At 53.5% G+C, this 57671-nt stretch carries 50 protein-coding genes and 2 tRNA genes (1 of these 52 running past the window's edge); 19 read left to right on the top strand and 33 right to left on the bottom strand.

Annotation, left to right across the window (positions count from 1 at the left end; all coding sequences use genetic code 11):
* From ACTIDN_RS08035 to ubiA, 3 genes are all read right to left on the bottom strand, one after another.
* Window positions 1-700 carry the 5' portion of a replication-associated recombination protein A gene (locus ACTIDN_RS08035; RefSeq protein WP_441376633.1) on the bottom strand. Its footprint begins 674 nt before the window's first position, so 700 of the gene's 1374 nt are visible here — the first part of the coding sequence; it begins with the start codon at window positions 698-700; the stop codon falls past the left edge of the window.
* 90 nt (window positions 701-790) lie between these two features.
* Window positions 791-1480, bottom strand: coding sequence for a LolA family protein (locus tag ACTIDN_RS08030; protein WP_415507927.1), 690 nt, complete (start codon window positions 1478-1480; stop codon window positions 791-793).
* 97 nt (window positions 1481-1577) lie between these two features.
* On the bottom strand, window positions 1578-2501 hold the full coding sequence (ubiA, locus tag ACTIDN_RS08025; RefSeq protein ID WP_441376632.1) for a 4-hydroxybenzoate octaprenyltransferase: 924 nt from the start codon (window positions 2499-2501) through the stop codon (window positions 1578-1580).
* Window positions 2502-2676: 175 nt separating this feature from the next.
* On the opposite strand from ubiA, the gene ACTIDN_RS08020 reads away from it, so the two are divergent.
* Window positions 2677-3435: a 16S rRNA (uracil(1498)-N(3))-methyltransferase gene (locus ACTIDN_RS08020; protein ID WP_441376631.1), complete on the top strand. Its 759-nt coding sequence runs from the start codon at window positions 2677-2679 to the stop codon at window positions 3433-3435.
* 78 nt (window positions 3436-3513) lie between these two features.
* Complete coding sequence (locus ACTIDN_RS08015; protein WP_441376630.1) at window positions 3514-4944, top strand: glutamate--cysteine ligase; 1431 nt, start codon at window positions 3514-3516, stop codon at window positions 4942-4944.
* On the opposite strand, the gene ACTIDN_RS08010 is transcribed toward ACTIDN_RS08015, so the two are convergent.
* The 5 genes from ACTIDN_RS08010 to ACTIDN_RS07990 all read right to left on the bottom strand — a co-directional run bounded on the left by ACTIDN_RS08010 (window position 4945) and on the right by ACTIDN_RS07990 (window position 11006).
* Complete coding sequence (locus tag ACTIDN_RS08010) at window positions 4945-6333, bottom strand: MFS transporter (RefSeq protein WP_415507923.1); 1389 nt, start codon at window positions 6331-6333, stop codon at window positions 4945-4947. It abuts the gene before it with no gap.
* A gap of 549 nt (window positions 6334-6882) precedes the next feature.
* A complete protein-coding gene (gene der / locus ACTIDN_RS08005) occupies window positions 6883-8364 on the bottom strand; it encodes a ribosome biogenesis GTPase Der (protein ID WP_415507922.1) in 1482 nt (493 codons plus the stop codon).
* Window positions 8357-9751 (bottom strand): outer membrane protein assembly factor BamB family protein, encoded by a 1395-nt coding sequence (locus ACTIDN_RS08000; protein WP_441376629.1) that lies wholly within the window; start codon window positions 9749-9751, stop codon window positions 8357-8359. Before ACTIDN_RS08000 ends, der begins: the two co-directional genes overlap by 8 nt.
* An 8-nt stretch (window positions 9752-9759) precedes the next feature.
* The gene (locus tag ACTIDN_RS07995) at window positions 9760-10455 is read right to left on the bottom strand and encodes a tetratricopeptide repeat protein (RefSeq protein WP_441376628.1); all 696 of its coding nucleotides are present in this window, start codon (window positions 10453-10455) and stop codon (window positions 9760-9762) included.
* Window positions 10456-10619: 164 nt separating this feature from the next.
* A complete protein-coding gene (locus ACTIDN_RS07990) occupies window positions 10620-11006 on the bottom strand; it encodes a hypothetical protein (RefSeq protein ID WP_441376627.1) in 387 nt (128 codons plus the stop codon).
* A 197-nt stretch (window positions 11007-11203) separates the two neighbouring features.
* On the opposite strand from ACTIDN_RS07990, the gene ACTIDN_RS07985 reads away from it, so the two are divergent.
* From ACTIDN_RS07985 to ACTIDN_RS07960, 6 genes are read left to right on the top strand one after another with little or no spacing between them, the layout of a single operon-like run.
* Window positions 11204-12115 carry a glycosyltransferase family 9 protein gene (locus ACTIDN_RS07985; RefSeq protein WP_441376643.1) on the top strand — a complete coding sequence of 304 codons (912 nt, stop codon included), beginning with the start codon at window positions 11204-11206 and terminating at the stop codon, window positions 12113-12115.
* Complete coding sequence (locus tag ACTIDN_RS07980) at window positions 12112-13173, top strand: glycosyltransferase (protein WP_441376626.1); 1062 nt, start codon at window positions 12112-12114, stop codon at window positions 13171-13173. The genes ACTIDN_RS07985 and ACTIDN_RS07980 overlap by 4 nt, the downstream gene beginning before the upstream one ends.
* On the top strand, window positions 13173-14942 hold the full coding sequence (asnB, locus tag ACTIDN_RS07975; RefSeq protein WP_441376625.1) for an asparagine synthase (glutamine-hydrolyzing): 1770 nt from the start codon (window positions 13173-13175) through the stop codon (window positions 14940-14942). The genes ACTIDN_RS07980 and asnB overlap by 1 nt, the downstream gene beginning before the upstream one ends.
* Before the next feature lie 42 nt (window positions 14943-14984).
* Window positions 14985-15869 (top strand): CAF17-like 4Fe-4S cluster assembly/insertion protein YgfZ, encoded by an 885-nt coding sequence (ygfZ, locus tag ACTIDN_RS07970; protein ID WP_441376624.1) that lies wholly within the window; start codon window positions 14985-14987, stop codon window positions 15867-15869.
* The gene (hisI, locus tag ACTIDN_RS07965) at window positions 15866-16288 is read left to right on the top strand and encodes a phosphoribosyl-AMP cyclohydrolase (protein ID WP_086651378.1); all 423 of its coding nucleotides are present in this window, start codon (window positions 15866-15868) and stop codon (window positions 16286-16288) included. Before ygfZ ends, hisI begins: the two co-directional genes overlap by 4 nt.
* 32 nt (window positions 16289-16320) lie before the next feature.
* Entirely contained in the window at window positions 16321-17295 is a 975-nt protein-coding gene (locus ACTIDN_RS07960; RefSeq protein WP_441376623.1) for an SPFH domain-containing protein, read from the top strand.
* Window positions 17296-17991: 696 nt separating this feature from the next.
* On the opposite strand, the gene lpxB is transcribed toward ACTIDN_RS07960, so the two are convergent.
* The 3 genes from lpxB to ACTIDN_RS07945 are packed head-to-tail and all read right to left on the bottom strand — an operon-like array spanning window position 17992 to window position 20984.
* Complete coding sequence (lpxB, locus tag ACTIDN_RS07955) at window positions 17992-19161, bottom strand: lipid-A-disaccharide synthase (RefSeq protein WP_441376622.1); 1170 nt, start codon at window positions 19159-19161, stop codon at window positions 17992-17994.
* Window positions 19162-19218: 57 nt separating this feature from the next.
* On the bottom strand, window positions 19219-19968 hold the full coding sequence (locus ACTIDN_RS07950) for an ATP-binding cassette domain-containing protein (RefSeq protein ID WP_441376621.1): 750 nt from the start codon (window positions 19966-19968) through the stop codon (window positions 19219-19221).
* A gap of 2 nt (window positions 19969-19970) precedes the next feature.
* Window positions 19971-20984 (bottom strand): hypothetical protein, encoded by a 1014-nt coding sequence (locus tag ACTIDN_RS07945; protein WP_441376620.1) that lies wholly within the window; start codon window positions 20982-20984, stop codon window positions 19971-19973.
* Window positions 20985-21166: 182 nt separating this feature from the next.
* On the opposite strand from ACTIDN_RS07945, the gene ACTIDN_RS07940 reads away from it, so the two are divergent.
* A complete protein-coding gene (locus tag ACTIDN_RS07940) occupies window positions 21167-22606 on the top strand; it encodes a SulP family inorganic anion transporter (protein WP_441376619.1) in 1440 nt (479 codons plus the stop codon).
* A 48-nt stretch (window positions 22607-22654) separates the two neighbouring features.
* On the opposite strand, the gene ACTIDN_RS07935 is transcribed toward ACTIDN_RS07940, so the two are convergent.
* On the bottom strand, window positions 22655-23281 hold the full coding sequence (locus ACTIDN_RS07935; protein ID WP_441376618.1) for a sulfite oxidase heme-binding subunit YedZ: 627 nt from the start codon (window positions 23279-23281) through the stop codon (window positions 22655-22657).
* 3 nt (window positions 23282-23284) lie between these two features.
* Window positions 23285-24235, bottom strand: coding sequence for a protein-methionine-sulfoxide reductase catalytic subunit MsrP (gene msrP / locus ACTIDN_RS07930; RefSeq protein WP_441376617.1), 951 nt, complete (start codon window positions 24233-24235; stop codon window positions 23285-23287).
* 143 nt (window positions 24236-24378) lie between these two features.
* Here msrP and ACTIDN_RS07925 point away from each other — a divergent pair, with 143 nt between their 5' ends.
* Window positions 24379-25254 (top strand): NAD(P)-dependent oxidoreductase, encoded by an 876-nt coding sequence (locus ACTIDN_RS07925; protein ID WP_415507909.1) that lies wholly within the window; start codon window positions 24379-24381, stop codon window positions 25252-25254.
* A complete protein-coding gene (locus tag ACTIDN_RS07920) occupies window positions 25247-25534 on the top strand; it encodes a helix-hairpin-helix domain-containing protein (RefSeq protein ID WP_441376616.1) in 288 nt (95 codons plus the stop codon). The genes ACTIDN_RS07925 and ACTIDN_RS07920 overlap by 8 nt, the downstream gene beginning before the upstream one ends.
* Before the next feature lie 32 nt (window positions 25535-25566).
* On the opposite strand, the gene ACTIDN_RS07915 is transcribed toward ACTIDN_RS07920, so the two are convergent.
* The gene (locus ACTIDN_RS07915) at window positions 25567-26304 is read right to left on the bottom strand and encodes a squalene/phytoene synthase family protein (RefSeq protein ID WP_441376615.1); all 738 of its coding nucleotides are present in this window, start codon (window positions 26302-26304) and stop codon (window positions 25567-25569) included.
* A 281-nt stretch (window positions 26305-26585) separates the two neighbouring features.
* On the opposite strand from ACTIDN_RS07915, the gene ACTIDN_RS07910 reads away from it, so the two are divergent.
* Window positions 26586-27194, top strand: a complete 609-nt coding sequence (locus ACTIDN_RS07910; RefSeq protein WP_415507906.1) for a superoxide dismutase — start codon at window positions 26586-26588, stop codon at window positions 27192-27194.
* Window positions 27195-27296: 102 nt separating this feature from the next.
* Here ACTIDN_RS07910 and ACTIDN_RS07905 read toward each other — a convergent pair whose 3' ends face one another.
* A complete protein-coding gene (locus ACTIDN_RS07905; RefSeq protein WP_441376614.1) occupies window positions 27297-27881 on the bottom strand; it encodes a TetR/AcrR family transcriptional regulator in 585 nt (194 codons plus the stop codon).
* Between the two features lie 127 nt (window positions 27882-28008).
* On the opposite strand from ACTIDN_RS07905, the gene ACTIDN_RS07900 reads away from it, so the two are divergent.
* The 3 genes from ACTIDN_RS07900 (at window position 28009) to ACTIDN_RS07890 (ending at window position 32171) form a co-directional block, all read left to right on the top strand.
* Complete coding sequence (locus ACTIDN_RS07900; protein WP_441376613.1) at window positions 28009-28542, top strand: hypothetical protein; 534 nt, start codon at window positions 28009-28011, stop codon at window positions 28540-28542.
* 271 nt (window positions 28543-28813) lie between these two features.
* A complete protein-coding gene (clpB, locus tag ACTIDN_RS07895; RefSeq protein ID WP_441376612.1) occupies window positions 28814-31417 on the top strand; it encodes an ATP-dependent chaperone ClpB in 2604 nt (867 codons plus the stop codon).
* Between the two features lie 121 nt (window positions 31418-31538).
* On the top strand, window positions 31539-32171 hold the full coding sequence (locus tag ACTIDN_RS07890; protein WP_441376611.1) for an NUDIX hydrolase: 633 nt from the start codon (window positions 31539-31541) through the stop codon (window positions 32169-32171).
* Here the strand turns inward: ACTIDN_RS07890 and ACTIDN_RS07885 are convergent, their stop codons facing one another.
* The 15 genes from ACTIDN_RS07885 to gpt form a co-directional block, all read right to left on the bottom strand.
* Complete coding sequence (locus ACTIDN_RS07885) at window positions 32172-33074, bottom strand: ketopantoate reductase family protein (protein ID WP_441376610.1); 903 nt, start codon at window positions 33072-33074, stop codon at window positions 32172-32174.
* A gap of 98 nt (window positions 33075-33172) precedes the next feature.
* On the bottom strand, window positions 33173-34489 hold the full coding sequence (gene hflX, locus ACTIDN_RS07880) for a GTPase HflX (protein ID WP_441376609.1): 1317 nt from the start codon (window positions 34487-34489) through the stop codon (window positions 33173-33175).
* Window positions 34470-34751 (bottom strand): RNA chaperone Hfq, encoded by a 282-nt coding sequence (hfq, locus tag ACTIDN_RS07875; RefSeq protein ID WP_086652122.1) that lies wholly within the window; start codon window positions 34749-34751, stop codon window positions 34470-34472. The genes hflX and hfq overlap by 20 nt, the downstream gene beginning before the upstream one ends.
* 62 nt (window positions 34752-34813) lie before the next feature.
* Window positions 34814-36205: a nitrogen assimilation response regulator NtrX gene (gene ntrX, locus ACTIDN_RS07870; RefSeq protein ID WP_048838726.1), complete on the bottom strand. Its 1392-nt coding sequence runs from the start codon at window positions 36203-36205 to the stop codon at window positions 34814-34816.
* Window positions 36195-38462: an ATP-binding protein gene (locus ACTIDN_RS07865; RefSeq protein WP_441376608.1), complete on the bottom strand. Its 2268-nt coding sequence runs from the start codon at window positions 38460-38462 to the stop codon at window positions 36195-36197. Before ACTIDN_RS07865 ends, ntrX begins: the two co-directional genes overlap by 11 nt.
* A 10-nt stretch (window positions 38463-38472) precedes the next feature.
* Window positions 38473-39912: a nitrogen regulation protein NR(I) gene (gene ntrC / locus ACTIDN_RS07860; RefSeq protein ID WP_441376607.1), complete on the bottom strand. Its 1440-nt coding sequence runs from the start codon at window positions 39910-39912 to the stop codon at window positions 38473-38475.
* Between the two features lie 63 nt (window positions 39913-39975).
* Window positions 39976-41085, bottom strand: coding sequence for a two-component system sensor histidine kinase NtrB (locus ACTIDN_RS07855; protein ID WP_415507899.1), 1110 nt, complete (start codon window positions 41083-41085; stop codon window positions 39976-39978).
* A 9-nt stretch (window positions 41086-41094) separates the two neighbouring features.
* The gene (dusB, locus tag ACTIDN_RS07850; RefSeq protein ID WP_415507898.1) at window positions 41095-42159 is read right to left on the bottom strand and encodes a tRNA dihydrouridine synthase DusB; all 1065 of its coding nucleotides are present in this window, start codon (window positions 42157-42159) and stop codon (window positions 41095-41097) included.
* Between the two features lie 204 nt (window positions 42160-42363).
* Window positions 42364-43518, bottom strand: coding sequence for a 2-C-methyl-D-erythritol 2,4-cyclodiphosphate synthase (gene ispF / locus ACTIDN_RS07845; RefSeq protein ID WP_415507942.1), 1155 nt, complete (start codon window positions 43516-43518; stop codon window positions 42364-42366).
* A gap of 66 nt (window positions 43519-43584) precedes the next feature.
* Window positions 43585-44589 (bottom strand): hypothetical protein, encoded by a 1005-nt coding sequence (locus tag ACTIDN_RS07840; RefSeq protein WP_441376606.1) that lies wholly within the window; start codon window positions 44587-44589, stop codon window positions 43585-43587.
* Between the two features lie 318 nt (window positions 44590-44907).
* Window positions 44908-48087: a Hint domain-containing protein gene (locus ACTIDN_RS07835; RefSeq protein WP_441376605.1), complete on the bottom strand. Its 3180-nt coding sequence runs from the start codon at window positions 48085-48087 to the stop codon at window positions 44908-44910.
* A 613-nt stretch (window positions 48088-48700) separates the two neighbouring features.
* A tRNA-Arg gene (locus ACTIDN_RS07830) sits at window positions 48701-48777 on the bottom strand.
* A gap of 39 nt (window positions 48778-48816) precedes the next feature.
* A complete protein-coding gene (locus ACTIDN_RS07825; RefSeq protein ID WP_441376604.1) occupies window positions 48817-49122 on the bottom strand; it encodes an ETC complex I subunit in 306 nt (101 codons plus the stop codon).
* A 22-nt stretch (window positions 49123-49144) separates the two neighbouring features.
* Window positions 49145-49221, bottom strand: a tRNA-Pro gene (locus ACTIDN_RS07820).
* Between the two features lie 61 nt (window positions 49222-49282).
* Complete coding sequence (gene gpt, locus ACTIDN_RS07815; RefSeq protein WP_048839593.1) at window positions 49283-49765, bottom strand: xanthine phosphoribosyltransferase; 483 nt, start codon at window positions 49763-49765, stop codon at window positions 49283-49285.
* 436 nt (window positions 49766-50201) lie between these two features.
* Here gpt and ACTIDN_RS07810 point away from each other — a divergent pair, with 436 nt between their 5' ends.
* Window positions 50202-50426 (top strand): hypothetical protein, encoded by a 225-nt coding sequence (locus ACTIDN_RS07810; protein WP_108912422.1) that lies wholly within the window; start codon window positions 50202-50204, stop codon window positions 50424-50426.
* A 164-nt stretch (window positions 50427-50590) separates the two neighbouring features.
* Window positions 50591-51244, top strand: a complete 654-nt coding sequence (gene upp / locus ACTIDN_RS07805) for a uracil phosphoribosyltransferase (RefSeq protein ID WP_415509194.1) — start codon at window positions 50591-50593, stop codon at window positions 51242-51244.
* A gap of 38 nt (window positions 51245-51282) precedes the next feature.
* Here upp and ACTIDN_RS07800 read toward each other — a convergent pair whose 3' ends face one another.
* Window positions 51283-51795 carry a hypothetical protein gene (locus ACTIDN_RS07800; protein ID WP_441376603.1) on the bottom strand — a complete coding sequence of 171 codons (513 nt, stop codon included), beginning with the start codon at window positions 51793-51795 and terminating at the stop codon, window positions 51283-51285.
* 186 nt (window positions 51796-51981) lie between these two features.
* Complete coding sequence (locus ACTIDN_RS07795) at window positions 51982-54891, bottom strand: TonB-dependent receptor plug domain-containing protein (protein ID WP_441376602.1); 2910 nt, start codon at window positions 54889-54891, stop codon at window positions 51982-51984.
* A 686-nt stretch (window positions 54892-55577) separates the two neighbouring features.
* Here ACTIDN_RS07795 and ACTIDN_RS07790 point away from each other — a divergent pair.
* Together ACTIDN_RS07790 and ACTIDN_RS07785 are read left to right on the top strand one after the other, a co-directional pair.
* Window positions 55578-55958, top strand: coding sequence for a LexA family protein (locus tag ACTIDN_RS07790; RefSeq protein ID WP_441376601.1), 381 nt, complete (start codon window positions 55578-55580; stop codon window positions 55956-55958).
* Window positions 55955-57214 carry a Y-family DNA polymerase gene (locus ACTIDN_RS07785; RefSeq protein WP_441376600.1) on the top strand — a complete coding sequence of 420 codons (1260 nt, stop codon included), beginning with the start codon at window positions 55955-55957 and terminating at the stop codon, window positions 57212-57214. Before ACTIDN_RS07790 ends, ACTIDN_RS07785 begins: the two co-directional genes overlap by 4 nt.
* 174 nt (window positions 57215-57388) lie before the next feature.
* Here ACTIDN_RS07785 and ACTIDN_RS07780 read toward each other — a convergent pair.
* A partial coding sequence (locus ACTIDN_RS07780) for a hypothetical protein (RefSeq protein ID WP_441376599.1) occupies window positions 57389-57671 on the bottom strand: 283 nt, incomplete at its 5' end.

The following is a 57671-nucleotide window of genomic DNA, read 5'->3' as shown; positions in this document are numbered from 1 at the left end:
TATTCAGAAGGTAACGTCCATCTCCATCACCCATGGCACGAAGGGTAGCGCGCGCCTCTTCTGTCAGGGGGAGTGGATGCCCGGTTTCTTCCTCTGCTCTGACCAGCAAAGCCTCTGATGCAGCATCATCAAGACGGTTCAGCACCATGACCTGACAGCGGGACAAGAGGGCGGAGTTCAACGCAAAAGACGGATTTTCCGTGGTAGCGCCAACCAGCACCACCGTCCCGTCTTCCACAACTGGCAAAAAGCCATCCTGCTGGGCGCGGTTGAAGCGATGAATCTCGTCCACAAACAGCAATGTGCCGCCGCCTGTTTCCGCCAGCTTACGCGCTGTTTCAAATGCTTTTTTGAGATCCGCCACACCGGAAAAAACAGCAGAAAGCTGCATAAACCTCAAGCCAGAGGCCTCAGCCAACAGGCGTGCAATAGTAGTTTTTCCTACACCCGGCCCACCCCATAAAATGAGGCTAGCCAGAGACCCACGCTCCAGCATACGGGTGAGAGAACCGTCCGGCCCAAGGAGATGCCCTTGGCCAACAACATCCTCCAGTTTTTGAGGGCGCAGCCGGTCTGCAAGCGGTTGGTTGGGTGCTGGCCTTCCAGAATGAACCGCGCCCCCTCCGCCACCACCATGGGATGTGGGAGCACTCTGCCCAAACAGGTCAACCTCATCTGGCGGGTTACGCCGTGCCACCATTGCTCTTTGCCTCACCTTTCCAAACTGTACGTCCTATATCGGGGCACAGTCCGGCTTTTACCAGCAAGTGTGCTGTTAAAGAGGCAGATTTTATTCTGGTTGCGCTGGTAGCGTAAAGGTATCTGCGGGAATAGCCACACCGGTATGAGTATCAAACAAGGTCACGCGGGTCTCACGCCCTTGAGCATCCAGCACACTCCATGAGCGCAGAGCGAGCGGCTTATCGTAAAAAACAAGAGTCAGGCTACCATCACCGGGAGCGGACGTGCGGACAACGGACACCTCAACCAGACCATTTTCATGCGAGAAGCCGGTCACGGTCACGTCTCCTGACAGGCTGACCTTATCCCGCAAAAGCAGACCCAATGGGGTACGGTCCATTGGAATAACGGTTGTCTGGTCAAGCTGGTTATCCCGAAAGACAACCTTACCATCATTTGCAACCAGCAGCAGCGGTGTTGGGGCATCATAAGCCAGACGCATCTTGCCGGGACGCTGCATCCAAACCGTGCCAGTTGTCCGCTTGTCTTCCGCGTCCAACTGCTGCATCCGGGCTTTGAGGGTCGTAATACCGTTCAGCGTCTGTTCAATCCGGGTCAGCCATGCCTTATCAGATGCTGTGAGAGAGGCCGCAGCAGGGGCATTCTCCTGCCCAGCAACCGACATCTGCCCTTGCTGGGCGTGTACCGTCACCGGCACCGTAACCGCCGCAAGAGAAACTGCCAGCATGAAGCGGCGGAGAGACAGAACAGGCAAAGCCGTTTTCATATGTTTGGTCATTTCCAAATCTAACGCCTTATTCAACAAGGCTATCCAGCAGACTGAGCTTATGCGCCTTTACTATGGCACGCCCGACAAGGCGCAAACAGGGGCAGTGTTAAACGTGAAACAACCCTGCCACTAGTGCCAGCGCAATCGCCACCCCAATTTCACGGTTAAACCGAAACTGCGCGAGGCACAGTCTGGGGCTTTCAGGCGTAACACTGGCGGCCTGCCGTGCCAGCATGATGGCAGGCAAGACCAGAGCAGGCCACACAAGCCAGCTTGCGCCTGCCAGCACCACGGCCACTGCCAGCAACACAAACATGGCCCCATAACAGAAACCAATAAACCCGCGTGCCTGCTGCGCCCACAGCCGGGACGTCGATTTCACACCAATCCGGGCATCGTCTTCCATGTCCTGAAAGCCGTAAATGGTATCAAAGCCCAATTGCCAGAAAATGGTTGCGCCATAAAGCGCCGCCTGCGCCCACGACAATACGCCAGCCGCCGCCGCATACCCCATTGGCGCACCAAAGCCGAAGGTAAAGCCCATGACAAGCTGCGGCCACCACGTAAACCGTTTAGCCAACGGGTAGAGTGCAACCAGCACCAGAGAGGACACACCCAGCACCCATGACAGGCTGTTGAGTTGAACCAGAACACCCAACCCTATCAGCAAAAGCAGCAGGAGGAACAAAGCCGCCTGCCGCATGGTCAGAGCGCCAGATGCCAAAGGCCGCCCTGCGGTACGAGCAACCTGCCGGTCAATATCCCGGTCCCACATATCATTCACAACGCAGCCCGCCCCACGCATGACCAGACTACCAATGCCAAATAGAACAACCAGACGCAGCCGCTCCGTAACAGGAACCTGCTGTGGCAGAAGAATACCCCAGACCCCCGGCAAAAAGAGCAGCCATGTGCCAATGGGTCGATCAAGGCGCGCCAGCAACGCGTAAGGACGCAGGGCGGGCGGCAGGCGGGCAATCCAGCCTGTTACCTTGATATCAGTGTGCAGAGTAGCGGGGGAGACAGGCACGGGGCTTTGTGGTCCTAAAAGTTTGTGGTCCGGATGTTGTGCGGGTATGCCACATATTATCTTCCACCATGAAGCGCTTTGCACATTGTCAGCTTTCTGGCTAAGCACCATATTAGTACAGAGCGTTACTATAATTGCTTTTTCAGCCCTCTTTTTTTGAGCCAGACAGCCCGCCATGAGCCTCCACGCCCACCTGCCCCGCCTGTATGTGCCTGCTCAGGAAATCCCTGTGGCTGAACACGGTGCGTCCTGCCCGCTCTCTCCGGAGCAGGCCCGCTATCTGGGCACGGTGCTACGTAAAACTGCCGGTGACCTTGTGCGTGTGTTTAATGCCGAGGCAGGTGAGTGGCTGGCCACGCTGGATGGTGTCCGCAAGGATAAGGGCAGCCTGACCTTAACTGAGCTTTTGCGCCCCCCTCTGCAAGCCATGCCTAGCCTGATACTGGCCTTTGCACCGCTTAAACGGGATGCGACCGACCTTGTTGTGCGCATGGGAACCGAGCTGGGTGTAACCCACTTCATGCCAGTTATTACGGAACGCACAAACACGCATCGCGTCAATCTTGACCGCCTGCAAGCTATTGCCACAGAAGCGACAGAGCAATGTGAACGTCTGGACATTCCGCACGTTGCAGAGCCGGTACCTCTTATGCAATGCCTTGGAGCATGGCCGGAGGGCAGCCGTCTCTTTGCCGCTATTGAACGTGGGCAGGAGCGCGCTGTCTCCAGCCCTCTTACTTTCCGGTCCGCCCGCGCAGGTGATGGCCTGTTAATTGGCCCGGAAGGAGGGTTAAGTGATGCTGAATGTAAAACACTGTTAAGCCGCCCGTGTATCGCCCCTGTTTCCCTCGGCCCGCTCATTTTACGGGCCGATACTGCCGTGGCTGCTGGCCTTGCCCTTATGGGTGATGGCTTGCGCTCTGTGCAGGATTAGTCAGAATATCACTTCGTCACTCTCTCGTTCTGGTCCGTGCCGTGCACCGGCCTGCCTTTCAAGGAACAGTAAGCTCTCATGTCTAACGCCGTTGCCCAAGACGATACGCCTGCGCACTCAGTTTCCCAGCTGGCCGAGATTTTGGCGCAAGGGTGCAAACCTCGTGACCGCTGGCGCATTGGCACCGAGCACGAAAAATTTGGCTTTATCCGCCCGGAATCTGCTGCAAGCAGCGTCAGCCCGCAAAGTGGCAGACCTGCTTATGCGGCCCCTCCCTATGCACCCGCCGGTATTGAAGATGTTCTGACAGGCCTGCGCCAAGGTGCGCCGGATAACTGGGAACCCATTATGGATGCAGGCAGCATGATTGGCCTTAAAGGCAAGAATGCAGCCAAAGGCGCTGGTATTTCGCTTGAGCCAGCAGGTCAGTTTGAGCTTTCTGGCGCACCGCTGGAAAATCTGCACGAAACGGCGCAGGAACTGGCTGAACATTTCGACACGGTTCGCCCCATTGCACGCAAACTGGGGTTGGGCTTTTCTGCGCTTGGCTTCCATCCCACGGCACCGCGCAGTGAACTCCCTTGGATGCCAAAAACACGCTACGGCATTATGCGTAACTACATGCCTAAAGTTGGCAAGCTTGGGCTGGACATGATGCAGCGCACCTGCACGGTTCAGGTCAATCTTGATTTTGGATCAGAGCAGGACATGGTGCGCAAAATGCAGGTGTCTATGGCACTTCAGCCTGTTGCTACTGCCCTATTTGCCAACTCTCCTTTTGTAGAAGGCAAAGCGACCGACTATCTCTCAAACCGCGCCCGTATCTGGACGGATACTGATAATGAGCGCGCTGGCATGCCTGCCTGCGTGTTTGAAGACGATTTTAGCTTTGAGCGCTATGTTGAGTGGGCGCTGGATGTGCCCATGTATTTTGTGGTGCGTGACGGCAAGATGCGCAACGTTGCCGGCCGCTCCTTCCGCGCGTGGATGAACGGCGACCGACAGGAAGGACTGGAGGATATCCGCCCAACACTCAGCGACTTTGAAGACCACCTGACCACAGTTTTCCCGGATGTACGCCTCAAGCAGTTCCTTGAAATGCGCGGTGCTGATGCTGGTTCTGCTGAAATGATGGTCGCCCAGTCTGCTTTGTGGGTCGGTCTCTTGTATGATGATGCAGCCCTTGAAGCAGCTTATGAGCTTGTGCGCGAACGCCCGTGGGAAGACTACGTCAAGTTGCGTGCGCTTGTGCCTGCACAGGCTCTGGACACCCCGTGGGGTGAAGGCACGGTACGGGATCTGGCGGCTCAGGTTATTGGCATTGCCATGGATGGGCTACAGGGCCGTGGCCGTGTAGACGAAGAAAGTGGGCAGGAAGAATGGGCCTACCTCGCCCCGCTCACCGCCTTAGCCGCGGGCGCACCCACACAGGCGGAACGGTGGCTGGAGCGCTATTATGGCGCATGGATGGGCGATGCCAGCCGTATCTTCCTAGAAAGCGAAATCTAACTACACACGTTGTATCAGGCGGCTGGCACTCAATGCCGCCGCCGTTATCGCAACACAAGCTCCCGCAATAAGGCAGTTACGCGGGCCCTCGTGGGCGAACTGTACGAAAAAGGCGGCAACACCCATGGCGCCAATGGCTTGCCCCGCCTGACGCGCTACCTGCACCATGCCACTGGCTCCCCCTGCACGGGCATGAGACGCAGAAACCATCATGGCGCGGTTATTCGGGGGCTGGAAAAAACCAAAACCCCAACCTGCTATCCATGTCCGCCAGACTATATCAAATACGGAAGGATGAGTTGGTAACAACCACAGCAACAAAAACCCTGTTGCCGTGACAGCCAACCCTATCGAGGACAGCACCCCAGCCGATACGCTATCTGCCACACGGCGCACAATGGGGGCTGCACACATAATGCCTATTGGCCAAGGCGTAATGAGCAAACCTGTCAGCGCTGACCCAAGCCCCAGTTCATCGTGCAACGTGAAGGGCATAGATACGATATAAAAATTGGACGCCACAAACCCCAAGCAGCCTGTCAAAAACGCCACAGTGAAATCTGGCTTCCCCAGCAAATCAACCGGAAGAATGGGCTGGTCTACCCCACGCTCCCGCCGCACAAGCAGCCACCCACACGCCACTCCAAAAACCAGAAGCGCCACCGACATCATCCAGCCCGACCTGTGCGCCAGACCATCGCCCCCCATGACAAGAGCGCCCAGAGCCAGAACACACAAAGCACTGCCTGTGACATCGGTTTTCTGAGTGCTGCGTGGCACCTGAGGCAATGCCTTAAACGCCATGAACAATGCCAGCGCACCCAGTGGAAGGTTGATCCAGAAAAGCCACGGCCAAGAAGCAATGCTTAAAATACCTGCCGCTGCCGTGGGGCCCAACGCCACCCCAACCGCTACAACAACACCATTAAGCGCAATACCGCGCCCAATTTCTGCATGGGGATAAATAAAGCGGACGAGTGCGATATTTACACTCATGATACACGCGCCCCCTATCCCCTGCACGGCACGAGCACCTGCCAATATGGGGAGAGAAGTTGCCATGGCACACAACAGGGAGGACGCCATAAAAATAACTATCCCCACCCGGCACAGGCGCGCAAAACCAACCTTGCTGCCGAGTGCCGCCAAAGGCAGCAAGGAGACAAGACTAGCCAACTGATAGGCATTCACCACCCAGATTGAGGAAGAGGCGGAGGCTTTCAGGTCTACCGCAATGTCGGGCAACGCCACATTTGCAATGGCGTAGTCCAGCAGTGCCAGCAAGACGGAAAGCGAGACGGCAAATGTTGCCCATGCGCGGGCCGACCCATGCAAACCATCAGCCGGAGCAGAAGCAAAGGAGGGCTGAGTGTGCGCAGGATCACTCATAAGGGTTGGCTCCTTACGTTTTGGTTTTGTTTATGACGGGCTTGCGCAACGCACCCTGTGTGCCATCACCCAAAATAAAGCGGAAGGGCGCAGCATAGGCTTTGTGCCATAATTTTTCTGACAACAGGTTATTTTTCGCGAGGTTACACTCAATCGTGCATCAGCTTTTAGCTAAAACACGTGATATTACCCATCAAAAGCCCAGTAGAACGCAATTATGAGATTTCTCAACCCCCTGCGGCACAGATGGAGTGTTTTATAGGGTTTCTTTGGCGAAACAGCACGATAACACCGGCCTACTCACGACATACTCAAATGTAGCAACCGGTTTTTCCGAAAAGAACCGCACTATGAAAAATTCTCTATTATATCAGCCATAAGCGAAAATTTATGGCGACCACACTTATAGAGTAAAAACTAGCCCGACTTTATGAGAACATTTTTGATGCAACTTGCCTCAAGCGACAAAAACAACGTGCTTGATGATATTTTCCTCAGTTTTATTTAAAAAATCTGCTGCTCTCAGGGAGAACAGCAGATTTTTCTAAACTAAGAAGACTTTCGGCTATCAGCATAAGGGTTTTTAGTACCCCGCAACTGTAAGCGGATGGGCACGCCCGGCAGATCAAATGTCTCACGCAGTCCGTTAACCAGATAACGCTTGTAGTCATCCGGCAACAATTCTGCGCGGGTTCCAAACAACACAAAAGTTGGTGGGCGGGATTTAACCTGCGTCATATAACGCAGCTTCAAGCGGCGACCATCAACAAGCGGTGGGGCATGACGCTCGAGCATCATTTCAAACCAGCGGTTCAGCGCTCCCGTTGGAACACGGGCATTCCACACGGTCCAAGCATCCCGCACGGCAGGGAGTAGCCGATGTACGCTCGCACCCGTCAACGCCGAAAAAGTCACCACGGGCACACCGCGCATCTGCGCCAGAGAGATGCTTAGCCGGTCGAGAATAGCCTTACGCGTAGCAATACGGTCTTCAACCGCATCCCATTTGTTTAATGCCAGAACGCAAGCCCTGCCCTCACGCTCAATCAGACGGGCAATCTGGAGGTCCTGCTCGTGCACGCCCAACGTGGCGTCCAACACAAGAACAGCCACCTCTGCCATTTTCAATGCCTCAATGGAGGCTGAAACCGACATTTTTTCCAGTGCCTCGTCAATACGTGCTTTGCGGCGTAGCCCGGCGGTATCAACAATTTCGAACTCATCACCGTCATCATAGAGTGTGACAGCAATGGAATCACGCGTAAGACCCGGCTCTGGCCCGGTAATCATCCGGTCTTCACCCAAAAGGGCGTTCATCAGGGTAGATTTACCAGCGTTGGGGCGACCCACAATAGCTATGCGCATCGGCCCTTTAGGGCGAACAGGTTCGATAACTTCCGGCTCGTCCGCATCAATGACCTCTTCTTCAAAGGCCAGTTCAGCGAAATCGTCTTCATCCTCTTCCTCCTCAACCGGCTCCGGTTCGGGGGGAAGATGGTCAACAATTTCTGCCATCAGGTCAGCAAGGCCTTCGCCGTGCTCGGCAGAGACTGCTATCGGCTCTCCAAGCCCAAGCGCATAGGCTTCCAGCGCGGAAGACGCGCCAGAACGCCCTTCTGCCTTGTTGGCCAGCAGCAGAACCGGACGGTTCTGGCGACGGACCCATTGAGCAAAATGTTCATCGGACGGTGTAATACCTGCACGGGCATCCACACAAAACAACACCAGCGCTGCATTCTGCACAGCACCTTCAGAGGAAGCGCGCATCCGGCCAAAAAGTGTATCTGGCGCGGCCTCTTCCAGCCCGGCCGTATCAATCAGGCGCACATAGCGCCCCCGTATTAGCGCCAGACCTTCCTTACGGTCACGGGTAACGCCGGGGGTATCAGCCACCAACGCCTGCCGGCGGCCAACAAGGCGGTTAAAGAGGGTGGATTTCCCCACATTGGGGCGGCCCACAATAGCCACGACCGGCAGGTCAGCAGACGGAAGCGGCGCAACAGGCCGCATAGGTTTACGACGTTCAGCCATAAGAGCGGAGGTTTCCGTCGTTTGTAATAATCAACATTTGCTCATCAACAACAATAGGCGGCACGAAAGAAACCGCATTAGACGATTCAACCGCAATAATCGCGCCCGTTACAGGATTAATCCGGACAACACCGTTCCCGACCAGCGTGCTGAGGCACACCAGTTCACCGCCTGCCATGACAGGACCAATCCAGGTCACAATGTCCTTGTTCACGTCCACACGGCGGAAGCGGCGCAACTGTGTCATCCAGCGTACATGGCCTGAAAGCCTGTCCAAACAAATGACCTGCTCATCCAGAGACACAACGTAGAGCCAGTCCCCAACGCACAGAATGCTGTTCTGGCTTGCTACAGAGCGCTCCCACAAACGGCGGCCTGTCCGGATATCAATAGCAGCAAGCACCTGTGCCATGCTGACAGCATAAATTACGCTATCAACCACCACAGGCAAACCACGCACACAGGACAGGTTGAGCGTGCTGGCCTGACTGTTGACGTTGCCGAGCATGTCGCTCCAGACAACTTCACCTGTTTCAGCACGGAAAGCGACCAGATCCCCCCCCCCAAAGCCAGCAATCACAACACCATTGGCGTAGGCTGGAGCAGGCTGACCAAACACCGTTGTATCGGCCTGCGTTGCGCCGTAGGACCAGAGCTGACGGCCATTTTTGGCATCCAGCGCATAGAACTGTTCATCCAGCGTGCCAAAAAACAGGCGGCCATCCGCAACAGTGGGTGCTGAGCGGCCCGGACCGCTTAACGCTACGCGCCATTTTGGCTTACCTGTCACAGCATCTACCGCAACAGCCTGCCCAATACCGCTGACAATATAAACTGTATCGCCTTCAACAGCCAAACCGCCGCCTACGTTGCTGGAACGCATGGAGCGCGGTTTTGGATTAAAGGTCCAGAGATGAGACATGCGCGGCCAAGAGAAGCCACGCACAACACCCTGAGCATCCATAAAGAACAGGCGGCCATTCTGAATAACCGGGGGAGACTGGATAAGACCACGCCCCAGAGACCCAAGGGCTGCCCACGCCAGAAAACCCGGCTCAGAAATGCTTGCGCCGACAGATTTTGACCACCGTTCACGCAAACCGTGCCACTGGTAGTTGCTGCCGACATGCGTAGGCACACGCCCAACCTGCGACCATTCGGACACCGTTATCGGAGCCGCCACGGTGATGGGGGTATGATCTTCCTTATCAACTTCCAGCTTACCGCCAGAGGACAGAACATCTGTTCTGTGTCCCGCCAGCAATGGCTTTTCGTCATCATCAAACATGCTGCACCCGGCAAGCGCGGGCACCATAGCCGCACCAGCCAACAGGGAGCGACGGGCCATACGGCCATTTACACGATTAGAAGAGCGTATTTTGCTCATAAAGTGCCTCACCCTGCCGATGGATCCAGTGCCTGTGTCATTGCTTGTGCCCGGCTTCTGACACCTGAAGGCACATCCTGCTCTGCCGCCAGTGCAGCAAATTTTTTGCGGGCCTCTTCCAGATGGTTTTCACGCACATCCAGAATAGCCAATGATTCCGTTGCAAGACCGTGCCAGGCTTTATCCTTACCTGTCAGCAAAGACAGGCGGGAGCGCAAGGTTGCCGGGTCTCCATTGTCCAGTTGCTTCTGGCACCAGATCAGGCTGGCAAGTTCGCGCAAAAGCGGGTCTGCATGAGTGTCAGCCTGAACGGCATCCCATGCGGCCAATGCGCCTTTGGTATCTCCATGAGCAGCTAAAACGCCACCGGCCTGTAAGCGTGCCAAGGTCGCAATACCATTGGGGCTAGCCGCGGCAAGTTTTTGCAGGCTGGCAAGCCCGGCCTGCGCGGTCTCGCTGTAAGGAATGGTGCCGCTTGCCGGAGCAGGAGGCAGATGATCGGTTTGACGAAGCGCTGCCAGATACGTGCCTGTTGCATCCAGCGCGGCAGTTTTCTGGTTTGAAACATGCCAAGCCCATGCGCCAGCGCCAGCCAGAACGGCCACGATAAGACCCAGACCTGCACCCGCATATCGGCGCGCCAGTTGGCGCATGCGCTCGGCCTTCAGTTCGTCATCAACTTCCTTGAAAACATCTTCTGCCACGTCTGGCCCGTTCCCGTTCTGGCTAATTCATTCTGAGTAACGGCCATATCTGCCCTACCCGGGGGCATCATACAAGGCACCAATCCTTAAAGACACCCTTTAACACGCATCTGTTGCCGCCTTTTTAGCGGAAACAGATGCCCCCTCAGGCAAATAGCCGTGTTTTACTTCCCGCCAAATTTGGCGTTACCAGCCTTTAGGGTTGCGCTCATATGCGTGAAATTGGCCGCAATACGTTTTTGCACCGCTTGGCTGCCTTCATGCACATACGCTATTTTTTCGCGCGCTTCATTGCTGATGGCTGTTTCTTCCTTGTTCGCTGCATGTGAGACACAGCTATTATAGGCGCGTGCAGCTTTCTGGTACGCTGTCGCCTTGTCAACGCTCGCATTGTAATGCTCAACCGATGCAACATCGAGCGATGGCATGGTGGGTTCCGCACCGCAAGCCGGGGCGCTCCACCCTCCACCAGCGGCATGAGCCACAGGGGCTGACACCGCAGCACACGGCAGACCCACCAACGTGACCAGCAGAAACAAACCTTTCCTCATTTTTCCCAATTCCTCGTGATAAAACGACTCAGCCACTCTGACAGCACACAAAGGTAAAATTCAGGCAGCAGTCGCACGCGGCTTCTCATGGCATAGAGCCTGCAAATGTCCATACCCTTCGTACACAAGACGTGCTGGTTTCCATGCCCCTGCTGAACGGGTTGGAAAAACCATCAGTGCAGTATAAACAAAGGCAGATGCGTATTCTCTTCATTACAGCAACCCGGCTGGGTGACGCTGTGATCTCCACCGGTCTGCTGGATCATTTGATACGCACGTATCTCCACGCCCGTTTTACCATCGCCTGCGGACCCGTGGCTGCTGGACTATTCCAGAATGTACCGAGACTCGATCGTGTCATCACAATGGAAAAGCGCAAATACGATTTACATTGGCTGGATCTCTGGAAAGCTTGCGTAGCCCAGAAGTGGGACCTGACCATAGACCTGCGCGGCTCCGCGGTGACAGTGCTGCTTCGGTCTGGCCGACGCGTTATTATGCGGGGGGGGCGTCGGCCCGGCCTACGCCTTGCGCATGTGGCCCAAACGCTCAGCCTTTCGCCCCCTCCCACACCGACTGTGTGGCTTAACCCGTCAGACGTGGCGTGTGCGACAACACTACTGCCCACAACAACAGACACACCGCTCATCGCACTCGGTCCAACGGCCAACTGGTCAGGCAAAATATGGCCTGTCGAACGCTATATTCCTTTATGGCAATGCCTTCAGTCCGCCTACCCTAACGCACGTCCTGTTATTCTTTACGGCCCCGGACAACAGGAACGGGATCTTGCCGCCCCTGTTCTGGCAGCCCTTCCTCAGCCCATAGATGCGGGAAGCCGCTTTTCCCTTACGGAAGTTGCTGCCATTCTTAGAAAATGCCAGCTTTATGTGGGGAATGACTCCGGCCTGATGCACCTTGCCGCAGCAGCAGGCACACCCACACTCGGACTATTCGGGCCATCCCGTGCTTCAGAATATGCCCCTTCCGGCACCCACGCGGCATGGGTGGCAGCACCCGGCCCTGAAGGCAAGGCCGCCATTGCTGATCTTTCCGTTTCCACGGTAGCAGAGGCTGCCCTACGCCTTCTGGCAGAGACATCATCATGAGCCATCCAGATCTCCTCCCTTCCCGTGCCTCATCCTTGCGCGTTGCGCATGTAATGGCCGGTGCCACCACTGGAGGGGCGGAGTTGTTCTTTGAAAGGCTTTGTGTTGCACAAGCGGCATCCGGCCTCTCTGTCCTCCCCATTATGCGGCAGGACGCAGCACGCGCGGCACGCATGACGGCTGGTGGCCTCCCCCCGAAAGAACTACGCTTTGGCGGTCTGACAGATTTTAGAACCCGCCCTAACTTACGTCGGGCCCTAACAGCCTTTGCCCCCCGTGTAACTGTGGCATGGATGAACCGCGCTGCCCGGTTCACACCGCAAGGAGACTGGGTTCTGGCTGGCAGGTTGGGCGGTTTCTACGACCTGTCTTACTATCGCAGATGCGACCATCTGATAGGGAACACGCACGGACTGGTGCGTTGGATGCAGGCACAGGGATGGGCTGAAAACCGCGTCCACTATCTACCCAATTTTGCGAATGACCTTTCCGACACTCCGCCAATCCGCCCAGCAGGCCTACCTGACGGAGCGCCCTTTCTGCTGGCTCTGGGCAGGCTGCACAAAAACAAGGCCTTTGACGTTCTTATCCGTGCCATGAAGCATCTACCCGGTGTATGGCTGGTCATTTGTGGTGAGGGGCCTGAACGTGCGGCTCTTGAAGCTTTGGCACGGCAGGAAGGCGTGGCGGAACGGGTACTCATGCCCGGATGGTCCACACGCCCTGGTGGCTTTATTAAAGCCTGCTCGGTCCTAGTTTGCCCCTCCCGGCATGAGCCGTTGGGCAATGTTGTGATAGAAGGTTTTTCTGCCAGAAAACCGGTTGTAGCTGCTGCATCACAAGGCCCAACAGAACTTATACGGTCTGGTGAAAACGGACTTCTGGCCCCAGTAGAGGATGCACGTAGTTTGGCCGACCAGCTTGGTGTGGCACTGGAAGACAAAACACTTGCCGCCAGCATGGCCGCCGCTGGACGAGCAGATTACGATACAACCTTCGCCACGGCCCCTGTCTTGGCGGCATGGCATAACTTCATTGCAACTGTGGAGCCTGCCTGATGTGCGGCATTGGCGGCATTGCCTATAAGCCGGGAGCCACGCGCGTTGGGCAGGTCGTGCTGGAGCGCATGGCCACGGCCCTTCTGCACCGTGGCCCGGACGGCGCACATTATGCTCGCCTGCCCGAGGCGGACCTGATCCATACACGTCTTTCAATCATAGATCTTCCGGGCGGTGACCAGCCTCTGAAATCTGCTGCGGGCACTTTGATTGCCAATGGAGAAATTTATAACGACCCCCAGATTCGCCAAGCTATGGGGGCTGAACGCTTTAAAACTGGCAGCGACTGCGAATCTGCCCTTGTCATGTGGGAACAAAAGGGCGCTGGTTACACAGCAACGTTGCGCGGCATGTATGCCATTGCCATCCACAACAGTGCCAATAATGAAGTCCTGCTATCCCGTGACCCGTTTGGTATAAAACCGCTCTATTTCACTGAATTTGAAGGCGGCACCGCCTTTGCATCCGAACCCTCTGCCCTTCTGGCCTCCGGACTTGCGCCCAGAACAGAGCGGTCGCTTTTGCGGGACGAGTTGCTGCAACTTCAGTTCACTACAGGACCCCAAACGCTTTTCAAAACCATTCAGCGTGTTTTGCCCGGTGAAACGCTCCGAATTGTTGCGGGCCGTATTGCTGAACGCACCATCCGTTCCCCCTTGCCTGCCCAGACAGAACCGAAAAAAAGCCTTTCAGAAGAACAGGCTCTGGAACAGCTTGATTACGCCCTGATGAACAGCGTGCAGGCACATGAAAGAGCTGATGTGCCTTTTGGCCTATTCCTCTCTGGCGGTATTGATAGCGCCAGCTTGCTTACAGCAATGAGCCGACTGCCCCGCCCCGAAAAACTGCGCACGTGGACAGCCGTTTTTGAGGCCCGCCATGCAGCCGATGAAGCCGATGCCGCCGCCAAACTGGCCCGCGCAGCCAATACAGAGCATGAAACCGTAAAAATCACGGCTTCCATGGTTTGGGACAATTTGCCAGCTATTATCGCCTGTATGGATGATCCCGTTGCGGACTATGCCATTATCCCCACATGGTTTCTGGCACGCAAAGCCAAGCAGGATGTGCGGGTTATCCTCTCTGGTGAAGGTGGAGATGAGCTTTTTTGCGGGTATGGTCGTTACCGTTCCGCTGCACGCCCGTGGTGGCGTGCAGGCCGCCGCATGTGGCGACACGGTATGTTCGATGGGCTGGACGTTCTGCGCCACACCCCCAACCATTGGCGGGATGGGTTGACCATAGCCGAACAGCAGGCAAAGCAGATAACTGCCACACGACTTTCTGAAGTGCAGGCCGTAGATATTGCTGAATGGTTGCCGAACGACCTTCTCCTGAAACTGGACCGTTGCCTCATGGCACATGGCCTTGAGGGCCGAACACCGCTCTTGGACCCCGTTGTGACCAACTGTGCGTGGCAACTGCCCGACGGCATGCGCGTCCGTAATGGGCAAGGAAAATGGCTTTTACGTCGATGGCTAGAACGGCATAACCCGGCAGCACACCCTTTTGCCCCCAAACAAGGCTTTACTGTGCCCATCGGATCGTGGATTGCTGAGCAAGGACAAACGCTTGGAGACTTAGTCGCTCAGCAGGAATGTATACAGGCCATTGCCAAACCAGACCGGGTGCGCGCTTTATTCGAAGAAGCCGGGAACCGGAAAAATGGTCCTGCTGCTTGGACACTTCTGTTTTATGCTGTGTGGCACCGTACACATATACGCGGCCTTTCCCCTACAGGCAGCATTTTTGATACCCTGAGCCTTTAATACCCTGCCCGAAGCGCAGGCCTCTTTTCTGGGAGACCCGGCATGTTACCCATCACACACAGTACACGGCTCACCAACCGGACTGTCATCAGGCTTTCGGGGCCGGACCGTGTTAAATTCCTGCAAGGGCTGATTACGGCAGATGTTGCAGCCCTTACACCCGGCGCCGCAACATGGGCAGCCTGCCTGACACCTCAAGGTCGATGGCAGGCCGATTTTTTTCTGGTCTCGGACCCGGATGATACCTGCCTTCTTCTTGACTGCGCTACGGAGCAGGCAGAGGCCCTGCGCAGCCAACTGCTCCGCTTCAAACTTCGCGCAAACATCCAGCTAGATCTTACTGGCCTGACTGTCGTGGCAGCGTGGGGCGAAAGGCCGGATGCCGTCCCTCTTGAAACAGCCATAACCTACGTAGACCCACGGCTGGACGGTGCCGGGTGGCGTTTGATTGACGCACCAGACACAATGGCACTGACGGCCACTGAGCAGGACTACGCGCTGCACAGACTTGTATTGGGCCTGCCAGATGGGGTGCAGGATTGTGAAATAGGCCGCACTCTGCCCGCCGAAGCCAATATGGACCTTCTGGGCGGTATTTCATGGACCAAAGGGTGCTATATGGGGCAAGAAATTACAGCCCGCATGCATTACCGCACCTTGCTCAAACGCCGCATTGTCCCTGTTGCCAGCACAGCACCCCTGCCACCACCTGGCACCCCCATTTTTGCCGAGGGTAGTGAGGTGGGAACCATGCGGTCATCGCAGGATCATGTCGGGCTAGCGCTCCTTAAACTCTCGGCGTTTGACGCCCCTCTTGTCGCTGAGGGGCATAATCTTGTTGCGCGTCCTCCCTCATGGCTGCTGGCAGGCATTCAGGCCGAGCAAGCAAATTCCCTTCCCCCCTCTGATAAATCTGGCCAATCATGACTTACCAAGCCCCGTCTCCTTCCGTTCTCTCTTCCATGCTGGATGCCGTCTCTTTTGACAAAAATGGCCTTGTCGCAGCCATTGCGCAGCAACATGATACCGGTGAAATTCTGATGATTGCCTGGATGACACGGGAAGCCTTGCAGGAAACTCTCCTAACAGGCCGTGTCTGCTATTATTCCCGAAGCCGCCAGAAGCTTTGGCGCAAAGGGGAAACGTCTGGCCAGATCCAGCACCTGCATGAAGCACGCTTGGATTGCGATGCAGATGCTGTACTGCTCCTTGTCAACCAGATTGGTGTTGCCTGCCATACAGGCCGCAGAAGCTGTTTCTATCGCGCCTTTTCACCTGACGGACTGAAAGAACTAACCAAGCCAGAAATAGACCCCAACCAACTTTACGGACACACTCACGCCTAACCTTTCCTAAAGGCTTTATAGGATACCGCTCGATGACCTCACCTTCCCTGCCGTCTTCTCCCGCGTATCCAGAAAAGCCGGAAAACACCGGCCAGCCCATTGTTGAGCACACCCTGCGCCCATTCAGCGCATGGATCGCTTTAGGCGGCTGTCTGGGCTTAGGCTTGGTCGCCGCATTCTGTTTTATGCTGTCAGCAGCACAGTTTTCTCCCGCCATGACAGCTCTTGTGCCGGTTATCGGCGTTATATGCCTAATTGTTGCGGCCCCCCTTCTTAAAGGTTTGATCATTCTGCAACCCAATCAGGCGGCGGTTTGTCTCTTTTTCGGGTCTTATAAAGGCACCTTGACGCAATCTGGCTTCTGGTGGGTAAACCCTTTTTATTCCTGCAACAAAGTTTCTCTCCGCCTGAAAACGGAAGAATGCGGCCCCCTGAAAGTCAACGACGCTGTTGGCAACCCAGTAGAAATTGGTGCTGTCATTATCTGGCGTGTGTCTCAGGCTGCGCGTGCTTTGTTAGATGTTGAAAACTACAGTGCGTATGTTTCAGCCCAAAGCGAGACCACCCTGCGCCTTCTGGCCAGCCAATACCCCTATGACCCAACAGAACAGCAGAATGCGGCTGACCACGCCCCGGAACACCCAATTCACACAGGCCTGACGCTTCGTGATGGAAGTGACACCTTGGCCAGCCTGCTGCTGAACGAACTAAAACAACGCATGGCCCCTGTTGGCATTGATGTTGTAGATGCGCGTATTTCTCACCTAGCCTATGCTCCGGAAATTGCCAGCGCCATGCTGCGCAAGCAGGCCGCAAGTGCTGTTATTTCTGCACGGCGTATTATTACCGAAGGGGCTGTAGCCATTATTGATGATGCACTCAGCAACCTTGAAAGCCGCATGGGTCACGCGCTCCCTCCCGAACAACGCGCAGCAATGATCTCCAATTTGCTGGTTGTTCTGATTGGCGACCGGGAAGCAACCCCAACGCTGAATACTGGTTTGTAAAAAACCATCATATTTGATCTTAAATAAAATGTTTGCGCGAATAACACACTAGCATTTTTTGAACTAACCAGATCGAATGCAGCATAGATATTTGCTATCTGCATTCGTACAATCTGATTTTTCCTTGAATGCTATACTGTTCAAGATGAAGTTCTGATTACAGACAATGGCGGCACAGACAGTTCATAAGAACCTATGCCCTAACAGAAAGAAGCACGGAGTACGCCGTTCCTGTCAAAGGCTATGGAGCGGCTGCATATTGGCAAAAATATCGTCATAAGTAACCGTTTTCATGCCTGCATGACCAAAGGCGCCATGTCGTTTTTACATCGCTATTTTGGTAAGCTGAAACTCAGCTTTGGGGATAACTATTTATCTAATCTAGAAAAGGTGACTTTCACTGCGGTTTACGCGGTTTCAATCGACATGCAGTTTTCTGATGAAATACCGATGAAAGTCTCTGTAAATCACTACAGTATTTTTAAGAGCCGAATGGACGATCTTACCCCCCCATCTAGCTCTCTCTCGGTGAATTTTTCTTTATCACGGCATAGTTTTTTTACTCGTAAGCGCCGCCATTACCACAACCACTACTAGATCAGGCGTTCACATTGGACCTATTGAACCGGCGTTTCAAAGCTTGTTTGCCTGTTGCACCTGATTGCTCAGCGCCTTAGAATATTCTTTCATCAAATGTTATTTTTTGTTCTTCAATAATTCCAAAATCGCATCTGCCGCAGCTTCCGCCGGTTGCCTGCCATCCGGGCCCTGCAAACCGTCCAATACAGTTTTAAAAGCCTGCTTCTGGCGCTCAGCCACGCCAGGTTTGTCAAATAAAATGGTTACGGCCTGTGCCAGTGAACGGGGATTACACTTCTCTTGCAACAACTCAGGGACAATCGCCCTACCTGCCAGCAAATTAACCATGGCAACATGCGGCACACGGATCAGCCGCCGCGCCATGAACGCTGTTACGGAGTTTACACGATATGTCACAGCCATAGGCACACCGGCAAGAGCCAGTTCCAGTGTAGATGTGCCTGACTTTGTCAAAGCAGCCCCGGCAGCGGCAAAAGCATCGTGCTTTTCTTGAATATCAGTCACAATAATGGGCTGTACCGGCCAGTCTGATGTCCCTTGTATTATCGCCTGTTCCACCACAGCGGACACCGGGATAACGGGAACAAGGTCTGGCATGGTCTGGCGTAACAAAGACAGCATGCGCCCAAACACTGGCAACAGTCTTGGCACTTCTGAGTGCCTGCTTCCCGGCATGAGAATAAGCAGGCGCGTATTTTCCCCTATTCCATGCTGCTGACGAAATCTTGCAGCATCTCCCAACTGTGCGCCTGACTGTAAAACAGGGTGCCCGACAAAGCGGGTGTGTAGCCCATGCTTGGTAAAAAAGGCCTCTTCGAACGGAAGAAGACAGAGCAATTCATCCCATAAACCGGGAAACTCCCTCACCCTTTTCTGCCGCCATGCCCAAACCTGTGGAGCAACATAGTGAACCCGCAGCACGCCTAGATTTGCAATGCGTTTTAATAACCGTAACGCAAAACCCGGACTATCAATCGTCACAACAACATCAGGCTGAAGTGCTGTAATATGCTCTACTGCCTGATCTAATCTGGCGGACAGCGCGCGTAGGCGCGGCAGAATTTCCACCAACCCCATAACGGCTAAGTCTCGCATGGGAAAAAGACTACTGAGCCCTTCTTCCTTCATCCGCGCGCCGCCAATACCGGCAAACCGAATATCAGGATTTTGAGCCCTTAAAGCCTGCATGAGGCGCGCACCCAGCACGTCACCACTGGCCTCTCCAGCAAGAATCCAAATCAAAGGGGATGAGTTCTGTTGTGCCATGTTGCTTCCCATAAAACACGTCCAGCCCTCGTGCAATGAACGATGCAGGGTACAACGTTACACTGTACTTTTGGCTTCTGTCCGCAGAGACGTCACGACATAGCGTTCAAAATCTGCCGGAGACCCTTTTTTGAAATCCGCCATTTTGCTCTCATCAAGCATAAGTCGATTATGCCCGCTTTCCAACAACATACCGGCTTTACAAAATTGTAAAAATGCTAACGGTTCATGCAAGGTTGTTATCAATAAAAAATCTTGCTGCGCCATATTATTGAGACACTCTTTCACATCAAAAAGTGAAACAGGATCAAGCCAGTTAAATGGCTCATCAAGCACAACCATTTTTTGGCCACCAGCAAACGCACAATAGAGTGCCACTCTTTGCTTCATTCCAGCAGAATACTGGCCCACAGGCCGATGCCAGAACCGCTCCACCCCCAATGCCTGCCGTAAAGGGCCAAGACTATTATCTAACGCAGGCTGACCCAGTTGCTGCGCCACCAACGCGACAAGGTCTTTCCCGCTCAGATCCAAAGGTAGATGCGTAACATCCGGCATGAAGCCGATTTGGCGCGCCAAATCTTGCCGGTGTACCGGAACTTTACTGTTCCCAAGATAAAATTGCCCCGCATCAAGGGGTAAGCGACCACACATGGCACGCAGTAATGTCGTTTTACCCGCACCATTGGCTCCAATAATACCAAACCAACCGGGACCGCAAATATCCAGATACTCCAGAGACACCACCACTTTATGATGATGCTCAACCTGCACACCCTGAGCCAGAATACGTGGATACATCATCATGGTTACCCCAATACTCTCCAAAGAGATCGCCGATTTAAGGAGACAAGGCGCGCACATTGCAAAACGAATAAAGGCATAACTGCGGGTAAAGCGCAGAGAGCCGTTACCAAAAGGAGTGCGACATCAGCCGAAAGTGCGACCTGCGCCCATCTCTCAGACTGCACACGAAAATGCAACGTGACGAAAACAGACATCACAAACGCTAAACATCCCACAGGGACAATAGTCTTTAAAGCAATACCCCATAATGATGGGAAAAATACGATCGGTGTACTGAGAAAGAGAACACCATAAATACGAGTAATGTTTTCCCTCCACGCGCTTTTGAGCACCTTTTCACCCATCATCACACCAAAGGCTGCACGTCGTGCATTATAGGGTTTAAAAAAACACAGAAAGACAACAACAGCATAGCACACACTAAAACAGCGCGTTCTGTCAGCTTCAGTTTTCTGATAAAAAGATAAAATACAAATACCCGCCACAAGAAAAATTTTCGCAAAGAACTGAAATTTTTTATTGGCGAATATCTTGGCACTATGTCCCCTTATTCTAGGACTAAATTTTGGAACACGACCTGCTCTGTTCTCCAGAGAATGAGCACACAAGAATGATGCACCCCATACCCCTGCTATTATTACGAACTGAGCAAGAGAGAGAAAAATATGTTCAAACGAAAATATGCAAAAAACAACAATAAAGGAAAAGAGAGTCAGAAAAAATCTGTATACAAAAATCTCTCGTTTATTTAACGCAGCAACAGCCATAATAGAGTGCGCGACCAAATACTTAATTCTCAAAGAAATAAAGATGTTGGCCAACCCCGCACACACCACATGTAACACTATCACAATAGGCCACGCTACAATGTGTTGAGACCTATGCACGAAGGCAAAAACCAGCGCCATACTTAACAACAGAGTTATGGCACAAACTGTTAAACGGTCTTTTCTGCTCACCAGCATAGTGGCAAAAATTATAGCCAGATATTTTATTTCATACCGCAGCAGAAGCATTTTTTTCTCAATCCGACTAAAATAAGGCCGCTCTTTTATTAATTTCGATATTATAACGTAACAGATCTAAGCTTTCTACTTTTAAATTGTCGCTTACAATTTACCTGCCGCCACGCTACACACGGCATACTTCATCTCACACCATAAATAACATCCGTTGTAATACGGTAGAAAGGATTTATGTGACTGTTCGTACCTATATTCAGGAATGGACAACAGACCCGACCAAAAATGTGCTTGCAGGCATGGTTGGGACATTTGCCCTTATTCCTGAAGTTATTGCGTTTTCCTATGTCGCTGGCGTAGCACCAGAAGTTGGGTTGTTTGCCTCCTTTGTTATCAGCATTGCTATTGCCATCACGGGTGGCAGACCAGGCATGATCTCCGGCGCAGCAGGTTCGGTTGCCCTCGTAGCAGCAGATCTGGTGCACGAGCATGGCTTGCAGTATCTGCTGCTGGCAACGCTTATGGCTGGCGGCATCCAAATTCTTTTTGGTCTGTGCAAGCTCCAGAACATCATGCGTTTTGTCTCGCGTGAGGTGGAGATGGGGTTTGTCAATGCGCTGGCCATCCTGATTTTTTCCGCTCAGGTGCCGCAAATGCTGCATGTGACCTGGCATACCTATGCGCTGATAGGCCTGGGACTGGCGATTGTTTATCTGCTCCCACGCGTAACAACGCTCATTCCCTCTCCGCTCATTTGTATTCTGGTCTTAACCGGCCTGACCATGGCGTACCCCATGCCTGTACATGTGGTGGCAGACCTTGGGGCTTTACCAACAGGCTTACCGACCTTCACCCTGCCACACCTGCCGCTCACGGTGGAAACGTTTAAAATTGTGCTCCCTTACGCCTTTGCAATGGCCATGGTCGGTATTCTGGAATCCCTCATGACGGCTGGCGTCGTTGATGAAATAACGGATACCCACAGCAACAAGCGTATGGAATGTACAGGTCTTGGTTTCTCCAACATCATGGTGGGCCTGTTCGGGGGGATTGCCGGATGCGGCATGGTGGGGCAAACTGTTGGCAACCTGCGTTATGGTGGCACTGGCCGACTGTCCACTTTTACAGCCGGCGCGTTTCTGCTGTTGCTACTTGTCGCGCTGCATAAATTTGTAGCGCAGGTACCGGTTGCTGCACTGGTGGCCATTATGATTATGGTGTCTATCAGCACATTCTCCTGGTCCTCCCTGAAAGAACTTGTGCGCCACCCTCGCCTTTCTTCCACTGTCATGCTGGTAACTGTAGTGGTTGTTGTGCTTACGCATGATCTGGCAGCCGGTGTAGGCTGCGGCGTCTTGCTCAGCGGGTTGTTCTTCTCCTTTCAGGTCATGAAACTGCTGCGCGTGGAAAACAGCCTTAGCCCTGATGGACAAACCCGGACCTACCATATTGTAGGGCAGCTCTTTTTTGCCTCAACAACAGTCCTGACGGACGCCATCAATTTTCAAGATAGCGCCCCGACAGTAATACTTGATCTGGATCGCGCAAAGATATGGGATATTAGTGCTGCGGAAACGGTAGAAAAAATAGCAGAACGCTTAAGAGCGCGTGGCAAAACCGTCCATCTGCACTCCGCTGACCAAGCCGACACAACCCTACTACAAGCGGTGCGTTGAGACAGTCTGAGCCTGTTCCATACCCCTACGGAACAGGCTCATTGAACGTTATGCCGCCTGTTTACGCACGGGCGTCTTAATCAAACGCGTAACAAGCAGTAGGGCAGCAATAGCCGCATAAATAAACGGCTCCACATGCCACGTTTTAAACGCGATACTGTAGTGAATACTTGCCAAAACCATTGCCAGATAAACAGTTTTGTGAAGTGGTGCCCACTTCCGCCCTAGGGCACGGATGGTACGCCGGGTGGAGGTCAGAGCCAGCACCAGCAGAATAAGAAACGCCAGAAACCCAAACGTCAGGAATGGACGAGAGGTAAAGTCCTTCCACAAAATATGCCCGTCAAAATGGCGCGCGACGCCAACATAGAAAATCACATGCAGCGCAGCATAGCTAAACGCCGCCAACCCAAGGGGACGGCGATAAAGAATAAGATTAACACCCGCAAACCGCTTTAGGGGCGTCACCGCTAAAGACAGCAGTAAAAAGCGGAACGCATAGCGGCCAAAATCGTGCAGGCAGACAGAAACAGGGTTAGGCCCCAGATTTCCGGCCATACCTTGCGCCAAATCATACACAGCAAAAATAAGGCAAGCCAGATAAAGCAGCACTTGGCGGGTTAAAGGTGACAGGCGTTTACGTTTGCGCTGAGGCGATGGAGCAGTAGGATCCATATATTAAAACTCTTTCCGTAAGTTCATGTTTTTATATAAACTGGCAACCAGCTCGGAATATCCGTTAAACATCTGCGTGGGCTTACGTGCGGTCCTGAACACGCTGCCTTCCCCAATAATTTGCTCACTGGCCTGACTCCAGCGTGGATGATCGACCTCCGGATTGACGTTGGCGTAAAAGCCGTATTCCTCTGGAGCCATCAAATTCCAGCTGGTTGGTGGCTTCTTGTCTGTCAGGGTAATGCGCGTGATGGACTTTATGCCTTTGAAGCCATATTTCCATGGCACAACCAGCCTTATCGGCGCACCGCTTTGGGGGGGTAGGTCCTCCCCATACACACCGGTTGCCAGCAAGGTGAGCGGATGCATGGCCTCATCTAGCCGCAGCCCCTCAACATACGGCCATTTAAGAGAAAACAACCCTCCAGCCTGCCCCGGCATTTCAGACGGTCTGACCACAGACGTAAAAGCAACATACCGGGCCGATTGTTGAGGAGATGCTGCGCGCAACAGGGCAGCAAGTTCAAACCCGCTCCACGGAATAACCATGGACCACGCCTCCACGCACCGCATACGGTAAAGGCGTTCCTGCTGGCCAAACTGCTTTATCAGGGCTTCTATGTCCCATGTCTTTGGGTGATCCACCAGCCCATCAACCTGCACACTCCACGGCCTTGGTTTGAAGCTACCCGACAGCTCAGCCGGGTCAGACTTTTCCGTGCCAAACTCATAAAAATTATTGTAGTTCAGAACATCCTGTTTAGGCGTTGGCTTTTCCACAGCGGGCCAGCCGCGCTGTGTTTCGGGCATGCCCTGTAGCGTGGAGGCCCGCGCCCCCTCCGGCCCCAAAGCAGCCAGACCTGCTGCGCCAGCTATAACCGCGCGCCGTGACAAAAAAAGCCTGCGGGGCGTAATCTCGGAACCTGAAGGCAAAGGATAACGAAAAACTGACATGTTCTGAGGGCCCTTTCACAGCAGAAAGCCTGTTGTAGGACGTTTTAAAGCGGAGCACAGTGCCCCATGCTTCTGCCTGAAAACCGTATCAGGCTCTGTTTCGTTTGTGCCACAAAATCAAAGGTGGAGAGAAAGGAATTATCATGACATCCCAGCAAACAATCGGTTTTATCGGCTTTGGTGCCATGGCATGCCGTATGGCAGACAATCTTAAAAAAGCTGGGTATGCCGCTGTGGCTTACACACCGTCCGGCAAGGGGGGAGATGGCTCCACCCCCTTTCTGCCCAGTGCCGCAGAGGTCGCACGCAAAGCCAATTTTGTGCTGGCCTGTGTACCAGATGATGAAGCACTTGCCGCCTCCATGTATGGTGCGGAAGGTGCCCTTGCCGGTATGAAGGAAGGTGACCTGCTGCTTAATACCAGCTCAGTTTCTCCCGAAGCCTCCGCCGAGTTACTAAAAGCCGGGCAAGCCAAAGGCGTGAGTGTTATCGACTGCCCAGTATCAGGCAGTACGCCGGAAGCCGAAAGCGGCAATCTGGTCATTCTGGCTGGCGGGGATACTGCCACCATAGCACGGGCCAAACCCATTTTTGACTGTATTGGCAAAACAACCGTCCATGCAGGCCCGGCAGGCAGCGGCACGCGTCTTAAACTTGTTATCAATGGTATTATGGGCGCGGGGCTCGCCGCCGTGGCAGAAGCTATTGCTTACGGTTTGGCTTCTGGTCTGGACCGCTCCATGCTCTTTGATGCGCTGGATGAAGTAGCTGTTATCTCCCCGCATCACAAACGTAAGATCCGGGCTGCAAAAGCAGGCGATTTCTCACCTCAGTTTCCGTCCCGGCTTATGCAGAAAGACATGCGGCTGTTAATGGACGCCGCGGCCCGCCAAGCCGTGCCAGCACCAACGCTCGCTGCTGTTACACAACAACTATCCCTCGCCCGTCGTGCTGCGGAAGATGCAGACTACTCTGTGCTGATTGGTGTCATGGAAAAAATTGTCGCAAACGATGCCTAAGACAGATCTTGCAACCCTGTGGAATGTTGGCAAAGCCGCCTTGGCCGATTTTGCTTTGCTGAATATTCATTCCATCGCGCAGCTTGCAACGCAGGAGCCAGATATTCTTTATCTGGCTCTCTGCCATGCCACAGGCCAGAGGCATGACCCCTGTGTGCATGATGTTCTAAAAGCTGCCATTCATCAGGCCCGGACCGGAGAAGCACTGAATTGGTGGGTTTTCACGCCTGAACGAAAAGCCAGACAGGTCCAGGGTACTTTTCCGAACTATTCTCCCTGAACAGAATTTTTACTGATACCTATCGTGCCTTTCTAGGCCTTTAACCCTGCTGCCATAACTGCAAGCCTGTCCATGATGCCACGCGCCATACCGGCAGACTGGCTGCCTCGGCCTATATCCCGCCTCGCCAAAACGGCGGGCAGCAAAGCAACCTGATATGGGCGTGGTACAGATTGCCTGTTATCGCTCTGCTCCAGCCATGTCTTTGCGATCTTTTGCAGACCCTCTGGTGATCCGGGGAAAATGTAGCGCCCACTTTTTTGCAGAACAGGCCAATGCCGCAGCATGGCACCGGCCCCGTAAGCAGCCCCGCACGCGCTTAACTGATCGAGCAGAATTGAGTCCTGAACGGCCAAAGCCTCACCCACGGCACGTTGCAGGCCACCACTGCCTTTTAGCATCATGCCTGACCAGTGTGTGACATCCTGTTCGGGTGCAAGTTCTGTCTCCCGCGCATCCAGAATACCCAACACGGTTGAATACTGAAATACACCGCGTTCCAGCGCAGCGAGCATAAGGGGAGCAATTTCGTGCTCGGGGGCCCGGGTTCCTTCCAGCACATCCCGCCACCATTGCAGGCGGACATACCCTGCCATTGGCCCAACCACAGCGCTGGATCGTGCGGGCGCTAAAGCACGGGTCACTTCATTGTGAAAAGCCAGAAGAGTAAACACATCCTCCCGCACCCCGCGCGGCAGAAACTGCGCACACAAAGCGCGGTCCGGGTCCTCAGCTTTAACGCGGTCTTCCAGACTACTGGCAGAAACCATCCGTTTTTTCTTCCTTCGCTGTTAGATCAGCACCTGAGCGTGGGGTGTCTTATAGTAAAACACTCTCTGTTCTTTGCCCTGAGCCACTGTCATGCATTCTGTGATGGTCTTTTAGGGAGCCTTTTCCATTCCGGCACGTTGGCAGACCACAACCCGGAACGGCGGCAGTGGCAAGGCACTTTGTCTTAACTGTCATGGACCTGTCCCTTGACGCCCGCTGCATTGCCTCATAGCTCTGGGGAACGGCGCATCACCGCCTTGAATTTTAACGGAGTATTGTCATGGCTTTTGAACTGCCAGCACTTCCCTATTCCTACAACGCTCTTGCCGCTCGTGGCATGTGCCAGGAAACGCTTGAACTGCATCATGACAAGCACCACCAGGCCTATGTGACAGCACTCAACAATTTTGTTGAAGCCAAGCCCGAGCTACAGGGCAAGTCACTTGATGAGATCATTCTGGCTGTTAAAGGCGATGCCTCTCAGGCTCCCGTCTTCAACAATGCGGGCCAACACTGGAACCATATCCTGTTCTGGCAGAACCTGTCCGCTAATGGCGGCGCTATTCCTGACAAACTGGCTACCAAAATCAATGGTGACTTTGGCAGCGTTGATGCTTTCAAGGAAGAATTCAAGAAAGCAGCAATTTCACAGTTCGGTTCAGGCTGGGCATGGCTGGTTCTGGGGAAAGACGGCAAGCTGGCCGTAACCAAAACGGCTAACGGCTCCAACCCTCTGGCTGAAGGCCACGGTAAGGTCCTGCTGGGTCTGGATGTATGGGAACACGCATACTACCTCGACTTCCGCAACCGTCGTCCTGACTACATCACCAACTATCTGGACAAGCTTGCAAACTATGAGTTCGCAGAAGCTCAGTTGAACGCTGCCTGATAAAAAACTGAAAGCGCGGCGCTGATACCAGAGCCGTGTTACAGTATAAAAGGCCGCCCGCCTGCGTATATTCAATACGCGCGGGCGGTCTTTTTTATGCGCTTACAGTGCGAGACGCGCCATAACCTGCACGACAAATTTTTCCAGTGTCTGCCCCGGCTCCCGCTCTACAAACGGGTCCAGCAATCCATCTAGGGCCAGCACAGCCAAACCATGCACCTGTGCCCAGCGAGCCGCCTGAAGTGCAGATGCCGCGGCATCTGTAGATGCTCCATCGGCCGTGGTTGCTTTTTTTTCCAGAATTGAAAAGGCGCGTTGCGCCACCTGCCGGAAACCGGGCTGTGTGCCATCTATTGCATCACTCCTGAACATCAGTGTGAACAACCCAGGGTTTTCGAGCGCAAATAAAATATAGGCTATGCCAACTGCGTTCAGGGTCCGAGGTCGCACCTGCTCCATATTACGGGAAAGCTCTTCAAATCCCTGCGTTGCAAGAGCCGTTAACAGACCTTGTAAATTACCAAAATGTGGTGTTGCCGCCATGGCAGACACACCAGCAGCCCGTGTAATGGCGCGCAGCTTCAGCCCTCTTGGCCCCTCAGTCTCCAGAAGCGTTCGGGCTGTCTGAAGCAATGTCGTACGCAGATTGCCGTGATGATACTGACCCGACTGCGGTGCATCCTGCATCTCTACGCCCCAAACTTTACACTGTATATTTTAATTGACAATTTCCGCCCCTTCGCACCAATCTATACACTGTAAATACGGCACCACTTGTCCTTTTTGTGCCTCTTTTTCTCCAAGAGTGATCATCATGATGCGCCGCCTGCCTTCTCCACGCTTTTTTCTGGAATTTGCAAGCCTGATTATCTTCTGGCTGCTGGCAACGTTCTGCTCCGCCAAAACAGCCATAATGGTGACACTCGCTTTCGTGGCCGCTGACACGATACGCCGGTTGCTCAGTAAGGCATCCTTCCCCCGCCTGTGGGTTATCTGCTCTGTTCTGGCAGTTGTTTTTGGTGTGATTGATCTGCTCGCCCCTACCCCCTTCATAATACGGTATGAAGGCAGCATTACAAACCTTGTAACCTGCGCCAGCTTCATATGGGGCGCCTATGGCTCCCCTTCTCTCATTCAGGAAATGGTGGAAGAGAGACAAGGCTTTACCTTCCCCCCGGAGCGGCAGGAACTTCTATCTTTCTTCAGGATATTTACTCTCGCATGGGCAGCTTATTTTGCGGCTAAAGCAATTTTATATGGATGGCTTGGCACTCATTACCCCCGCCAAAAGCCATCGCGTTGCGCTCGACATTGGGCACTCTTAGCCTTGCCGTTATGGTTCTTGTAAGCATGCAAGGCAGACGTATTTTTTTTCTCTGTCAACGTGCAGGATTTTTCCTCCCTCGCACGACCACAGACTCCTGAGATTTCCGGGTTTTTGCCCCGATACCAGACACTTGCACCCTTTTGCTGCACAACAGATTTGCACCATCCCCTCTTGATTGTTGCAACAGACGTTCCAATCTCTGTTAGCGAAGAAAAGACCATGCCTCCACTGCCATAATGGGGCGGAGACAAGGCCTTCAGTCGCCTAAGTAAAAGGGACAAGAGGGATAGTTATGGACATCGCAAAATTTACAGAACGGTCTCGCGGTTTTCTACAAGCTGGACAGACCATCGCCCTGCGTGATTTCAACCAGCAATTCACGCCGGAGCATCTGCTCAAAGCCATGCTGGATGATAATGAAGGTGCTGCGTCAGCCCTCATCCGCGCGGCAGGCGGCAACCCGGAAGCCGTAAAAGCGGCAACAGAACAGGCGCTTGCCAAACTGCCAAAAGTGCAAGGTGGCGGTGCAGGCCAGCCCCAAGCCACGCCAGATCTGGTGCGGCTGCTGGATGGCGCTGAGCAAGCAGCACAAAAAGCTGGAGATAGCTTTGTTGCGCAGGACCGCCTTTTGGTGGGCATTGCGCTTTCCGACACGCCAGCCGGTAAGGCCCTGAAAGAAAATGGGGCAAAGCCGGATGCGCTGGAAAAAGCCATTGCCACCATAAGAAAAGGACGGACCGTGAACAGCGAAAACGCTGAAGCCAACTTTGACGCACTCAAAAAATATGCCCGTGATGTCACGGCTGTTGCTCAGGCTGGCAAGCTTGACCCGGTTATTGGCCGTGATGAGGAAATTCGCCGCGCCATTCAGGTTCTGGCCCGCCGCAGCAAAAACAACCCGGTTTTGATCGGTGAGCCTGGCGTTGGTAAAACAGCTATTGTTGAGGGGCTGGCTCAGCGCATCATCAATGGTGACGTACCTGAGGCCCTGAAAAACAAAAAACTGCTCTCCCTAGACATGGGGGCGCTGGTTGCTGGTGCCAAATATCGCGGTGAGTTTGAAGAGCGGCTAAAAGCTGTGCTGAAAGAGATTGAATCCGCCGAAGGGCAGATCATCCTCTTTATTGATGAAATGCATACGCTGGTTGGCGCTGGCCGTAGTGATGGGGCTATGGATGCCTCCAACCTCATCAAACCGGAACTCGCACGCGGCACCCTGCACTGCATTGGGGCCACCACGCTGGATGAATATCGTAAATATATTGAGAAAGACGCGGCTCTTGCCCGTCGTTTCCAGCCGGTATTTGTGGGTGAGCCGTCTGTCGCGGATACCATCTCCATCCTGCGCGGCATTAAGGAAAAGTACGAACTGCATCATGGTGTGCGGATTACGGATGGTGCGCTGGTTTCCGCAGCAACGCTGTCCAACCGCTACATCACGGACCGCTTCCTGCCGGATAAAGCTATCGACCTGATTGACGAAGCTGCCAGCCGCCTGCGTATGCAAATTGACAGCAAACCGGAGGAACTGGACGAGCTCGACCGCCGTATCATTCAGCTCAAGATTGAGCGTGAAGCCCTACGGAAGGAAGACGATACCGCCAGTAAAGACCGGTTAGAATCTGTTGAAGCAGAACTGGCCGATCTGGAAGAGAAGTCTGACGCCATGAGTGCCGCATGGCACGCGGAGAAAGACCGTGTAAATGCCGTGCAGAAACTTCAGGAGCAGCTCGATCAAGCACGTTCCGAAGTAGAAGTGGCACAGCGCACAGGCAATCTGGGTAAGGCCTCTGAGTTGATGTACGGGGTTATTCCCAACCTTCAGGCTCAGATCACGCAGGCACAGGACGCACAGTCTGACCCCGGCACAACAGATCTGGTTTCCAAAGCTGTGACCGACCAAGGGGTGGCCTCTGTGGTTTCTCGTTGGACTGGTGTTCCGGTTGACCGGATGCTGGAAGGCGAGCGCGCTAAACTGCTGCGTATGGAAGATGAACTGCGCCGGTCCGTTGTTGGGCAGGAGCCAGCCCTTAAAGCTGTGTCCAACGCCGTACGCCGTGCCCGCGCAGGCTTGCAGGACCCTAACCGGCCCATCGGGTCTTTCCTGTTCCTCGGCCCGACGGGCGTGGGTAAGACAGAACTGACCAAAGCTCTGGCACGTTTCCTGTTTGATGATGAGAAAGCTCTGCTGCGTGTAGACATGAGCGAGTTCATGGAAAAACACGCTGTCTCCCGTCTGGTCGGTGCGCCCCCCGGTTATGTGGGATATGAAGAAGGTGGTGTGCTGACTGAGGCTGTACGCCGCAGACCGTATCAGGTCATCCTGTTTGACGAAGTTGAAAAAGCCCATGAGGATGTCTTCAACATTCTGCTTCAGGTGCTTGATGATGGCCGCTTGACCGATGGTCAGGGCCGTACGGTGGACTTCCGCAATACCATTATTGTCCTAACCAGCAATCTTGGGTCCGATGTGCTGGCACATCAGCCGGATGGTGAAAGTGTGGACATGGTACAGGCGCAGGTCATGAAGGTGGTGCGTGAGCACTTCCGCCCTGAGTTCTTGAACCGTCTGGACGAGATTATCCTGTTCTCACGGTTGCAGAAAGCAGACATGACCACCATTGTGGATATCCAGATTGGCCGACTGCAAAAACTGCTTGATGACCGTAAGATCACTCTCAAACTGGATGATCTGGCGCATGCCTGGTTGGCAAACGAAGGCTATGACCCGGTTTACGGAGCACGCCCACTGAAACGGGTTGTGCAGCGGAGCCTGCAAAACCCACTGGCTGAATTGCTGCTACAGGGCACCATCCACGATGGTGAAACTGTACCGGTCTCTGCCAACGGTGAGGGCCTGACGATTGATGGCAAGTCAGCCGCAACACTGGCTTGATACGTCACCGTTCAAACACGTTTAATGCAAACGGGAGAGCTTCGGCTCTCCCGTTTTTGCATTCAGAGTCTTCCTGCCCTATCAAGGTTTTTTCTCTTGGTCGGTACGGAAGGACAATGTCATGGCAGAACCTGCGTGGCTTATCTGGGCACGAGACATTCAAGCTATTGCACAGACCGGCCTGACTTACGCACAAGACCCTTTTGACCGTGAACGATACGAGATGCTGCGCACCCTTGCTGCCCGCATGATGGCAGCCGGGAGCGCAGAGCTAGAAGACCGTATTGAAGCATTATTTGCCCAGCAGCATGGGTATGCCACGCCAAAACTGGAAGTGCGCATTGGTGTATTTGATACACAAGGCCGCATTTTGATGGTGCGCGAAATTCTGGATGCCAACCGCTGGACCATTCCCGGTGGCTGGGCGGATGCAAACCATACTGCCGCACAATGCGCCGCCAAGGAGGTATGGGAAGAAACAGGCTACACTGTCCGTATTACAAAACTTGCCATGGCGCTGGACCGTACAACCCAAGGCCATCAGCCCCCTGAGCCGTTTACGGTTACAAAGCTGTTCTTTTTAGGGGAAATAACCGGCGGTAGCCCGACAACAAGTATAGAAACCAGCGAAGTACGTTTTTTCGGGCAGGATGAACTTCCTGAAGATTTATCTCTGGGCCGAGTATTACCCGAACAGATTGCTGCACTTTTTGCGCACCACCAAGAGCCCAACAAAGCAACAGATTTTGATTAACTAGCGAGCCAAACAGTGACTTTTCTCTGCCAGTCTTGTTAACACCAGAATAACCTGATTGGCAGGTGTGGCGATACCAAGCTCCTGCCCTTTCCTGACAATATAACCGTTCAGAGCTTCTATTTCAGTCGGTTTGCCACGTCGTAAATCCTGAGCAGTCGAAGACATCTGCTCGGGCATCGCGCTTGTTATAGTGAAAAGGTTTTCCATAATTTCTGGCGAACTAGGAATACCAAGTGCAGATGCAACAGTCTGGCATTCCTGAACAAGACTGACCATGACATCTTGCACACCGTCTATCTGCATCATGCGGGCATAAGGCATCTGCGAAAGTGCCGATAAACCATTATAGGCACAATTCACCATCAATTTCTCCCATAACACCGTCATGATGTGAGAAGAAACCGTTACAGTAAAACCCGCCTGCGCAAAAAATGCAGCATTATTTGCGCTATTTTCAGCCTGCCCTATAACCAGACGGTTGCCACCATGATGAACAACATGGCCTGCCGCAAGCATGCTGACAGCGATATATACAGCAACCGGCACAACTGGCCGATGCGTCACGCTTTCAAGACGCTGAGCGTTTTCCACACCATTTTGCAAACTGAAAACAACTGTGTCCGGCCTCAATGCCGGAATAAGGTCCCGCCCCGCCTGTTCTGTGTCGGCTGACTTTACACATACCAGCACACAATCTGCTGGCTTTAAATCCTGTGTTTGAGGCACCGCTTTTACAGAAACACTCTGTTTCCCGGTTACCTTATCACATCTTAGGCCATGCTGGCGCAGCACCTCATATTGTGCAGGACGCGCCAGAAAAGTCACATCATGACCGCTCTGGGCGAGCGCCCCGCCAACATAAGAGCCGATAGCCCCTGCCCCAATAACAACCACATGCACAGGCAGTCTTCTCCATTCCCGTTATAAGCTGCGCGGAACAGAAGCTATAAACCCCGACAAACACCACATCCTGATGTTTTAACGACTTCTACACCTCATCAGGCAACAAGCGGCTTCACATGCTTGAACTGTGTTTCAAACCGTGCCCGGTCTTCCGCCAGCAGACGCACTGTGATTGTTGTATCGTCCTCGCCATCCTGCCGGTCTGTCACTTCCCCATGCTGGTAAAGCCACGCTGCCGCTGCACCGTCAGACAGAGCCATACGGTAACGCACTACCTCCATGGAGGACGTGATATGCCGGTCTATCAGGGCCATGAGTTCCGGCAACCCATCACCTGTAATAGCGGAAATAGCGACCGTTTCTTCCGTTTGCGGCACAGCTTCCGGGCCACCTAGCAGGTCCGCCTTGTTCATGACTTCAATCATGCGGCTAGACCAGTCAGCCTCAATCATGTTGTCACGCGCCATACCATGCAGCACACCAAACACATCTTTTTTCTGTGCGGCGCTGTCAGGGTGCGCAATGTCGCGTACATGCAGGATGATGTCGGCCTCAGACACTTCCTCCAACGTCGCGCGGAACGCGGCAATCAGTTCCGTTGGCAGATCACTGATGAAACCCACAGTGTCAGACAGGATAATGCGCCGCCCAGATGGCAACGTAATAGCCCGCATGGTGGGGTCCAGCGTAGCAAAAAGCTGGTCTTTTGCGTAAACCGTAGCCCCGGTAAGCGCATTGAACAGCGTTGACTTGCCCGCGTTGGTGTAGCCCACAAGGGCTACAACCGGAAACGGCACACGTTTACGGGCCTGCCGGTGCAAACCACGCGTACGGCGCACCTGCTCCAGCTCTTTCTTCAGCTTGACGATACGCTCGCCAATCATGCGGCGGTCGGCTTCCATCTGAGTTTCACCGGGGCCGCCCAAAAAGCCAAAGCCACCACGCTGCCGCTCAAGGTGGGTCCACAGCCGGACAAGGCGCGAGCGTTGGTATTCCAGATGAGCAAGCTCAACCTGCAATGTCCCTTCCTTGGTTGCTGCACGCGCACCAAAGATGTCCAGAATGAGCCCTGTACGGTCAATAACCTTACAACCAAACTCCCGCTCAAGGTTACGTTGCTGGCCGGGCGTCAGCCGTGCATCCACGACCAGAACATCAATCCCGTCCGCTTTCACGGCAATTTTGAGGGACTCTACCTGCCCAACCCCCAAAAGGGTGGCAGACCGTTTAGTACGAAGCAGGAGAACAGCTTGTCTGACAATGACAAGCCCGATGGAGGCAGCAAGTCCAACAGCTTCTTCAAGCCGGGCTTCAGCTGCCCTTACATCCTGCTCATGGGCTGAACGCTCCCATGGCAGAATAACAGCGCCGCGTGTTGCGGTAGGTTTTGTCTCAGTTAAAGTCGTCGCCAAGTGTTATATCTCTGTCTGTTGGCTCTGTCGCCGCTGTTTCAAATACATTAACCGGTATGGATGGCATTACGGTGCTGATAGCATGTTTATAGATAAGCTGCGTCTGGTCATCACGCTTCAACAGAACAGTCGTGTCGTCAAACCACGTAATGTTACCCTGCAACTTAACACCATTGACCAAAAATACCGTCACAGAAGCCCGTGAGCGGCGTATCTGGCTCAAAAAGGCATCCTGCACGTTGTATCCGGTTTCTTTTTCCACTCTCTGAGGCCCTATTCTCGTTTTTTGTTAAAGCCGGAATGTCGCTGCTTTGCGCAGATACATTAGCCCGCCCCTCTGTCTTCCGACGTTACACCAAGCTGCTTGAGTTTGCGATGGAGGGCACTACGCTCCATGCCAACAAAAATTGCAGTCCGGCTGATATTACCCCCAAAGCGCAAAAGCTGCGCCTGAAGGTACTGTGTCTCGAACATATCCCGTGCCTCACGCAGCGGCAGGCTCATGACATCGGCAGACGCATCAAATTTCAATAAGGCCGGTGCGCCTTCCCCTACGGAAGAAGGAAGCATTTCCGCCCTTATTGGTTCAGTCGTGTTGCCGGGCATCATGATTAATACCCGTTCCATCAGGTTACGCAGCTCGCGCACGTTACCCGGCCACTCATATGCCTGAAGCGCTGCTATGGCATCGGCTGACAATTCACGCTTCGGCAAGCCTGCCATTTCCGCGGCACGGCGCAGGAATAGCTCAGCAAGACCCGGTATGTCATCCCGCCGCTCCCGCAGACCGGGCATACGCAGCGGCACAACAGCCAGCCGATAATACAGGTCCTCCCGGAAGCGCCCTGCCATAATCTCGGCTTGCAGATCCCGGTTGGTTGTCGCCAGCACACGCACATCAACCTTCACGCGCGTGGAACCGCCAAGCCGCTCAAATGTCTGGTCCTGTAAGGCACGGACAATTTTACCCTGTGTCTCCAGTGGCATGTCTGCCACTTCATCCAACAAGAGCGTACCACCGTGGGCGCGTTCCAGCACTCCGGTACGCCGGCCTACACCATCCGCATTGCCTTCCAGCCCGAAGAGTTCTTCTTCAAAACGGCCAGGTGCTAGAATGGCACAGTTCAGGGCAACAAACGGGCCATCCATCCGCCGGGAGCGAGCATGAATCATCCGGGCAGCAACTTCCTTGCCGGAACCGGGGCCACCCGTAATCAGCACACGAGACCCTGTGGGCGCCACACGTTCAATCTGCCCCCGCACGGCGGATACAAGAACGCTATTGCCGAACAGCTCTGTATCCTGCCCGGCACGCAGGCGGAGTTCTTCATTTTCCTTGGCCAGACGGGCAGCTTCCAGTGCGCGTCGTACAACGACTAAAAGACGGTCGGCCTGAAATGGCTTTTCAATAAAGTCGTAGGCACCATGCTGAAGCGCCGCCACTGCGGTCTCAATCGTCCCGTGCCCGGAAATCATGATGACAGGAACAGATGGTTCCTCCCCATGCAAAACATCCAGAATACCAAGACCATCCAGCGCGGAGCCTTGCAGCCACACATCAAGAATAACAAGCGACGGCCTGCGGGCACGGAAGGCTGCTATGGCTGCGTCAGACGTGCCAGCACCCCGTGTTTCGTACCCTTCATCTTCCAGAATGCCCTCAATAAGCATCCGGATATCCGGTTCATCATCAATGATCAGGATTTCATGAGCCATGGTCGTCTTTCATCGGCAAAATCAGAATAGCCACAGTTCCTGTTTCCTCCGCCCTGTCCTGCAGGCGCACCGTTCCTCCATGGTCTTCCATGATTTTTTTCACAATAGCCAACCCTAAGCCGGTGCCTTTAGCCTTGTGTGTTACGTACGGTTCCGTCAGGCGCTGCCTGTCGTCAATTGGCAAGCCAACCCCGTTATCCGTAACAGAAATCTCGACCTCGTCTTTCTCCTCTTGCAGGCCAATCCATATCGCGCCTGCCACGTTTGCGCCATCTTGCCCAACATCACCCTGTTTTGCCGTCATGGCAATGGCATCCGCTGCATTCTGTAACAGGTTTATAAGTGCCTGACTTATCAGGCGCCTGTCACACCGGACAACCGGGCCGCGATCTGGCAAATTGACTGTGTACGTAATTTCAGGATGTGCATTCCGTTGCAAGACCAAAACTTCCCGGACGATACGGGACAGGTCCTCTTTGGTCATGACAGGCTGTGGCATACGGGCAAATGCTGAAAACTCATCCACCATACGGCCTATATCGCCAACCTGTCGTACGATAGTATCTGCACATTGTGCAAATGTGTCAGGATCTGACGTAATTTCCCGCAGAAAACGACGCTTGAGCCGCTCCGCTGCCAGTTGAATGGGCGTGAGTGGATTTTTGATCTCATGAGCAATACGGCGCGCCACATCCGCCCATGCAGCCTTGCGCTGAGCAGATTGCAGGGCTGTTATGTCGTCAAAGGTCACAACATATCCGCCCGTGACAGCCCCCTGCATTTCCGCGCCAATACGCACAAGCAACATGCGCCGGTTGGCAACAGGACCTGTCTGCACTTCCTTGGTAACAACCTGATCCGGGGCGGCTTTGGCTTCGGCCAGAATATCAGCAAAGTCTGGCACACGCTGGGCCAGCGGTGTGCCCTTGGCGTCCATCAAATCGGTTTGCAACAACACGCTGGCGGCCCTGTTGGGCAGTTCAATATGCTGCTCCCGGTCAAGCCCGATCACGCCAGCGGAGACACCAGACAAAACAGCCTCCGTAAAACGGCGGCGCTCGTTAATCTGCCCGTAAGCCGCCATAAGCTCGGAACGCTGACTGGCAAGCTGTTCTGTCATACGGTTGAACGCGCGTGACAGGCTTGTTACTTCATCATCGCGGTCGGCTTCGGGCACATGCACCCCAAGGTCACCCTCACTGATGCGCCGTGCGGCAAGAATAAGAAGCCCGAGCGGACGGGCGATCTGATTGGCCAAAGCCAGGCCTATCAGCGCCGCAGCGGCCAGAACCAGCAACGCCACCAACGCAAATATCATGACAAAAGTGAACTGGATTTTGGCCTTGTTGGCATTCAGACGATTATAGTCCGCCACCACCATTTCCGTTCTGTGCATGTGCTCCAGAATGGTGGGATCAACAAGACGTGTAATGACCAACATGAGCGCTGGTGTCTGGGAGAGCTCGACAACAGCTCTCACCGTCCTCTCGTCAGGCGAATCCAGAATGGCAATATCGTTTGTGCGGGCCATGGTCGTGGCGGCTGGTGGCGGCAAATCCTGCATGTAGCCGGTACGGCTCATCAACCCACCAGCAGCACGCACCTTATTGGTGATGGGGTCATAAACCACCGCCTCCGTCAGCCCACGAATGGTTGCCTGACTATCCAGCATCTGCGCCAGTGCATCATGGTCCTGCAACAGGTTCATGCCGCTTGCTGCCAGTTCGTTCTGGGCGCTGGTGATGTAATTGGACATTGAAAAGGCATCGGTCCGGATATTGGCGTTATGCTCGCTCAAATACCCGCGCGATGCCTCCAGCGCCTCGCGCAGCGCCGTATTCACGCGGTCTGAAAACCAGATCTGAATCCCATAGTGAAAGAACAGAGCCGCAAATGCGCCCACAACAACCGTTGGCGCTACCGCTACAATACCAAACAGCGTAACCAGCCGCACATGAAGCCGTGCCCCTGCCAGCCCCTTGCGTTGCTCGGACAGCATGGGGCCAACACGAATGACAATAGCCACAAGCAACAGGCACAGAACCAAGCTGTTCAGCACTATGACCAGTGGCTCTATGATGGAATAATAGTGCCCGGAAGACATCCCTCCGGACAGCACAACAAAGGTGGCAAAACCCAACCCGAGAGCCAGAGCCGCAAGCGTAAGCGCAACGCTTTTACGCTCAAGCGATCGGAAAACCCAATGCAGGCGGCTGCGCGGACGCACGTCTGGCGCGTTACGGAAAAAGTTTTTCATGGTGAACCTATCAGACAGGCCCACGCACTACGGGGATTTCCAGCTCCCGAATTTTCTTGCGTAAGGTGTTTCTATTCAGCCCCAGCATGGTTGCCGCCTTGATCTGATTACCGCGGGTTTCCGCCAGCGTCATTTGTATCAGGGGGCGTTCAACTTCTGCAATGACACGGGCATACAGGTCATGAAGCGGCATACCTTCGCGCCCTGCCACAAGGTAGCGCATGATATGACGGGAAACCGACTCTGCCAAAGGCTCTTCCACTGAGGATTTTTCGAGTGTTACGTCATTGGCCAACGGTTCGGCCAATTCGGCGTCAATCAGGTCAGCCCCAATGGTCTCCTGCGGGTAGAGAGCGACAATACGGCGAATGAGGTTTTCCAGTTCACGCACATTGCCCGGCCAGCGCCATGACTGTAGCCGCTCTATGGCTGACTCATCCAACACTTTTGCTGCACCACCTGCCTGACGACACAGCCTTAGAAAATGATGTGCAAGCAAAGGAATATCTTCAAGCCGCTCCCGCAAAGGCGGCAGGCGGACAGGCACCACATTCAAGCGATAGTACAAATCTTCCCGGAACGCCCCGGCGCGGATGGCTTGCCGGAGATCCCGATGCGTGGCCGCAACAATACGGACATCCGCCCGAATGGGTGCACGGCCACCCACGGTGGTAAATTCACCATCCTGCAAAACACGCAAGAGACGGGTCTGCGCTTCTGGTGGCATATCGCCAATTTCATCCAGAAACAGTGTTCCCCCGGCAGCCTGCTCAAACCGGCCGGGGCTACGGCCACCCGCCGTACGCTCCTGCCCAAACAGTTCAGCCTCAATCTGGTCACGCGGGATAGCAGCCATATTGACCGCAATAAACGGTCCCCCTCGCCGCCGCCCATACTCGTGCAAGGCGTGGGCAACCAGTTCCTTCCCTGTGCCGCTCTCGCCCGTAATCATAACTGTCAGGTCCGATGTCGTCAGGCGGGCAATACTGCGATAGATCCCTTGCATGACCATGGACTGACCAATAAGGGGCAACCGCTCCTCTGGTATACTTGCCACTGAGGGCGCTGGCACATCCTGCGCGGGAGCAGCAAGAGCGCGCCCTACAACGCTCAGCAATTCTTTCAGGTCAAACGGCTTTGCCAGATATTCGAATGCACCGCGCTGGGTTGCCTTGACGGCTGTTGTCAGGTTGGACTGAGCGCTCATGACAATAATACGCAGGTCAGGCCGCGCCTGCCGGATACGGGGGATAAGGTCCAGACCACTGCCATCGGGCATGATGACATCTGTAATCACCAGATCCCCCTCGCCTTCCTCCACCCATTGCCAGAGTGTGGCTGCGTTAGGGGTTGACTGAACCTGATATCCTGCACGGCCCAAGGCTTGCCCCAGCACGGTCCGAATGGAGCGGTCATCGTCAGCAACAAGAATGGTGGGCAGTGGGGTCATGGCGGCGTGTCACATTCAGCAAGGTTGCAGCGGCAACAGGTCAAGAAAATAGAAAAAACAAAATCAGCCCGAAGCGGGCGGCTCTGAAACAATAGGCAGGTAGAGGCTTATTTCCGTACGACCGGGCCGGCTTTCCACTTCAATCACGCCACCATGGTCATCCATAATTTTTCCAACCAGTGCCAGCCCGAGGCCGTTTCCACTGATTTTGGTACTTAAAAATGGTTCAAACAGATGGGGACGAATGGTCTCGGAAATACCCGGCCCTGTGTCCCTTACGGTCACAACCAACGGGAGATGCCGCCACTGGCTGGTACCCGGCAAGGCCAGCCGAATACCGGGGCGATAACTGGTCAGCAGCGTAATTTCGCCCGGCTTATCCGTCTCTTTAATGGCTTCTGCCGCATTTTTCACGAGGTTAAGCATAACCTGTATGAGTTGGTCCCGGTTACCCCAAACATGAGGGAGAGAAGGGTCATACCGTTCAATAATACGGATGCCGGAAGCAAAGCCTTGCTCAGCCAGCAACCGCACATGCTCCAGCACCCGGTGAATATTGAGCGAGCGATACTCCGTTGGGGCTTCACCAAACATGCCCATGCGCTCAACCAGCGCATCAATACGGTCTACCTCGTCACAAATCAGGCTGGCCAACTCCTTGTCCTGCTCGGAGACAGCATTTTCAAGAATTTGGGCCGCCCCCTTAATGCCTGACAGGGGGTTACGGACCTCATGCGCCAGCATGGCGGCCATGCCGGACACACTTCGTGCCGCAGAGCGAAACGCCAGTTGCCTATCTAGGTTACGCGCCGTGGAAGAATCGTGGAATGTCAGCACAATAGCGTCTGGATTTTCAGGCATATCCGCGCCCTGCACGGTAATACCTTCCTTGTGAAAACGCGGTGTACTGAAAACCAGTTCGTGCTCTGTCACACTGCCGCCAATTTTGCGCAGGTGCTCCACCAGCAGGAAGAGCGGATGATCTTCCGGCACAAAGTCCTTTAATCCGCTCTGACAAAGCTGAGAGCGGGACGTTGCAAAAAACTCCTCAGCCGCTGAGTTCGCAAACCGGATCCCGTTATCAGCCCCAATTTCCAGAACCGGCACTGGCACATTGTCCAGTATCAGGCTGGCGGCAGAACTGGAGTTATTGGGAGCCGGGCGAGCTTTCATGCGCGTGCGTCAGGCTCCACACGTAACATCAGCAGCATCTGCATGCCGGGACGCTCTTGGTTCACGCACAGCACCGGCTGCAATTTGCTGATCATAAAAATCAGAGATCATGCTGATGGCTTCGGGCGCATTATCTACACGGTTCACCGCAGCTCTAAACCCGGCTGAACTATGTAGGCCAGCGGAATACCAGGACACGTGTTTGCGCGCCAAGCGCAGGCCGGGGCGTTCACCAAAATGCTCCAGCATCATGCGGTAATGCTCCAGCACGATCTCTTTTTCCGCACTAAGCGAGGGGTCTGGCACGTCCTGCCCTGTACGCAGAGCGTGGGCAACCTGCGCCAGAAACCACGGGCGACCGTAACAGCCCCGCCCTATCATCACACCATCAGCGCCGGACTGAGCCAGAGCCGTGCGGGCATCATCAACCGTAAGAATATCGCCATTAACAATAACTGGCAGGTCAACAGCATCCTTGACCTTACGGACAAAAGCCCAGTCCGCCGTACCATTATAAAATTGCTGGCGGGTGCGGCCGTGCACCGTGATCATGCGGATACCCACATCCTGCGCAATGCGGGCCAGAACGGGCGCATTAAGGTGCTGGTGATCCCACCCCATACGCATTTTAAGGGTAACCGGCACAGATACAGCCTTGACCGTAGCATCCAGTAGGCGGGCAGCGGCACCCTCGTCGCGCATCAGCGCTGATCCGGCCATCTGCCCCACGGCAACTTTTTTAACCGGGCAGCCAAAGTTAATGTCGATCAGGTCCGCCCCACGCCCCACAGCAATACGGGCTGCTTCCGCCATAGCGTCCGGGTCACACCCGGCAAGCTGTACGGCATTGGGGCCACCGGCGTCCGCCACCTCGGCCATACGCAATGTATTATCGTTCTCACGCACCATAGCCCAAGAGGCGATCATTTCCGACACAACCAACCCCGCCCCGAGTTTACGGGCAAGCCGCCGGAACGGCAGATCAGTCACACCAGACATGGGGGCCAGAATAACCGGTGTCTCAATATGGACACCACCAAGGTCTATTGGCCGCAATACGGATTGCGTTTGCACAGTCTTTCCCACTTTGCCTATGATTTAGGCACAGATACCGATATCCCTGCCTAAAATCAATCTTTTTATAATCGTAATGATTAGACAGAATACGCAAGAGTTTTCTTGCATCCTGCCTGAGTTTTTTAGAAGCGTTCTGATAAAGAAAAGGTGCCCAGACCCTCGCCTGAGCACCCTTTCCTTTTACCAACTCACCTCGAAAAATCAGGGAACCAGAACGGACACCGCTGCCGTACAGGCAATCCCTTCCTCACGCCCAGTGAAACCGAGGCGTTCAGAGGTTGTGGCCTTGATGGAAATACGGTCCACATCAACTTCCAGCAGTTCCGCCACGCGCTTACGCATAGCATCTGCATGTGGGCCAATTTTGGGGCGCTCACAAATCAACGTCAGGTCAGCGTTAATCAGCATTCCGCCGCGCTCCCGAATACGCTGCCCCGCATGAATAAGGAAACGGGCACTGTCCGCATCTTTCCACTTGTTTTCACTGGGTGGAAAATGGCGGCCAATGTCGCCCTCTGCCAGTGCGCCATATATGGCATCACACAGCGCATGTATCCCGACATCAGCGTCGGAATGGCCAGCCAGACCTTTCGTGTGCGGCACGGTGATGCCACACAGAATAAGAGGGCGGCCTTCTTCAAAAGCGTGCACATCATATCCCAGCCCCACACGTGGCAGCAGGGTCGGGCCGATCAGTCGTTCAAGGCGCACAAGATCATCCTCGTAAGTCAGTTTGATATTGTCTTCATCGCCCTGCACCAGAGCAACACTGAAGCCTGCATCTTCCAAGAGTTTCGCATCATCTGTGGCTGTCAGGGAAGAGGCCTTGCGGTGCAGGTCCAGAAACAGACCGAACCGGAAGCCCTGCGGGGTCTGGGCACGGAACAGATGGTCGCGGGAGACAGTGCCTGAAATTACACCGCCCTCTTCACGCTTCAGCGTATCTGCCACAGGCACAGCAGGAATGGCACCCGGATGCTCCGTTAAGGCAGACACCACGTTGTGCACAACTTTGGCTGTAACATACGGGCGGGCACCATCATGCACCAAAACGATATCGGGCCGCTGCTCTTCCGGCAGCGCAGCCAGAGCTTCCAACCCGGCACGCACACTAGCCTGCCGTGTCTCACCACCCGCAACGGGGGGGAGCGTGGTCAGACCCTGTAGTGCATCAGACAGGGATGGCGGATGACCCACGGGCTGCAAGCAGGCCACATGGGGCAACAAAGCTTGCGCAGCGTGGCGGATAACCGGCTGGCCTGCGAGCCGAACATATTGTTTCGGCGTTTCAGACCCGCTGGTGGCGGCATAACGGCTGCCCGTTCCGGCAGCTAGAAGAATGGCAGCAACTCGCATGTCAGGAGACATGCGGCCCCTACCATCTGGCGTCAAGGCGGAAAATAGCATGACGCCCCCTCTTCCTCATTGGGCGGCATACAATTTCATGGCTGCAAGTTTTTCTGGAAACGGCACAGCCAGAAAGTGAATCAGTCCGCGCTTTTCAGAGGGGAAGACAGGCTCCTGCCCGGAGCGGAGCCGATAAAGCGTGACCGCGGCCCCTATGCCATCAAAACTGAAAATTTGGGCTTTGAGAAAAATATAATTAGCAAGACACTGGTCGTACCCAATGAAAGGCCGGTGCTTACCGGTTTTTTGCCTGTAGCCTTCTGCACACTGCAAGATAAGTTGTGCGTATTCAAAGGCTTGAGCACTATGACTATACCCTATCATGCCTGCTGAAAAACCACGTTGCGTGTGAGAGAACTCCATTTCCGCATCGGCCATCATCCGCCAGCCATACCAATGACCATCAGAGTCCGGATGCCCCTCACCCAACAAACCTTCCTTCGCAACATGCACTCGGTCTGAAAACACCATATCTGCCAGAATTGGCTCTATCGGCGCGTTACACAGTATATCTGCGTCCATATAAATCAGCGGCTGACGGTCACGGAAAAAGGGCTGATCAAAAAACCGAAACCGCGCGAGACAAAAATCGATCTCATCGTGACAATCCGGCAGCACAACAACGGTGAACTCACCCTTCAACGGTAAGTCCTGCTGTATGCGCCTCACACGCTCAGCACCTGCCGTATCTGTAATGACCGCAAGATCTCCCTGATAACCACCAACCGTTAACAGAGACTGAAAAGAAAGTTTGAGGCATTCAAAAACCTCATCCTCCCCAAAAGCACAGGAAAAAATAAGAGGGTTAAAAAGCCGAAAATGGTGGAGTTTCCAGCCATCACTTAAAATATTAAGGTGCCTTACGCCCTTCAGTTCAGACGTTTGGGCGGATACCGGCAAGGCAGACACCTCAAACTTGCATCCATCTATAGAAAGAGTTCCGGCATCTTCCGTTCCCGAAACAAGACGCGTCGGGCTTGTTGTGACCCAACGATGTTTTGCCAAGACCGTATGCGCCATAACCGACATTCCCCTGCTTCAAAAAATCTCGCACCATATAGGCTTGCTCTTCTTGAAGCAGTTTACGCACCATGGGGATAGTTGCGTAGTTTTATTTAACTATTCAGGACCTAACAGTGTGCCCCGCTGAACTCTCACAAGAGACCTACAGCTGAGAATGACTATATACCCCCTACTCTCCCCCAAAAAACCGTCTAATATCCCGCGGCTTTTTGGAAACAAGACAAGTGGAAATCTGCCCCTCGGCTTTAAGGCACCAGCGTAGCGGGCCAGAAAAGGCGCAAGATTTTTACCCCACACTCTTAAACATCACAGAATTTACGCCATCAGTTTAATTAGAGCGTGTTTGTCCCGGACGATGTATGGACCAGCCGCCTTCACCTGAATGGTGAGGAGAGAAAGACCTTTTAACTGATGTCGTTGCATGGGGAGCAAAGCATTTCCCGCAGTCCAACGTGCGTTTGGTTCTTCAATGGTATGCCAACCGGCCAAGGAGGCATCGGTCAGATGCTCCGTGACAGCATGTGGAGTGCCGCTTTGGAACAACGTGATACCACCAATGAGAATACCCAAAGTACGACGATCATCAACGAACGGTCCGATCACATCACTCGGCCGACTGATGTTGGATACAATGCGGACGGTCTCTATATCGGGAGGGAGTACGAACACAGCATGGCCATTGACCTCACGGACTGGGCGAATCACTGAGCCGTTGTCCATCGTGAGGTGAAGGTTCATATTCTGGGTCAGTACAACCGGAAGGGTACGCACGGGAAGCTTACCCTGCTCAGCACGAGTTGAAATCGCATTAAAAATAGGTTCGACAAAGTTTCGAGAGACATCCAGCGGAGCCGCGGCATCTGCCCAGGTCAAATTACGGCTGACAGCTTTGTCGATAGACACAACCTTATTCTGCTTGGAGAAGGACGCTCGGTTCCCGGTATCGAGATAACTCTCCGTGAGCGCCCCATCCGCCATGACAACGGCATGTTGAGCTGTCTCGATATGATAGTAGTCGTAGGATAGGATTGTCTTGTCGAAGAAAATTGAGCGACCATTGACGAGCATTCGCGCTGGCACGAATTTGCCGTGAAGCAAAAGGCAATGCTCACCCGTGATCGGCAGATCTTTAAACGGCACGCCATCAGAGAGTGAATTTTTGAGAATGCGCACTGGGTAGCCAGCCTCATCATCAGCTAACTCTGGACGCACACTACAGTGCTTTGTGCCAACCCAAACCAATCTGGTTATTGTGCCGAGATTCTTAACCGGGCACCATGTCAGGATGTCATCACCCACATGAAGAGACTGAACGGGAATCAGACCTGAAGGCGTATGAATTAGAGTTCCGGCAAGGAAACAGACCTGAACTTTGATCCCGCCTGCGCCATCATCCATGATGTCGATAGGGCCAGAAGAATACTGACCGGCAAGTGCTGTGGATACCGTCTGCCCTGCTGCAGAAACGGTAAGAATGCCCGCACTGTTGATGAACGCCGTAGCACCAGGTGCATAGTGTAGGCCACGGAAATCGAGAGTTGCACCAGACGCGAGAAACGTCTTATCCGCCACGGCACCAGAACTGAGAACGAGCGTTGCGCCAGAGAGGACCCTTTGAGACGTGACAACGCCTCCAGACATGACACTCTCAATCCCTCCTGAAAGGGTGTTATTAAATGAGATACCGCCGCTGGAAACAGTGAGTGTCGCACCACTAAAGAGCGTCTCCTGACGGAAATTTGCACCGGACATGACCGTAGCGACTGTGCCGGAATAATACTTGTTGTTAAATAAAACACCCCCGGAGAGAGTAAGCTTACCTCCAGAAAATACGTTATTTTGGCCCGTGCCGCTGACAAGGACGAGCGCCCCACCTGTAAAGGTGGCATCCCGTAACGTGCCCCCGACAATTCTGACGGTTCCGCCTGACAGAACTTTTGTACCTGAAGCAACGCCAGCGAGTTCCATTTTACCAGAGGCCGAAATGGTATCTCCGCGAACAACAGCCCCGTCTAAAGCAGCAAGTGTCCCACCAGAGGAGACTATGCTCCCACCAGCCATACCACCACTTGATACGGTTAGCTTCGCGCCCGATAAAATGGTTTCCCACGCCACATGGGCACCCGATAAAACGGTTTCACTCCCACCGGACAAGATATTTGAAACGGCGTTTCCGCCTGAGGACACAACAATTGAACCACCAGACATGATGGTTCCGCGCTCTGCGATCCCGGAGGAAAGCACCACAACCTTGCCACCGGTAAAGACACTATCCCCAAGGGCAATTCCCCCGGACGCGGCGGTGATGCTACCCCCTGCATATACCGTAGAGGCCGAGGTCACGCCCCCACTGTGAATACTCACTGAGCCAGACTGTATCCATGAACTATTAAAAACCTGCCCAGAAGAAACTACGACCGTTTTACCAGAAACACGGGAGCCGGAGATAATAGTACTATTGGACCCTACTGGTGATTTTGAATTACCCGACAAAGTTTTACTGACAACAGGAACACGATCATCCTGAGAAAAAACCTTGAGGTTTGTCCATTCACTAACCGGCTGATAATTCGTAAAATTCTCGTTCCAGTAAGCCGCCCATGAAATATAGGGCAAGCTTGCGTAAATTGTCTGGGTAACCGGGGCGGAAGAGGCATCAGTCGGCGTGACGCTAAAATTCCACTCCCACATCGTCCGAGCATGGTTTACATAATAGACTTGGTGACCTTCAATTTTTGTATAATAGCCTGGAAGAAAGGTAACCTGCGCACCGCGGGTAATAGAATAGGTATATGTCTTGCCCACCGTAAAATTGGTCGAGACATATTGAGGAAGGCTATTCTGAAGATAGGCCAGAGCTTGCGGGTCATTAAGGGAATAGCCTGTTTTGTCATCGGCTGTGCTAACCAGTCCGCCCCAGTTTATTCGGTACGGTTTGGGCCCTAAGATTTGTTGGCCACCGTGCGCCCAAGCCCCATCTTCAAAATTGGCTTGGAGTGCGAAGAATTGCAGCCCTTGTGAACTTGTTGAGTGAATTGCCACGTTAATGGAAACGGATGTCACATGCGTCCGAGAATCAATAGGAAGATACTGGTTAGCAGCCCCTGTCGTTGAATTTGGAATCGTATGCGTGAACGTATCGTTCGTATAGTTTGTTACTGTATTAAAAGTAGCGATGTTGTTGATGCTGCCTGAAGATAAAACAAGACCGCTTATTACGGTTCCTGACGTTGCTGAAATATGACCACCCGCCAGTACTTTCAGATCGTACCCGACAGCCCCACTGACAATATCAAGAACACCCCCACTCTGGACTGTAAGCCCAGCCAGCACGGCACCTGGTAACGCTGAAACGACGGCTCCGCCCAAAACGATTGTGGAGTTGCTATCGTGCGGGGACTTTGGTGCAGCCATTGAGGTGTGACCGCTAACATAATAGGTAGCACCATCAATAGTCACGGCCTCCCAGATGCCTTTAGAAATTACCGTTGCCATCTAGATCAACCTACCTATTGTTAGTATTTTACTGCCTCATACTTGATTTATATAAGTATGAACCAATAAGAAATTTAGTTCTTTCTAATTTTACATGATTTAATTAAGAAATTATGTAATTTTTATTATAGGAAATTTCAAACAAATATTTATTTTTAAGAATTTATCTGTGTTTTCATTTTCCCAATATCAATAAATAAAATGCGAGTAGGCCAGAGTTTTATTGAGCGACCTGCTAACCAGTTCACTCCGCCTTCCCTTACTTTGGATTTTGTAATTTTTGTCCCGATCAGGATAAGGCTCACCCGGATAACGATGAGAGCAAAAACGACCACCCACAGCTAGATGCTGCGTTAATGGTCAAACCCCCGTTCATACTGAGCAGAGCAATTTGCCTGAGGAGCAGAAAGAATGCTGGGCAAAAGAGCCTGGCCTGTTTCGTGAACATTTAAGACAGGCTGATGCGATTGATGCTTTATTTAACTGTTGTGATGCGCCCAACTACAGCGCACCCAAAACGCAACGGCGCTATAACATTCGAAATGTGGTACGGTGGTGCACAGCAAGCAGAGAATCAATCCGCCATCTGTCGTCAAATAAGTGCTTGAAAAAATGGTGCGCCCTGCTGGATTCGAACCAGCGACCCACAGCTTAGAAGGCTGTTGCTCTATCCAACTGAGCTAAGGGCGCCTGCCTTGGCGTTGCAGATACCGGCCACTGACCAGAAAATCAATGGGTCCAGTTCTGAATTCGGTCAGAAGCGAAATTATCAGCATACACTTTGGGCGTACGCACTCGCTCTACTGGCTGCTCAACTTCAGCATCTATATTTTTGCGCTGGGCATAAGCCACCGCATCCTCGCACGAGGCAAAATAGAGGCGGATTTGCGACTGTGTATCTGAACTGCCAGACCAACCCATCAGAGGGTCACGGCTTTTGGGTGCAGCTTGACCGTATTCAAACACCCACTCTTGGTTGCTTGCCAAACCTGACTGCCCTGCTGCTTTTGGCTGCTTATAAATCCGTGCTGGCATGGTTATGCCTCCAGATAGATAGTGGTCGGGGCGCCCGGACTCGAACCGGGGGCCTCTTGTACCCAAAACAAGCGCGCTACCAGGCTGCGCCACGCCCCGAACGAAGCGGAACCTAAGCGCCATTCGTCCGGCTGGCAACCCCAAAAGTGTAAAAAATCAGTTATTTGTGCTCTTTTGTTTTGCTGGCCAGCGGCGGGACAAACAAAGGAGCTGTATCCCAAGGGAACAAAACCCAGGTATCCTGCGGGACTTCGACCACAAACTTATCCGTCAACGCTTTAGCAGCGGGCTTGGCATACAGGCATGCAAAAGTTGCTTTGGGCAGCTTTTCGCGCACAACGCGTGCCGTCACACCAGAATCTACCAGGTCATCAATAACCAGAAAGCCCTCGCCATCTCCGGCGGCATCCGGTGACTTAATGATAGAAGGCTGTCCGCGGTCTTCTTCATCATAAGTTACTACTGAAATGGTTTCCACCAAACGACAGTTGAGTTCTCGCGCAATAATGGCGGCTGGAATCAGCCCCCCGCGTGTAACAGCCACAATACCTTTAAGGGGCAGTGCCGGAACGAGTGCCTCAGCCAAAAGGCGGGCATCTCGGTGCAGTTGGTCCCATGTGACAGTCGCGTAGTTTACGGCCATCTGGCGCTCATTCCTTACTTAACAGTAATCTCTCAGGCCAGCTCCCCCGGCCCTTTCGGCGCTGTTCTGCCACTACCCACCCCTGTGCTGCAAACCTGTTTCTCTAAAAAGCGCATTTTTCCGGGTTTTTTCTCGTGGCCAACATCCGTTGATCCTGTCGTTTTGCCTCTCCTCATCACCCAATTTCTTCCTCTATCTTTTGTAGAGGGACGCAAATTTTTTTTCCTGAAAAGAACTTCCCGACCTACCGCGCTTTATAACGAGACAGAATGAGGCAAACCGCAAAGCGGTGGGGACGCTTATCTCGCGCACCCACCTTTTACCGCGGCGGCCTGTTCACTTTGTAACAGAGCCACAGGACTGCAAGAGGCTTAGTCCTTTTTACCAAGGCAGAACAAGGAAACGTTCGATGGCATACAACATCATAAGAAACACCATGACAGCTGCCGCTTTCATTGCCACTCTGGCTCTTGCTGGCTGTGGCGACAGATATGATTCCGGCGCACGTGCGGGCTCCGGCGCCCTCATTGGTGCGGGCGGGGGCGCAGCCATTGGTGCACTGGCTGGCGGTGGCACAGGGGCAGCCATTGGCGCATTGGCCGGGGGCGGTACCGGGGCTGCCGTAGGCGCTGCCACAACTCCGCAGCGCCCACGCCGCTAACCTTAACTTTGGCTGGGGGATAACCCAACACTCCCCCAGCCATGACGCGATGCCACTCTTTTTCGCTTAGGGTGGGCGTGTTTTCCTAAATTATGGCTATTTTGCACCACCATGGGGTCACTCTGGCGTAGCGCTGCAAAAAGTCTGACGCTAAAAGAAAAGGCATGACAACACAGCCTTCTCCCTTCGCGTCCTCCCCTATCGTGCTGGACCATCCGCTTATTCAGCACAAACTGTCCCATCTTCGTAAAGCTGAGACATCAACCGCAGGCTTCCGCCGCTTGGTGCGCGAACTCAGCTTACTGATGTGCTATGAAGCTACCCGCGACCTGCCTCTGGAAACTGTTGAAATCATAACGCCGTTGGAAACAACGCAGGCCAAGCAACTTGCTGGGCCGGATGTGTGCTTCATTTCCATTCTGCGTGCTGGCAATGGTTTGCTGGACGGTATGCTTGACCTTGTTCCTTTTGCGCCGGTTGGCCATATAGGATTGTACCGCGACCCCAAAACACTTGAGGCCGTGGAATATTACCTGAAGCTCCCCACGCAAATATCTTCCCGCCGCTGCGTTGTCGTAGATCCTATGCTGGCAACTGGCCACAGTGCAGCCGCTGCCTTGACGCGCCTGAAGCAGGAAGGCGCCAAGCGCCTGCTGTTCGTCTGCCTTCTCTCCACCAAAGAAGGCATTGAATACCTCAAACAAACTCACCCTGATGTGCCAGTTATTACGTGCTCCATAGACCCCACGCTGGATGACCACGGCTATATTCGCCCCGGCCTTGGGGATGCTGGTGACCGACTTTTTGGCACTAAATAAGTCTTTTAGAGCCCCGCAATAATATGACGGGGCTCCTTTTACAGCCTGGTGCGCATGTGCTCGCGTAGCTGATTACAGCGCTTGGCATAGTGCGATGCCTTGGATGCCGTGAAAAAATTGATTAAAAACGCACCAATCAGAGAACAGAAAGAAATAACTGTTAGGCATTCAGCCATAAAAGAAATTGGTTCACTGTAGTGTAAGGCTGAATACCACAAAAGACCAACACTCAGCACTGCTCCCAGAAACCCCAGCACGCCCGTCGACTTCATAAGAGAGTCTTCCACACTCTCAAAAGCCGATGTCTCACGCCATAAATCAAACAACTGCCTGTCCACTAACCCTACGGCTTCCGCATGACTCTCTTGGTCATTCTTGGTTCGTTTATGGGGGTTTTTACGGTGAATATCCAACTCCTGCCGCGCTTTGGCAAAAACCCGCCTACGCTCCTTAATGGCTGGCAAGCTGATATCAACAAAGCTGAGAATGGCCACATTCAGACCCGCGGAAAGCTGCACGACGGCCTGAAAATCACCCCACATCACCGTCATAGGGTTAAGCCCTCCTATTTTACTGAGTCTTCACCTCATCTAAAGCCGCGTCTTAATAAATGTTGATTTATGATAAAAGCCCAGAGAACGCAGAGCTGCTATCGCCTTTTCCAAACAAAAGGGGGTGGGCTATGCCCTCCCCCTTTAAAATAAACGCTCTTTTTCCTGCCTTGAATTTATGCAGACTTACAACTCAAAGCGTATACCCCCTCTGAAGGTACGACCCAGCAAGCTGCTATAAGTCGAGTTAGCTGCCAGCCCGCTTTCCGGCAGAATAAGAGGGGAAGAGTTGGCAAGGTTGGTAATATTCAGGAACACCTGCATTTTACCAAAATCCTGATACTGCATTTTATAGGTAAAGTTCATATCAAAGTAGAATGTGCCCTTAACCTTGTTAGAATCTATCGTAGGATAATACGCACTGTAGGCCGGGCAGTTAGACGCACACTGTATGTAGCTATTTGAATAGTTACCTGCACTAATACCCCGCGCAATGGCCGTTACACTAAAACGGGACATGCTATAGGTGGCCGAGAAACGATAAATCCAGTTTGGTGGCCCGGAAGCACAGCAGTTTTGTCCTGCCAGATCAATTGCGGGGCTAAGCCCAGAGTCCGGCACGTAGCTCAGGTAATTGGTTGCCTGACCGTGCACGGTAAATGTCCCGCCTACACCGGGAAAAATACGCCGTACCGGAAATTGATAAGATGCATCAATATCAATACCGCTTGTTGTAATCTTGCTGAAATTAAACGGGCTTGCCTTGAACAGCAGGTCTCGCTGCCCTGATGGGTCCACACCGTAAGACGAGCAGAAGCTCTGGTTGCCCTGATAGCACTGGTCAATAATATCCTGCGAATAGAACTGCTGGATAGCGTCCTTCAGCTTGATATGGAACCAGTCAACAGAAATGGAAAGTCCGGGCACAAACCGAGGCGTAATGACGGCACCCACCACAGTAGAGGAGGCCTTTTCCGGGCGTAACTTGCTGTTGCCTGTGGTTGTTTCCATGATTGTGCTGGTGTCACCCGTAAACGGGTTCAGCACCGTGCTCGTACGGGATGTGCCTGCCTGATACAGTTCATTAATGTTAGGCGCGCGGATATCACGCGACTGGGTGGCACGGAACAGAACATCCTCAATCGGCTGCCATGTTCCCCCTACTTTCCATGTCGTCACGTAGCCGGATGTGGAATAGTCCGTCCCGCGCACGGCACCATTAAAGGCCAACCCATGGGCCAGTGGCACTTCTGTTTCCAGATAGGCTTCCTTAACGTTATAGCCACCAAAGGTCGGCAGGAAGTTGCCGACAGACCAGCCGGAACGATACTCGGTCGGCACATAGCCGGAAGCCCGCTCATCACGGTATTCACCGCCCACAGCAACGCTCACATCGCCAGCCCATGTTGCAAACGGCGTCATGGACAGGTTGACGCCTGACACAATTTCCTGAAATTTCTGGTCACGATACGGATTGCCCAGAATATAGTTTTTTGCATCCTGAGACATCACACCTGTGCCCAACCAGTTAGCAGGCGCACATCCGTTCCCCGGATTGGTAAGTGTGGAGCGACACACGATTGATCCAGCCGGAATACCGGCGACATTGCCAGCAGGGGCAAACACAGCATCGGTTGCTCTAAGCTGGTTTGCTGTATTCATGACGTTGTAAATCTGTTCGTGCGTGCGTGTTGCGCTGTACTGTGCATAGGCGCTCCATGTGGCGCGTTTGCCGAACATCTCAAAATTGCCTTCACCACCAACCGTATAACGCTGAACACTGCGTTTATTGTCGGTTTTACGGTAGGGCATATCCCGCGCAGTGGTCCCTAACCGGGCAGATGTTACCCCTTTTAGGGCATCTGCTCCCAGAGCGTTCTGGAGATATGCGTTATCTCCCGTCAGGTTGATGGACGACAGATACTGTGGGCCAGCGTTATAAACGTACTCGTTCCAGTTGTAGGACCCTTCCGCATACAGGTTAGCCCACGGTGCGACCTTGTAGCTTAGCCGGCCAAACAGGTTCCTGCGGTCACTACCCGGAGAAAGGCCGATGTTACGGCCGTTATCTGCCAGCGCGTAGTCCCCACCAACGGAAGTTGTGGAGGTTGCGAGAGAACCATAATTATAATGGTTAATACTCCCCCCCTGCCCAAAATAAATCCCTTTAAGAGAATTGGCCGTGCCACCCACGGATGAGTTGATAATACCGCCCGGCAACGCGTTATTGGTGCCCGCAGGCGACCGGACAATATAGTAAGGCTGGCCATTACCCGGTGCGTAAGCAGGGTTAGAAATAATGCGGCTGTTATTCTCGTTCCATTTACGGTCGACCTGATAAATGCCGTCCGTATGGGCGTAGTCTCCACTCAGCAGCACATGGCCCTTGTCGTGTGCAAACCCAAAACCGCCAGCGGCAGAAGCAGAATAGTTTACACCGTCCCCGTAGGTAGAAATTCCGGAATCTGCATTTACCTTCAGTCCGGTATAGGTTTTATCCAGCACAAAGTTGGCAACACCAGAAACGGCGTCAGAACCATATTGAGCCGAAGCGCCACCCGTTACCACGTCCACACGTTTTACCAACTGCTGTGGCAAGGTGTTAACGTCTACTAGCCCTGTAATAGATGACGGGGCAGAACGGCGGCCATCCAACAGCACAAGAGTACGGACCTCCCCCAGATTTCTGAGATTGAGGGCGTTAATGCCAGCCGTGCCACCGCTCAACGCCAGACGGGAGTTTTCCGGTGTTGTACTGCCAGCAAACTGAGGCAGCTGGTTTACCAGATCTGCCAGGTTGTTTGTGGGAGACTGATTTTGAATATCACTGCGGGTCAACACGCTTACGGGTGTTGGTGTTTTTGAATTGCGGTTCGCAATGCGGCTACCCGTAACCATGATAACTTCATCAGATGTCTCTTTTTTAGCCGCGGGTGTTTTCAGCGCTGCCTTTGACGCTTCTTTCTTTTTGCCTTTGGTTTTGCTTTCGGTTTCCTTCTCAAGCGTATCTACTACCGGTGCCGCATAGGCTGCATTTACTGAAAGGACAGCCAGCCCTGAGGAGAACGTTCCGCACAGAAATAGGATTTTGCGCATATTTCTGGATATTATCATCACAGCATATTCTCATCTAACGTGATGGCACCACGCACATTATTACGATATCGGATTAATCATGCCTGCATTGCGTTTTTATGTCGATTTCAGAATTAAATATATCCGTTAACCATAAGTTATGATGGTCTTGTTATGCGCCCCATGCAGAGCCCATAGCAAAACAGGGCACAACGCCGTTTCTCAGTCAAAAAATATATACGATATTTGTATTTATTGGCGAGAGGCGCACGTTAATGCGCCTGTTTTTACCCACACAGCAGCACGCGTATTTACACGGCCTAGCGCAGCATAAAACCTATCAGGTTTGTGCTTCTGGGCTGATTTTTAATTTTTGGAAATACCTGATGGCGGAAGAGGTGGAGGTTATTAACACAGAATAAAATATTGAAATATATTAGTTTTCTATTTTCGAATACAAATTTTTACCCGCAATTTTGCCCACATGTATTATGGAATTTTTAGGGACTGGGTAGTGTTGCAATCAATCATCCTGCCTTGCCTATCTCGATTCCCTCCCTTTACGCGATAACATATCTTAGCCCCACAAATTTAGCCGCAAATAGACTGAACAGACTACAGGCGATTCTCCTAACCAGGCCCACGCATAAATCTTGACTTGATCACTCCACTTGTTCTCTATCTGTTCTCATTATGGGAGCAGGAGCATGAGCGCATACGCTGGAGACCGGACAACAGGATTCGCCTCACCGGCAGCAGATGCCGTTGAGGGGCCAATTGATCTGTCCGACATATTGGATCTGCGCAGGCCCAGCCGCTACCCGGTGCGCGTTCGTGGCCTGACGTTTGTTGCTCGTGGCATTCTGGACGGAGATATTCTGATAGCAGACACAGCCGGCGAGCGAGTCTCCGGCCAACTGGTGATCGCAAGCGCTGCGGGTCAGGTTCTGCTGGCTGAATTACGGGCTCGGGCTGGCCGGTGGTGGCTGGTTTCCGGAGATGATGGGCGAGAGCCTATTCGCGTTGACCCTGCGCAGGACATTGATATCTGGGCTACGGTCACCGGTGTGGTGCGAGAGAGGCCGTGAAAATATACGGTCTGATTGACTGCAATTCGTTCTACTGCTCCTGCCAGCGCGCTTTTGAGCCAAAGCTGAAGAGGCAGGCCGTAGTTGTGCTATCGAACAATGACGGCTGCGCAATTGCCCGAACCAGTGAAGCCAAGGCCCTAGGCATAAAAATGGGGGATGCCTGGCATCTGATCCGCAATGACCGAAAGCTATCGAGCGTTCAGTGGTATTCCAGCAATTACCCTCTGTACGCGGATATGTCGCGGCGGGTCTACCAGACCCTATTGGATCACGTCCCGCGTGTAGAGCCCTACTCTATCGACGAAATGTTCCTTGATCTTACAGGGCTACATGGGGATCTATCGCACCGCTGCGAACTCATCCGCGCACAGGTTGAGCAGATCACCAAAATACCAACATGCGTAGGATGGGGACCAACAAAAGCAATTGCCAAGCTGGCCAACTATGTTGCCAAAGACCGCCCAGAAATGGAGGGGCTCTGCGATTTCACCGACGAACGGACGCGCCACCGCTTTTACCGCAATCTGCCTGTCAGTGAGGTCTGGGGAATTGGTCGCCGATTAGTGCCCAAGCTGCATGAGGCCAGCCTCCGGACGATAGAGCAGTTTGTTCAGGCAGAACCGGCACAGATACGCAGTATAATGGGGATTATCGGAGTTAGATTGCAGGCAGAACTGCGGGGCGAATCCTGTCTGCAACTGTCTGAAGTAGCAGAGCAACGGAAAGGGTTGGCCTGCACCAGATCATTCGGCCAACCAATTACGACCTATAGCGATATGCGTGAGGCTATAGCCGGATTCGCAACACGGGCATCTGAAAAATTGAGGGCAGACGGTTTGGACGCTGGGCATGTGAGCGTTTTTATTCAGACCAACCCGCACAAACGACAGGATGGCTGGTACGCCAATCAGGTATCGATAACCTGTGCTCCTACCAATAACGCCCTGACGTTAATTGGAACAGCAACCCGCCTACTACGGACAATTTGGCGGGACGGATACCGTTATGCCAAAGGTGGCGTAATGCTCAATGATCTGGCACCAGCCGGGCAACAGACCTCTCTATTTGATACGCCGCAGGAGCGCTCTGCAGGTTTGATGGATGCGCTGGACACTATTAACAGGCGATACGGGCGAGAAGCCATAAAGCCCCTCGCCACTGGCACGGAGCGGTCATGGCGGCCGCGGCAGGGAATGTTATCGCCTCGATTCACGACAGATGCGGGGGAGATGATGGAGGCTATAGCCTTCTAGCTATTGCGCCATGCGTTAACGTTACCACCCAACCATATCGGCAACGCCACCGACATGGTGCAGGCCATCATTCAAACGGACTACCCTGCCTGCCGCCCATCTTCAAAAAGAACGCGACACCCAGAACACCCAGAACTGTGAAGCCTCCCGCAAGGAAGGCTTCGACATACCCGATCACGATGCCTGAATAGCCGCATTGTCTGCCGTGCATTTGGCAAACAGTGCTGCAATCTGTTCAGCGGTCGGGCCAGTTTTGCTTTTGCTCTGCTCCAGAGCGCTGGTCACGGTCTCGTAAACCCCTGGGCCATATTTCTCAGCAAGGCCCACAACAGTGGCGACTACGCCGAGAACGGCACTAATTTCTGCTGACGTCATGGTTATTTGCTCCCGCCGATAGCTGCACAGGCATCGGGGGTAGTTCCCGCTTTCAGGCCCGTCCAGCACGTTTCGAATGATG

Source organism: Acetobacter sp. (assembly GCF_052102375.1).
Taxonomy (GTDB): Bacteria; Pseudomonadota; Alphaproteobacteria; order Acetobacterales; family Acetobacteraceae; genus Acetobacter.
This window is presented reverse-complemented; position numbering and strand designations above follow the sequence as displayed.

What these genes read in the sequence shown, in the direction of transcription:
- ACTIDN_RS08030 (WP_415507927.1), bottom strand. Translation starts at nt 1,480, where the DNA reads ATGACCAAACATATGAAAACGGCTTTGCCTGTTCTGTCTCTCCGCCGC.
- ACTIDN_RS08020 (WP_441376631.1), top strand. Translation starts at nt 2,677, where the DNA reads ATGAGCCTCCACGCCCACCTGCCCCGCCTGTATGTGCCTGCTCAGGAA.
- ACTIDN_RS08015 (WP_441376630.1), top strand. Translation starts at nt 3,514, where the DNA reads ATGTCTAACGCCGTTGCCCAAGACGATACGCCTGCGCACTCAGTTTCC.
- ACTIDN_RS08010 (WP_415507923.1), bottom strand. Translation starts at nt 6,333, where the DNA reads ATGAGTGATCCTGCGCACACTCAGCCCTCCTTTGCTTCTGCTCCGGCT.
- der (WP_415507922.1), bottom strand. Translation starts at nt 8,364, where the DNA reads ATGGCTGAACGTCGTAAACCTATGCGGCCTGTTGCGCCGCTTCCGTCT.
- ACTIDN_RS08000 (WP_441376629.1), bottom strand. Translation starts at nt 9,751, where the DNA reads ATGAGCAAAATACGCTCTTCTAATCGTGTAAATGGCCGTATGGCCCGT.
- ACTIDN_RS07990 (WP_441376627.1), bottom strand. Translation starts at nt 11,006, where the DNA reads ATGAGGAAAGGTTTGTTTCTGCTGGTCACGTTGGTGGGTCTGCCGTGT.
- ACTIDN_RS07985 (WP_441376643.1), top strand. Translation starts at nt 11,204, where the DNA reads ATGCGTATTCTCTTCATTACAGCAACCCGGCTGGGTGACGCTGTGATC.
- ACTIDN_RS07980 (WP_441376626.1), top strand. Translation starts at nt 12,112, where the DNA reads ATGAGCCATCCAGATCTCCTCCCTTCCCGTGCCTCATCCTTGCGCGTT.
- asnB (WP_441376625.1), top strand. Translation starts at nt 13,173, where the DNA reads ATGTGCGGCATTGGCGGCATTGCCTATAAGCCGGGAGCCACGCGCGTT.
- ygfZ (WP_441376624.1), top strand. Translation starts at nt 14,985, where the DNA reads ATGTTACCCATCACACACAGTACACGGCTCACCAACCGGACTGTCATC.
- hisI (WP_086651378.1), top strand. Translation starts at nt 15,866, where the DNA reads ATGACTTACCAAGCCCCGTCTCCTTCCGTTCTCTCTTCCATGCTGGAT.
- ACTIDN_RS07960 (WP_441376623.1), top strand. Translation starts at nt 16,321, where the DNA reads ATGACCTCACCTTCCCTGCCGTCTTCTCCCGCGTATCCAGAAAAGCCG.
- lpxB (WP_441376622.1), bottom strand. Translation starts at nt 19,161, where the DNA reads ATGGCACAACAGAACTCATCCCCTTTGATTTGGATTCTTGCTGGAGAG.
- ACTIDN_RS07950 (WP_441376621.1), bottom strand. Translation starts at nt 19,968, where the DNA reads ATGATGATGTATCCACGTATTCTGGCTCAGGGTGTGCAGGTTGAGCAT.
- ACTIDN_RS07945 (WP_441376620.1), bottom strand. Translation starts at nt 20,984, where the DNA reads ATGCTTCTGCTGCGGTATGAAATAAAATATCTGGCTATAATTTTTGCC.
- ACTIDN_RS07935 (WP_441376618.1), bottom strand. Translation starts at nt 23,281, where the DNA reads ATGGATCCTACTGCTCCATCGCCTCAGCGCAAACGTAAACGCCTGTCA.
- msrP (WP_441376617.1), bottom strand. Translation starts at nt 24,235, where the DNA reads ATGTCAGTTTTTCGTTATCCTTTGCCTTCAGGTTCCGAGATTACGCCC.
- ACTIDN_RS07925 (WP_415507909.1), top strand. Translation starts at nt 24,379, where the DNA reads ATGACATCCCAGCAAACAATCGGTTTTATCGGCTTTGGTGCCATGGCA.
- ACTIDN_RS07920 (WP_441376616.1), top strand. Translation starts at nt 25,247, where the DNA reads ATGCCTAAGACAGATCTTGCAACCCTGTGGAATGTTGGCAAAGCCGCC.
- ACTIDN_RS07915 (WP_441376615.1), bottom strand. Translation starts at nt 26,304, where the DNA reads ATGGTTTCTGCCAGTAGTCTGGAAGACCGCGTTAAAGCTGAGGACCCG.
- ACTIDN_RS07910 (WP_415507906.1), top strand. Translation starts at nt 26,586, where the DNA reads ATGGCTTTTGAACTGCCAGCACTTCCCTATTCCTACAACGCTCTTGCC.
- ACTIDN_RS07905 (WP_441376614.1), bottom strand. Translation starts at nt 27,881, where the DNA reads ATGCAGGATGCACCGCAGTCGGGTCAGTATCATCACGGCAATCTGCGT.
- ACTIDN_RS07900 (WP_441376613.1), top strand. Translation starts at nt 28,009, where the DNA reads ATGATGCGCCGCCTGCCTTCTCCACGCTTTTTTCTGGAATTTGCAAGC.
- clpB (WP_441376612.1), top strand. Translation starts at nt 28,814, where the DNA reads ATGGACATCGCAAAATTTACAGAACGGTCTCGCGGTTTTCTACAAGCT.
- ACTIDN_RS07890 (WP_441376611.1), top strand. Translation starts at nt 31,539, where the DNA reads ATGGCAGAACCTGCGTGGCTTATCTGGGCACGAGACATTCAAGCTATT.
- ntrX (WP_048838726.1), bottom strand. Translation starts at nt 36,205, where the DNA reads ATGGCTCATGAAATCCTGATCATTGATGATGAACCGGATATCCGGATG.
- ACTIDN_RS07865 (WP_441376608.1), bottom strand. Translation starts at nt 38,462, where the DNA reads ATGAAAAACTTTTTCCGTAACGCGCCAGACGTGCGTCCGCGCAGCCGC.
- ntrC (WP_441376607.1), bottom strand. Translation starts at nt 39,912, where the DNA reads ATGACCCCACTGCCCACCATTCTTGTTGCTGACGATGACCGCTCCATT.
- ACTIDN_RS07855 (WP_415507899.1), bottom strand. Translation starts at nt 41,085, where the DNA reads ATGAAAGCTCGCCCGGCTCCCAATAACTCCAGTTCTGCCGCCAGCCTG.
- ispF (WP_415507942.1), bottom strand. Translation starts at nt 43,518, where the DNA reads ATGCGAGTTGCTGCCATTCTTCTAGCTGCCGGAACGGGCAGCCGTTAT.
- ACTIDN_RS07840 (WP_441376606.1), bottom strand. Translation starts at nt 44,589, where the DNA reads ATGGCGCATACGGTCTTGGCAAAACATCGTTGGGTCACAACAAGCCCG.
- ACTIDN_RS07835 (WP_441376605.1), bottom strand. Translation starts at nt 48,087, where the DNA reads ATGGCAACGGTAATTTCTAAAGGCATCTGGGAGGCCGTGACTATTGAT.
- ACTIDN_RS07825 (WP_441376604.1), bottom strand. Translation starts at nt 49,122, where the DNA reads ATGCCAGCACGGATTTATAAGCAGCCAAAAGCAGCAGGGCAGTCAGGT.
- gpt (WP_048839593.1), bottom strand. Translation starts at nt 49,765, where the DNA reads ATGGCCGTAAACTACGCGACTGTCACATGGGACCAACTGCACCGAGAT.
- ACTIDN_RS07810 (WP_108912422.1), top strand. Translation starts at nt 50,202, where the DNA reads ATGACAGCTGCCGCTTTCATTGCCACTCTGGCTCTTGCTGGCTGTGGC.
- upp (WP_415509194.1), top strand. Translation starts at nt 50,591, where the DNA reads ATGACAACACAGCCTTCTCCCTTCGCGTCCTCCCCTATCGTGCTGGAC.
- ACTIDN_RS07800 (WP_441376603.1), bottom strand. Translation starts at nt 51,795, where the DNA reads ATGACGGTGATGTGGGGTGATTTTCAGGCCGTCGTGCAGCTTTCCGCG.
- ACTIDN_RS07795 (WP_441376602.1), bottom strand. Translation starts at nt 54,891, where the DNA reads ATGCGCAAAATCCTATTTCTGTGCGGAACGTTCTCCTCAGGGCTGGCT.
- ACTIDN_RS07790 (WP_441376601.1), top strand. Translation starts at nt 55,578, where the DNA reads ATGAGCGCATACGCTGGAGACCGGACAACAGGATTCGCCTCACCGGCA.